The 56,272-nt window shown below is 56.4% G+C and carries 56 protein-coding genes (1 of these 56 cut by a window edge); 40 read left to right on the top strand and 16 right to left on the bottom strand.

The window, feature by feature from the left end; all coding sequences use genetic code 11:
* The first annotated feature begins 183 nt into the window (after positions 1–183).
* Complete coding sequence (locus UTM25_RS02970) at positions 184–1,479, top strand: MFS transporter (RefSeq protein ID WP_194400107.1); 1,296 nt, start codon at positions 184–186, stop codon at positions 1,477–1,479.
* Here the strand turns inward: UTM25_RS02970 and UTM25_RS02975 are convergent.
* From UTM25_RS02975 to trxC, 5 genes are all read right to left on the bottom strand, one after another.
* Positions 1,476–1,799 carry a YfiM family lipoprotein gene (locus UTM25_RS02975; RefSeq protein WP_194400109.1) on the bottom strand — a complete coding sequence of 108 codons (324 nt, stop codon included), beginning with the start codon at positions 1,797–1,799 and terminating at the stop codon, positions 1,476–1,478. The genes UTM25_RS02970 and UTM25_RS02975 overlap by 4 nt on opposite strands.
* Positions 1,800–1,845: 46 nt before the next feature.
* Entirely contained in the window at positions 1,846–3,201 is a 1,356-nt protein-coding gene (gene pssA, locus UTM25_RS02980) for a CDP-diacylglycerol--serine O-phosphatidyltransferase (protein ID WP_194400641.1), read from the bottom strand.
* 110 nt (positions 3,202–3,311) lie between these two features.
* Positions 3,312–5,975: a bifunctional acetate--CoA ligase family protein/GNAT family N-acetyltransferase gene (locus UTM25_RS02990; RefSeq protein WP_194400111.1), complete on the bottom strand. Its 2,664-nt coding sequence runs from the start codon at positions 5,973–5,975 to the stop codon at positions 3,312–3,314.
* 35 nt (positions 5,976–6,010) lie between these two features.
* On the bottom strand, positions 6,011–6,709 hold the full coding sequence (locus UTM25_RS02995; RefSeq protein WP_194400113.1) for a tRNA-uridine aminocarboxypropyltransferase: 699 nt from the start codon (positions 6,707–6,709) through the stop codon (positions 6,011–6,013).
* A gap of 69 nt (positions 6,710–6,778) precedes the next feature.
* Complete coding sequence (gene trxC, locus UTM25_RS03000) at positions 6,779–7,198, bottom strand: thioredoxin TrxC (protein WP_023308858.1); 420 nt, start codon at positions 7,196–7,198, stop codon at positions 6,779–6,781.
* Between the two features lie 204 nt (positions 7,199–7,402).
* Between trxC and UTM25_RS03005 the strand changes: the two genes are divergently transcribed.
* The gene (locus UTM25_RS03005; protein ID WP_194400115.1) at positions 7,403–8,533 is read left to right on the top strand and encodes a tRNA/rRNA methyltransferase; all 1,131 of its coding nucleotides are present in this window, start codon (positions 7,403–7,405) and stop codon (positions 8,531–8,533) included.
* A gap of 48 nt (positions 8,534–8,581) precedes the next feature.
* On the opposite strand, the gene ung is transcribed toward UTM25_RS03005, so the two are convergent.
* Positions 8,582–9,271 carry a uracil-DNA glycosylase gene (gene ung, locus UTM25_RS03010; RefSeq protein ID WP_194400117.1) on the bottom strand — a complete coding sequence of 230 codons (690 nt, stop codon included), beginning with the start codon at positions 9,269–9,271 and terminating at the stop codon, positions 8,582–8,584.
* A 314-nt stretch (positions 9,272–9,585) separates the two neighbouring features.
* Here ung and grcA point away from each other — a divergent pair, with 314 nt between their 5' ends.
* The gene (gene grcA / locus UTM25_RS03015; RefSeq protein ID WP_029741127.1) at positions 9,586–9,969 is read left to right on the top strand and encodes an autonomous glycyl radical cofactor GrcA; all 384 of its coding nucleotides are present in this window, start codon (positions 9,586–9,588) and stop codon (positions 9,967–9,969) included.
* Positions 9,970–10,019: 50 nt separating this feature from the next.
* Here the strand turns inward: grcA and srmB are convergent, their stop codons facing one another.
* Entirely contained in the window at positions 10,020–11,348 is a 1,329-nt protein-coding gene (gene srmB / locus UTM25_RS03020) for an ATP-dependent RNA helicase SrmB (protein ID WP_194400118.1), read from the bottom strand.
* 132 nt (positions 11,349–11,480) lie between these two features.
* Between srmB and trmN the strand changes: the two genes are divergently transcribed.
* A complete protein-coding gene (trmN, locus tag UTM25_RS03025) occupies positions 11,481–12,218 on the top strand; it encodes a tRNA(1)(Val) (adenine(37)-N(6))-methyltransferase TrmN (RefSeq protein ID WP_194400120.1) in 738 nt (245 codons plus the stop codon).
* Here the strand turns inward: trmN and nadB are convergent.
* A complete protein-coding gene (gene nadB / locus UTM25_RS03030) occupies positions 12,203–13,822 on the bottom strand; it encodes an L-aspartate oxidase (protein WP_194400122.1) in 1,620 nt (539 codons plus the stop codon). The two genes, trmN and nadB, sit on opposite strands and share 16 nt — an antisense overlap.
* A 363-nt stretch (positions 13,823–14,185) precedes the next feature.
* Here nadB and rseD point away from each other — a divergent pair, with 363 nt between their 5' ends.
* The 12 genes from rseD to acpS all read left to right on the top strand — a co-directional run bounded on the left by rseD (position 14,186) and on the right by acpS (position 23,621).
* Positions 14,186–14,248: a rpoE leader peptide RseD gene (gene rseD, locus UTM25_RS03035; RefSeq protein WP_229255512.1), complete on the top strand. Its 63-nt coding sequence runs from the start codon at positions 14,186–14,188 to the stop codon at positions 14,246–14,248.
* Entirely contained in the window at positions 14,245–14,820 is a 576-nt protein-coding gene (gene rpoE / locus UTM25_RS03040) for an RNA polymerase sigma factor RpoE (protein ID WP_006176728.1), read from the top strand. The genes rseD and rpoE overlap by 4 nt, the downstream gene beginning before the upstream one ends.
* A 31-nt stretch (positions 14,821–14,851) precedes the next feature.
* Entirely contained in the window at positions 14,852–15,502 is a 651-nt protein-coding gene (rseA, locus tag UTM25_RS03045) for an anti-sigma-E factor RseA (protein ID WP_194400124.1), read from the top strand.
* The gene (rseB, locus tag UTM25_RS03050) at positions 15,502–16,455 is read left to right on the top strand and encodes a sigma-E factor regulatory protein RseB (RefSeq protein ID WP_023308851.1); all 954 of its coding nucleotides are present in this window, start codon (positions 15,502–15,504) and stop codon (positions 16,453–16,455) included. Before rseA ends, rseB begins: the two co-directional genes overlap by 1 nt.
* Entirely contained in the window at positions 16,452–16,928 is a 477-nt protein-coding gene (gene rseC, locus UTM25_RS03055; RefSeq protein ID WP_194400126.1) for a SoxR-reducing system protein RseC, read from the top strand. Before rseB ends, rseC begins: the two co-directional genes overlap by 4 nt.
* Before the next feature lie 185 nt (positions 16,929–17,113).
* Entirely contained in the window at positions 17,114–18,913 is a 1,800-nt protein-coding gene (gene lepA / locus UTM25_RS03060) for a translation elongation factor 4 (protein ID WP_032659499.1), read from the top strand.
* 15 nt (positions 18,914–18,928) lie between these two features.
* Positions 18,929–19,903 carry a signal peptidase I gene (gene lepB / locus UTM25_RS03065; protein ID WP_023308848.1) on the top strand — a complete coding sequence of 325 codons (975 nt, stop codon included), beginning with the start codon at positions 18,929–18,931 and terminating at the stop codon, positions 19,901–19,903.
* 222 nt (positions 19,904–20,125) lie between these two features.
* Complete coding sequence (rnc, locus tag UTM25_RS03070; protein ID WP_003860711.1) at positions 20,126–20,806, top strand: ribonuclease III; 681 nt, start codon at positions 20,126–20,128, stop codon at positions 20,804–20,806.
* Complete coding sequence (gene era, locus UTM25_RS03075) at positions 20,803–21,708, top strand: GTPase Era (protein ID WP_194400128.1); 906 nt, start codon at positions 20,803–20,805, stop codon at positions 21,706–21,708. The genes rnc and era overlap by 4 nt, the downstream gene beginning before the upstream one ends.
* Before the next feature lie 17 nt (positions 21,709–21,725).
* Entirely contained in the window at positions 21,726–22,433 is a 708-nt protein-coding gene (recO, locus tag UTM25_RS03080; RefSeq protein ID WP_023308846.1) for a DNA repair protein RecO, read from the top strand.
* Between the two features lie 76 nt (positions 22,434–22,509).
* Positions 22,510–23,241 carry a pyridoxine 5'-phosphate synthase gene (gene pdxJ, locus UTM25_RS03085; RefSeq protein ID WP_032659491.1) on the top strand — a complete coding sequence of 244 codons (732 nt, stop codon included), beginning with the start codon at positions 22,510–22,512 and terminating at the stop codon, positions 23,239–23,241.
* Positions 23,241–23,621 (top strand): holo-ACP synthase, encoded by a 381-nt coding sequence (acpS, locus tag UTM25_RS03090; RefSeq protein WP_023294331.1) that lies wholly within the window; start codon positions 23,241–23,243, stop codon positions 23,619–23,621. Before pdxJ ends, acpS begins: the two co-directional genes overlap by 1 nt.
* On the opposite strand, the gene UTM25_RS03095 is transcribed toward acpS, so the two are convergent.
* Both UTM25_RS03095 and UTM25_RS03100 read right to left on the bottom strand, forming a co-directional pair.
* On the bottom strand, positions 23,618–23,878 hold the full coding sequence (locus UTM25_RS03095; RefSeq protein ID WP_008502177.1) for a YfhL family 4Fe-4S dicluster ferredoxin: 261 nt from the start codon (positions 23,876–23,878) through the stop codon (positions 23,618–23,620). The two genes, acpS and UTM25_RS03095, sit on opposite strands and share 4 nt — an antisense overlap.
* Positions 23,879–23,924: 46 nt before the next feature.
* The gene (locus UTM25_RS03100; RefSeq protein WP_023333056.1) at positions 23,925–24,773 is read right to left on the bottom strand and encodes a MurR/RpiR family transcriptional regulator; all 849 of its coding nucleotides are present in this window, start codon (positions 24,771–24,773) and stop codon (positions 23,925–23,927) included.
* A gap of 117 nt (positions 24,774–24,890) precedes the next feature.
* On the opposite strand from UTM25_RS03100, the gene murQ reads away from it, so the two are divergent.
* The 4 genes from murQ to tadA are packed head-to-tail and all read left to right on the top strand — an operon-like array spanning position 24,891 to position 28,360.
* Complete coding sequence (murQ, locus tag UTM25_RS03105) at positions 24,891–25,784, top strand: N-acetylmuramic acid 6-phosphate etherase (protein WP_194400130.1); 894 nt, start codon at positions 24,891–24,893, stop codon at positions 25,782–25,784.
* A gap of 11 nt (positions 25,785–25,795) precedes the next feature.
* Positions 25,796–27,157: a PTS transporter subunit EIIC gene (locus UTM25_RS03110; protein ID WP_194400132.1), complete on the top strand. Its 1,362-nt coding sequence runs from the start codon at positions 25,796–25,798 to the stop codon at positions 27,155–27,157.
* Positions 27,158–27,160: 3 nt separating this feature from the next.
* A complete protein-coding gene (yfhb, locus tag UTM25_RS03115; protein WP_194400134.1) occupies positions 27,161–27,796 on the top strand; it encodes a phosphatidylglycerophosphatase C in 636 nt (211 codons plus the stop codon).
* A 24-nt stretch (positions 27,797–27,820) separates the two neighbouring features.
* Positions 27,821–28,360 (top strand): tRNA adenosine(34) deaminase TadA, encoded by a 540-nt coding sequence (gene tadA, locus UTM25_RS03120; RefSeq protein ID WP_194400136.1) that lies wholly within the window; start codon positions 27,821–27,823, stop codon positions 28,358–28,360.
* Here the strand turns inward: tadA and mltF are convergent.
* Positions 28,248–29,798: a membrane-bound lytic murein transglycosylase MltF gene (gene mltF / locus UTM25_RS03125; protein ID WP_168980222.1), complete on the bottom strand. Its 1,551-nt coding sequence runs from the start codon at positions 29,796–29,798 to the stop codon at positions 28,248–28,250. The genes tadA and mltF overlap by 113 nt on opposite strands.
* A gap of 267 nt (positions 29,799–30,065) precedes the next feature.
* On the opposite strand from mltF, the gene purL reads away from it, so the two are divergent.
* The 5 genes from purL to glnB all read left to right on the top strand — a co-directional run bounded on the left by purL (position 30,066) and on the right by glnB (position 38,394).
* Positions 30,066–33,953: a phosphoribosylformylglycinamidine synthase gene (purL, locus tag UTM25_RS03130; RefSeq protein ID WP_194400138.1), complete on the top strand. Its 3,888-nt coding sequence runs from the start codon at positions 30,066–30,068 to the stop codon at positions 33,951–33,953.
* Positions 33,954–34,484: 531 nt separating this feature from the next.
* Complete coding sequence (qseE, locus tag UTM25_RS03135; RefSeq protein ID WP_023308837.1) at positions 34,485–35,912, top strand: two component system sensor histidine kinase QseE/GlrK; 1,428 nt, start codon at positions 34,485–34,487, stop codon at positions 35,910–35,912.
* A 1-nt stretch (position 35,913) separates the two neighbouring features.
* Positions 35,914–36,651 carry a two-component system QseEF-associated lipoprotein QseG gene (qseG, locus tag UTM25_RS03140; RefSeq protein WP_194400139.1) on the top strand — a complete coding sequence of 246 codons (738 nt, stop codon included), beginning with the start codon at positions 35,914–35,916 and terminating at the stop codon, positions 36,649–36,651.
* Entirely contained in the window at positions 36,638–37,975 is a 1,338-nt protein-coding gene (gene glrR, locus UTM25_RS03145) for a two-component system response regulator GlrR (protein ID WP_194400140.1), read from the top strand. The genes qseG and glrR overlap by 14 nt, the downstream gene beginning before the upstream one ends.
* Positions 37,976–38,055: 80 nt before the next feature.
* The gene (gene glnB / locus UTM25_RS03150; protein ID WP_194400141.1) at positions 38,056–38,394 is read left to right on the top strand and encodes a nitrogen regulatory protein P-II; all 339 of its coding nucleotides are present in this window, start codon (positions 38,056–38,058) and stop codon (positions 38,392–38,394) included.
* Positions 38,395–38,472: 78 nt separating this feature from the next.
* Here the strand turns inward: glnB and hmpA are convergent, their stop codons facing one another.
* Positions 38,473–39,663 carry an NO-inducible flavohemoprotein gene (gene hmpA, locus UTM25_RS03155; protein WP_194400142.1) on the bottom strand — a complete coding sequence of 397 codons (1,191 nt, stop codon included), beginning with the start codon at positions 39,661–39,663 and terminating at the stop codon, positions 38,473–38,475.
* Positions 39,664–39,967: 304 nt separating this feature from the next.
* Between hmpA and glyA the strand changes: the two genes are divergently transcribed.
* The gene (glyA, locus tag UTM25_RS03160) at positions 39,968–41,221 is read left to right on the top strand and encodes a serine hydroxymethyltransferase (protein WP_194400143.1); all 1,254 of its coding nucleotides are present in this window, start codon (positions 39,968–39,970) and stop codon (positions 41,219–41,221) included.
* Between the two features lie 54 nt (positions 41,222–41,275).
* Here the strand turns inward: glyA and UTM25_RS03165 are convergent, their stop codons facing one another.
* The gene (locus UTM25_RS03165) at positions 41,276–41,698 is read right to left on the bottom strand and encodes a DoxX family protein (protein WP_194400144.1); all 423 of its coding nucleotides are present in this window, start codon (positions 41,696–41,698) and stop codon (positions 41,276–41,278) included.
* 173 nt (positions 41,699–41,871) lie between these two features.
* Between UTM25_RS03165 and UTM25_RS03170 the strand changes: the two genes are divergently transcribed.
* Entirely contained in the window at positions 41,872–43,017 is a 1,146-nt protein-coding gene (locus tag UTM25_RS03170) for a 3-phenylpropionate MFS transporter (protein WP_194400145.1), read from the top strand.
* Here the strand turns inward: UTM25_RS03170 and csiE are convergent.
* A complete protein-coding gene (csiE, locus tag UTM25_RS03175) occupies positions 43,012–44,289 on the bottom strand; it encodes a stationary phase inducible protein CsiE (protein ID WP_194400147.1) in 1,278 nt (425 codons plus the stop codon). The two genes, UTM25_RS03170 and csiE, sit on opposite strands and share 6 nt — an antisense overlap.
* Positions 44,290–44,414: 125 nt before the next feature.
* Between csiE and UTM25_RS03180 the strand changes: the two genes are divergently transcribed.
* The gene (locus tag UTM25_RS03180; protein ID WP_194400148.1) at positions 44,415–45,053 is read left to right on the top strand and encodes a DUF1007 family protein; all 639 of its coding nucleotides are present in this window, start codon (positions 44,415–44,417) and stop codon (positions 45,051–45,053) included.
* Entirely contained in the window at positions 45,044–46,024 is a 981-nt protein-coding gene (locus UTM25_RS03185) for a nickel/cobalt transporter (protein WP_194400149.1), read from the top strand. The genes UTM25_RS03180 and UTM25_RS03185 overlap by 10 nt, the downstream gene beginning before the upstream one ends.
* Before the next feature lie 40 nt (positions 46,025–46,064).
* Here the strand turns inward: UTM25_RS03185 and suhB are convergent, their stop codons facing one another.
* Complete coding sequence (gene suhB / locus UTM25_RS03190; RefSeq protein WP_023308828.1) at positions 46,065–46,868, bottom strand: inositol-1-monophosphatase; 804 nt, start codon at positions 46,866–46,868, stop codon at positions 46,065–46,067.
* Positions 46,869–46,999: 131 nt separating this feature from the next.
* Between suhB and trmJ the strand changes: the two genes are divergently transcribed.
* The 11 genes from trmJ to sseB all read left to right on the top strand — a co-directional run bounded on the left by trmJ (position 47,000) and on the right by sseB (position 55,851).
* Positions 47,000–47,725 (top strand): tRNA (cytosine(32)/uridine(32)-2'-O)-methyltransferase TrmJ, encoded by a 726-nt coding sequence (trmJ, locus tag UTM25_RS03195; RefSeq protein WP_033146224.1) that lies wholly within the window; start codon positions 47,000–47,002, stop codon positions 47,723–47,725.
* A 216-nt stretch (positions 47,726–47,941) separates the two neighbouring features.
* Positions 47,942–48,433: a Fe-S cluster assembly transcriptional regulator IscR gene (iscR, locus tag UTM25_RS03200; RefSeq protein ID WP_023308826.1), complete on the top strand. Its 492-nt coding sequence runs from the start codon at positions 47,942–47,944 to the stop codon at positions 48,431–48,433.
* Between the two features lie 117 nt (positions 48,434–48,550).
* Positions 48,551–49,765 (top strand): cysteine desulfurase, encoded by a 1,215-nt coding sequence (gene iscS / locus UTM25_RS03205; RefSeq protein WP_008502157.1) that lies wholly within the window; start codon positions 48,551–48,553, stop codon positions 49,763–49,765.
* Between the two features lie 24 nt (positions 49,766–49,789).
* A complete protein-coding gene (gene iscU, locus UTM25_RS03210; protein ID WP_003860661.1) occupies positions 49,790–50,176 on the top strand; it encodes a Fe-S cluster assembly scaffold IscU in 387 nt (128 codons plus the stop codon).
* A gap of 13 nt (positions 50,177–50,189) precedes the next feature.
* On the top strand, positions 50,190–50,513 hold the full coding sequence (gene iscA / locus UTM25_RS03215; protein ID WP_003860659.1) for an iron-sulfur cluster assembly protein IscA: 324 nt from the start codon (positions 50,190–50,192) through the stop codon (positions 50,511–50,513).
* A 79-nt stretch (positions 50,514–50,592) separates the two neighbouring features.
* Positions 50,593–51,108 (top strand): co-chaperone HscB, encoded by a 516-nt coding sequence (gene hscB / locus UTM25_RS03220; protein ID WP_194400150.1) that lies wholly within the window; start codon positions 50,593–50,595, stop codon positions 51,106–51,108.
* Between the two features lie 14 nt (positions 51,109–51,122).
* Entirely contained in the window at positions 51,123–52,973 is a 1,851-nt protein-coding gene (gene hscA, locus UTM25_RS03225; RefSeq protein WP_023333038.1) for a Fe-S protein assembly chaperone HscA, read from the top strand.
* 1 nt (position 52,974) lies between these two features.
* Positions 52,975–53,310 (top strand): ISC system 2Fe-2S type ferredoxin, encoded by a 336-nt coding sequence (gene fdx / locus UTM25_RS03230; protein WP_003860652.1) that lies wholly within the window; start codon positions 52,975–52,977, stop codon positions 53,308–53,310.
* Position 53,311: 1 nt separating this feature from the next.
* A complete protein-coding gene (gene iscX, locus UTM25_RS03235) occupies positions 53,312–53,512 on the top strand; it encodes a Fe-S cluster assembly protein IscX (RefSeq protein WP_003860650.1) in 201 nt (66 codons plus the stop codon).
* Positions 53,513–53,692: 180 nt separating this feature from the next.
* A complete protein-coding gene (pepB, locus tag UTM25_RS03240) occupies positions 53,693–54,979 on the top strand; it encodes an aminopeptidase PepB (protein ID WP_023308823.1) in 1,287 nt (428 codons plus the stop codon).
* Between the two features lie 95 nt (positions 54,980–55,074).
* Positions 55,075–55,851 carry an enhanced serine sensitivity protein SseB gene (sseB, locus tag UTM25_RS03245; RefSeq protein ID WP_194400151.1) on the top strand — a complete coding sequence of 259 codons (777 nt, stop codon included), beginning with the start codon at positions 55,075–55,077 and terminating at the stop codon, positions 55,849–55,851.
* A gap of 17 nt (positions 55,852–55,868) precedes the next feature.
* On the opposite strand, the gene UTM25_RS03250 is transcribed toward sseB, so the two are convergent.
* On the bottom strand, positions 55,869–56,272 hold the 3' portion of the coding sequence (locus tag UTM25_RS03250) for a MurR/RpiR family transcriptional regulator (protein WP_181593667.1). The gene runs 367 nt beyond the window's last position; 404 of the gene's 771 nt are visible here — the last part of the coding sequence; the start codon falls outside the window, past its right edge; it ends in the stop codon at positions 55,869–55,871.

The following is a 56,272-nucleotide window of genomic DNA, read 5'->3' on the forward strand; positions in this document are numbered from 1 at the left end:
AGGTGCGGGGTTTTTTGCTTTTTGCTTATCCTCTCTGGCCTTCCTCTTAATCCCTTATCCTGCTAATGGAATGTGTGATCCCTGTCGCAATGTTATTTATAACAAAATTATAACATTTTGTTTACGAGGTAATTGAGTCTCCTGGCTCAATACGCCGCTGTTTATGGCAGGAGCATAATCACAATGACAGAAAGCATTACATCAAACGGGACGCTGGCTAACAGTGATACCCGAAGAAGGGTATGGGCAATAGTCAGCGCCTCTTCAGGGAATCTGGTTGAATGGTTCGACTTTTACGTCTACTCATTCTGTTCACTCTACTTCGCACATATTTTTTTCCCATCCGGCAACACCACAACGCAGCTGCTACAAACGGCGGGGGTATTTGCCGCAGGGTTTTTAATGCGGCCCATCGGGGGCTGGTTGTTCGGTCGCATTGCGGATCGTCGCGGCCGTAAGACTTCTATGCTGATCTCGGTGTGCATGATGTGCTTTGGTTCTCTGGTGATCGCCTGCTTACCGGGATATGAATCGATTGGTACCTGGGCACCGGCGTTACTTTTACTGGCCCGCTTATTTCAGGGATTATCGGTGGGCGGTGAGTACGGTACCAGTGCGACCTACATGAGTGAGATTGCACTGGAAGGCCGTAAAGGTTTTTACGCCTCATTCCAGTATGTCACGTTGATTGGTGGTCAACTGCTGGCCATTCTTGTGGTGGTGATCCTGCAGCAAATTCTGACGGATGAGCAACTTCACGCCTGGGGATGGCGAATTCCTTTCGCAATGGGCGCAGTACTGGCGGTTGTCGCACTTTGGCTACGCCGTCAGTTAGATGAAACCTCTCAGAAGGAAGTCAGAACGCTAAAGGAGGCGGGAACATTCAAAGGGTTATGGCGTAACCGCAAAGCTTTCCTTATGGTGCTGGGCTTTACTGCGGGCGGCTCTCTTAGTTTCTACACGTTCACCACCTATATGCAGAAGTACCTTGTGAACACAACCGGCATGCACGCAAACGTTGCCAGCGTAGTCATGACCGTGGCGCTGTTTGTCTTTATGCTCATACAACCTATTATCGGTGCGCTCTCGGATAAAATCGGTCGACGAACGTCGATGCTGATTTTTGGCGGGATGTCAGCGTTATGTACCGTACCTATTCTGTCTGCCCTTCAGCATGTGACTTCGCCGTATGCCGCGTTTGCGCTGGTGATGCTGGCGATGGTGATTGTCAGTTTCTATACCTCTATTAGCGGAATACTGAAAGCCGAAATGTTTCCGGCGCAGGTACGTGCTTTAGGGGTAGGGCTCTCTTATGCGGTAGCTAATGCGTTGTTTGGCGGATCGGCGGAGTACGTTGCGTTATCGCTTAAATCATGGGGAAGTGAAACGACATTCTTCTGGTACGTAACGATAATGGGCGCACTGGCCTTTATTGTTTCCCTGATGCTGCATCGCAAAGGGAAAGGCATTCGGCTTTAATAGCGTGCCATCTGCCACACGGCATAGCCGGTCGTTGCGCCGGCGACATCCCAGGCGAAATCTTTCCAGCTCCAGCCGCTCCCTGCGGGGCGGCTGTCCCACAGTTCTTTTGATGCTCCAAGGCTGATTGAGAACATCAACCCAATTGCCGCACTGCGATCCCTGCTGTATCCCTGATGCTGCGCATATTCATTACCGGCTGCGGACAACATCGCGGAAGCGAGGAAATGCTGGGCTTTATCCTGTCCAGACCAGCTATCGTTGGCCATATGGCTACAGCCGCTCAGAAAGAGGACGCTCAGTAACAGAGGAATACGCATCAACGGGCTCCATAAAAAAAGCCCTGCGTGTGGCAGGGCCTGGACATTACAGAATACGGCTGATAAGTCGGTCGATACGAATACGACGTAAGCGGCGGATAAGCTTGCGGACTTTCACCGGGTAATCGGCAATGCTCTGCAGTTCGCGGTAATGATTCACCACAGTGGTATGTGTGCGAATCAGCTCCAGCTCACGTTCACGTTTTGCGGCTAACTCATGCTGCGGGTCATGGATCAGGATAGCGTTTTCCAGATCCAGTCGCCACGCGCGTGGGTTCAGGTTGTTACCGGTCAGCAGCATCCACTCATCGTCGACCCACATTCCTTTCAGATGGTAAGTGTTGTCTTCATCTTTCCAGAGACGCACAACCAGCTGGTCAGTGTTTACGTAATACTGTAAACGGCTCAGGAAACGGCGCAGGTTAATCTCATAGAGATAAGGCAGGGCACCAATGATTTTGAACGGCTGATCTTCAGGAATGAAGAAGTCGTTTGCGGTTTTATCACCAACGATGATTTCCACTTTTTTACCGTCGCGCAGCAGCTGAATGATATTACGCACCAGCACTGCAGGAAGGTTGAAGTACGGCGTACAGATGGTGAGTTTCTGCTCCGCGCACGGCATCAGATGGAAGATCGTTTTGTTCAGCAGGCTTGATTTGCCGAGCCCTACCAGCGGGGTAACGGATAACTCTTCGTTGTTCGCATCGCCCTGGAAATGATAGACCGCATCACGCAGCTCCTGACGGAAGGCGCGAACATCGTTTTTGATTTCCGGGCTTTTAGGGCGTTCGGGAGCGTCAAGGCGATTAACACCGCGGCCATGGACCAGATTTTTATCAACCCAGTTAAACATGATATCGGCCATCTGCGGATTACGGATCAGATGGTAGCGGTCGTAGCGATATTTATCGAGCTGATGAAGGTAAACATCATTCAGACTTGCGCCGCTGTACAGCACGCTGTCATCAATGATGAAGCCCTTGAAATGAAGAACGCCGAGCGCTTCACGGGTATTTACCGGGACGCCATAAACAGGCACATCAACCCCAGGATTTTCCTGCGCCGTGCGGCAATACCAGTCAGCATTGGTGTTTGAGGCGGCAGCGCCAATACGGCCACGCTGAGCGCGATGCCAGTCTACCAGCACGCGAACATCAAGTTCCGGACGCTGACGTTTGGCTTCATAGAGCGCGTTCAGGATCGCGCGCCCACCTTCATCCTGTTCAAGATAGAGCGCTACAATGCAAATGCGTCGCGTGGCGCTGGCAATCTTTTCCAGAAGCGTCTCCCGAAAATGAGCGGGAGCGTAAAAGAACTCTACATCATCAACTGACTGAGAAATCTTCGGTAGTTGAGCAAGGTGTTGTTGATGTTTATTACGCTTAAATTTTGACAACATCACAGTGCGTTTCTTCTCTGTTCATTGAAGGGTTGTCTGTACCATGCAAACAACATAAGCGGACAATGATACCACCAGTCCCGTCCAAAGTGGGTAACATTTCCAGTAGCTTACTCGCGTTTGTCTGCTGATGTCAGACTGAGGGACAAGGCCACAATACCTTCGTCCAGCTGAATATCAACGTCAAACCCAAGTTTTCGCGCCAGGGTCACCATACCGCGATTGTTAGGCATAGTAATGCCATTGAGGCGTAACAATCCGTGATCTCGCGTATAACTGATGAGTTTTTCCAGCAGCCGTCTCCCAAGACCCAGGCCTTTAAGATCGGAGCGCACCAGCACAGCAAACTCCGCATCCACGTTATCCGGGTCAGAAATCGCACGCGTGACGCCGAGGATCTCATCCCCCTTATCGGAGCGACGAACGGCAACAAACGCCATTTCTCGATCGTAGTCGATCTGGGTCATATTGGCTAAATCATCGTGGGTAAATTCGTTGATTTCGCTAAAATAGCGATAATAAAGATCCTCTTTCGTGACCTGAGAGATAAAGGCCCGCAGCTGGGGCTCATCTTCCGGCAGAATAGGGCGGAACAAGGCGCGTTCCCCATTCTTCATCTCAACCCACTCTTCCAGCTGCAGGGGATACGGGCGGATCGCCAGACGGCTCTCTCTGTCTCCTTCGAATGGCGCGATATCCAGGGTCACGTCCAGCGCCGTGAACTCATTGCCGGAGGCGAGCAGTGGATGAATGTCCAGCCGCTGTATTTCGGCGCAATCCACAATCAGGTTAGACACCTGTACCAGGAACTGGCTTAACCCGGCAATATCAAGCGGGCGCAGCGCACTCCGGCCGCGGATCTTTTTACTTTTAATCGCCTGGATGATCAGATAGCGCGCCAGGTTCATGTTCAGCGGCGGTAACGCCACCACCGCCTGCTCCTCCGGACGCCACTCAACGCCCCCCTCTCCCAGCATGATGAGCGGACCGAAGACGGGATCGTGTTCGACCACCACCCGTAATTCCTGAGCCCCTGCGCGGTTTGCCATGCTTTGCACCAGCAATCCGTGGATCCTTGCCTGCGGCCAGGCCATTTTGACCCGATCAAATATGGCATCAGCTGCCTGCTGCACCTCAGTCGCCGTACGCAGGTATAACATAACCCCCTGAACATCAGACTTATGCGGGATATCCGGGGAGCGGAGCTTCAGGGCCACCGGATAGCCAATCTGTTCGGCTATATGCACGGCCTCTGCGCTGTCGCTGGCGATCCAGGTCGGCAGGGTTTGCATCCCGTAGCTGCCCAGAATGGGCTGGACCTCATGCGTATCAAGCGAGGTCGCGCCTTCTTCAATGGCCTGCTGCAACAGCCGGTGAACGTCGACGGTGTTCGCCGTCAGATTCCCCGGCAAAGCCGGTGTTTCACGCAGCTGTTTCTGGTTGCGGCGATATTCCACCATATGCATAAATGCGGTGATGGTGCCTTCCGGCGTGCGGTAGGTTGGCAGCCCGGCCTCGCTGAACAAGCGCCGTGCCTCCTGAGAGGAAAACTCACCGCACCAGTTGGTGAGCAGGGTAACGTATTTACCGCGTGGATGGTTGCGCACGGCGTCAATGAGCGCGCGCGCGCTTTCGCTGCCCGGCGCGACCGCGCTGGGAGAGTGGATAATCATCAGCGCATCGAAATCCTGGCTATCCAGCAAAATGGATATCGCCCTGATATAGCGGTCGCTGCTGGCGTCATCGCGCAAATCAAGCGGATTGCCGGGCGTCACGCTGGTCGGAAGCGCTTCTTTCAGGCGCTGCAGCGTCTCTTCACTCAGCGTTGCCAGCTTGCCGAAGCGGCGCCACAGCTCGTCCAGCGCGAGCGCGGCAGGGGCCGCACCGTTACTGACAATCATTAGCTTCTCACCGCGCAACGGGCGCATATGGCTTAACGTCTCAACGGCGGAAAAAAGCTCGTGCGTATCCTGTACCCGCAGCAACCCCGCGCGCTGAATGGCGGCGTCCCAGGCGGGATCCATGCCGGAATGAGAATGCAGCAGACGCTGTGCCGCAGGGCTGCGTCCGCTTTTGATCACCAGGATCGGCTTATTGCGCGAAGCGCTTCGCGCAGCTGAGACAAAACGACGCGCGTCGCTGAGGTGCTCAAGATAAAGCAGGATCGCGCTGGTTTTGCCGTCACGCGCCAGAAAATCCAGTAGCTCATCAACGTCGATATCCAGGCTGTCGCCCAGGGCAATGAAGTAGGAGAATCCCATTTCACGCTGCTGCGCCCAGTCGAGGATGGTGTTCGATACCGCAGCCGACTGCGAGATAAACGCCAGTTTGCCTTTGCGGATCGGAACCGGGGAGAAACTGGCATTCAGCCCCTGCCAGGGGGCGAGCAGGCCCAGACTGTTTGGCCCGAGAATGCGCATTTGAAAGCGGCTGGCGCAGGCCAGAAGCTCGGCTTTCTGTTCAGGCGGAGACGAGAGAATTATGCAGGTTTTACACCCTTTCTTGCCGAGTGATTCCAGCAGTTCCGGGTTGCGCTTCGCGTTTGTACAGAGTACGGCAAGATCCGGCACGAAAGGCAGGCTTTGTACATCAGGCCATGCAAGTACCCCCTGAACGGCCTTATAAGACGGTGTGACGGGCATGACGGGGCCATTAAATCCCCCGGCCAGCAGATTGCGCATCATCAGATAGCCAGCACGATCCGGCTTCATTGATGCGCCGATAACGGCAATGGATTTTGGACGAAGTAGCGCTTCTAACCCTCGCTGGCTCATGCAGGCCTCCTGTGAATGCAAGCGACCTGATGATTTTAAACGCTTTCTGGCTCGGGCGCTGTGACGCTGCCCTTATGAACGGTTTTTCCCGCCAGATAGCGCTCCCGGAAGCATGAGAAATGGTTGCCCAGGGCACCAGCCGCAGCGGTATCTCCCGCTAAATCCAGAAGCGCAATCGCCACTTCGGCGGTGCAGTATTGCCCGTCAGCATGTGCTTCACGCAGGCGGTAGGCGGAGACGCGGGAAAGATCGACAGAAATCACCGGCAGCGCGTCGAGATACGGGCTTTTGCGAAACATTTTTCGCGCTTCGGTCCAGGTACCGTCCAGCATGATAAACAGCGGTGGTTTACCGGATGGCGGCGCTGAAAGCACCTGGCGATCCACACCTGCATATGACGCGGGGAAGACGACCATCGGCTGGTAGTTGGGGCTGGTCACTAAATCGAGCAGGGCCTGAGGCGGCTCCGTACGGGACCACTGAAACGCGGCGGTATCCGGCAGAATATCGGCGATAAGACGCCCCGTATTGCTGGGTTTCATCGGCTCGGTATCGAACATGACCAGACAAAAACGGCTCTGTGCCGTACTCGGTGCCAGCGTCTCGCACAGACAAACCTTCAGCGGCAGCAGGCAGCGCTGACAGCGGCGAATACGGTTGCCTCGGGCGAGGAACGGTCGGGTGGCGCGCGCAAGGCGTTCGGCGCGTAATTTAAGAACGGCGTTATCAGTCATGGGCGAAATGCAGGAAAAACGCTATTTTCGCAGAGGCGGGAGCGGGGCACAAGACGTGCCCCGTGAATGTTACAGCGACTCGTTTAACCAGCTTTCAAAAGGCGCTTTTGGAACCGCGCCGTTGAGCATATCGATCACTTCGCCATTTTTGAAAATCATAATGGTCGGGATGCTGCGAATACGAAAACGTGCGCTCAGTTCGGGTTCGGCTTCGGTATTGACCTTTACGAACCGCATTTTTCCGCTGCGCTCTTCGGCCACATCTTCGAAGATCGGCGCGAAGCTACGGCATGGGCCGCACCATGGCGCCCAGAAATCGATTACGACAGGAAGATCGTCCTTGAGGAGTTTGTCCAGCGTAGCACCCGTCGCGTTAATGACATCGCCATCAAATAATTCATGGCCACAACGTCCGCATTTCGCACCATCTTCCATCCGATCGTCCGGAATGCGATTAAGAGCCTGACAGTTGGCACATACGGTATTCATAACTAACCTCTGATAGAGCCGTGGGACAGCGGCACGACGCCGATAATGTTTCTAATATGTTACATATTATCAATGAGCCTGTTTGAAACAACAATGCGTTTTATTCAATGAGAACAATAGTCACAGGCTTTTGTACGAAATTATGGCTATGCGCTGGCACATCGGGTAATCTGCGCGCTTCGCGCAGCGCTGGTGGAGAAAAGCATGAACGACGAAATGAAAAACAAAAGCGGCAAGGTCAAAGTGATGTATGTCCGCAGTGATGATGACTCTGATAAACGCACCCAAAATCCGCGTACCGGAAAAGGTGGCGGGCGTCCGGCGTCTTCTCGTGCAGACGGTGGCCGTCGCCCCGCCCGCGATGACAGAAATAACCGCGGTGATGACCGCAAACGTGACGATCACAAACGCGATGACCGTCCGCGTTCCGACCGCCCACGCAGTGACCGTCCACGCGACGATCGTCCGCGTGATGACTTCTCACGTGATAACGCCTCCCCGTGGCGCACCGTCTCTCGCGCCCCTGGCGATGAGACGCCGGAAAAAGCCGATCACGGCGGTATCAGCGGTAAAAGCTTTATCGACCCGGAAGTGCTGCGCCGTCAGCGTGCGGAAGAGACCCGCGTGTATGGCGAGAACGCCTGCCAGGCGCTGTTCCTGAGCCGTCCTGAGTGTATCGTCCGCGCCTGGTTTATCCAGAGCGTGACCCCGCGCTTCAAAGAAGCGCTGCGCTGGATGGCCGCGAACCGTAAAGCCTACCACGTGGTTGATGATGCCGAGCTGACCAAAGCGTCCGGCACTGAACACCACGGCGGCGTCTGCTTCCTGATCAAAAAGCGTAACGGCACGACCGTGCAGCAGTGGGTCAGCCAGGCGGATGCCGATGACTGCGTGCTGGCGCTGGAAGATGTGGGCAACCCGCACAACCTGGGCGCAATGATGCGCAGCTGCGCGCACTTTGGCGTGAAAGGCGTGCTGTTGCAGGATGCCGCACTGCTGGAATCCGGCGCCGCGATCCGTACTGCGGAAGGCGGAGCCGAGCACGTACAGCCGATCACCGGCGACAGCGTTCTGGACGCCCTCGAGCAGTTCCGTAAAGCGGGTTATTCCATCGTGACTACCTCGAGCCATGCCGGTACGCCGCTGTTTAAAGCGACGCTGCCGCGCAAAATGGTGCTGGTGCTGGGTCAGGAACGTGATGGTCTGTCTGACGCGGCGCTCTCCAGTGCGGATCTGAGCGTCTCTATCGACGGAACAGGCAATGTGGAAAGTCTGAACGTATCCGTTGCGACCGGCGTACTGCTGGCCGAATGGTGGCGCCAGAATAAGGCATAATCCATTATGCTTTTTGTATGCCCGGTGAGCCGGGCATACAAACTCTAACTACTCGCTCTCTGCCGGTAATACAGGCATCCAGTCAATCGGCTTTTCGCCACGTTTTTCCAGCCATTCATTCGCCAGAACAAAATGATTACTGCCAAAGAAACCGCGATGTGCAGACAGCGGTGACGGGTGCGGTGCCTTGAGCACGTGATGACGCTGACGATCGATAATCGCCCCTTTCTTCTGCGCGTGAGAACCCCAAAGTAAAAACACCACCCCTTCACGATGCTCGTTGATCAGGCTGATGACTTTATCGGTAAACGTCTCCCAGCCCAGACTGGCGTGCGAGTGCGCCTGACCGGCCCGTACGGTAAGCACCGTATTCAGTAACAGCACGCCCTGGCGCGCCCAGCTTTCCAGGTAACCGTGGTTTGGCCGGGTAAAACCGGGCACGGTTGCTTCAAGCTCTTTATACATGTTGAGCAGAGAAGGGGGGATCGCCACACCCGGACGAACGGAAAACGCCAGCCCATGCGCCTGCCCGGGGCCGTGATAGGGATCCTGACCCAGAATGACCACTTTCACATCGCTCAGTTCGGTGTAGCGAAAGGCGTTGAACACGTCTTTCTGCGGCGGGTAAATCGTCTGTCCGGACTGACGCTCAGCGGCAACGGTGCTGAGCGTATTGATAAAATAAGGCTGCTGCTTTTCTTCTGCCAGCACGTCATGCCAGGTTAAATGTGTCGTCATCTCGCTCTCCTGCGAATCTCAATCTCTGACTAGCTTACCTGTTTCACCCCGGTGAGCAAAATTACGCGCTGAAATACGTGCTAAGTGGCTAAATTTATTTTGAAAAGATACAGGGTAAGTTGAAATGGTGAGACCGTGAAATTGATCTGAAACAATAAATTAAAACCACACTCTTTATGTGGTTGGTGTTTTTGTTGATTTAAATCAATAAATCACCGAGGTGCGAATGTTATATATACACACAAGAAACAATGGTTTTACCAATTGGCCGCAAGAGGCCGACACCAGTTAATGTAGCCTAAGGGAGGCAACACATGATTACAGGTATCCAGATTACTAAAGCTGCAAATGACGATCTGCTCAATTCTTTCTGGCTGCTGGACAGCGAGAAGAACGAAGCGCGCTGCGTCGTTGCGAAAGCGGGTTTTGCTGAAGATGAAATCGTACCGGTAAACAAACTGGGCGAAATCGAGTACCGTGAAGTTCCTATGGAAGTGCAGCCTGAAGTGCGCGTGGAAGGGGGTCAGCATCTGAACGTTAACGTGCTGCGCCGCGAAACGCTGATGGATGCCGTTGAGCACCCAGAAAAATACCCACAGCTGACCATCCGCGTGTCTGGCTATGCGGTTCGCTTTAACTCACTGACTCCAGAACAGCAGCGCGACGTTATCGCCCGTACCTTTACTGAAAGCCTGTAACGGCTTCAGCAGGGGGGAATAAAAAAGCCGGGGATTTCCCCGGCTTTTTTTTACTCTTCAGTTTTCGTCTCTGGTGCGGCAGAGCTTGGCTTACGGCGCTTACCAATATTTTTGGTATCGCGGTGGCGCTGCTTCACGCGCGGTTTCTCTTTTTCTTTCTCTTTTCTCTCAGCACGTTTTGCGAGCGCTTTCTTGGACGGTTTACCCGTCATCTTTTCACTCGGGGCACGCGTGGTCGGGCGGAGTTCGTCAATCACGCGCGCTTTCAGCGGCTCATCAACATAGCGGCCAATTTTCTGCAGCAGCAGGTAGTCATGCGCTTCGACCAGTGAAATCGCAATCCCTTTGCGGCCCGCGCGGCCGGTACGACCAATACGGTGCAGGTAGGTATCTCCGCTGCGCGGCATATCGAAGTTAATGACGTGGCTGACGTCCGGGATGTCGATCCCGCGTGCGGCAACGTCAGTTGCAACCAGCACGTTAACGCGACCATCGGTCAGTCGCTTAATCCCTTCGGTACGCTTGATCTGCGCCATCTCGCCTTCAAGATAGCAGTTGTTGATCCCGGCGTTACGGAGCATTTCAGCCAGCTCGTGCACGCGTTCGCGCTTACGCACAAATACGATTGCGCGCAGAGCATCTTCCTGTTTGAGCAGGTGTTTCAGCAAATCGACCTTGTGCTCAAGGTTATCCGCGCGGTAGTACCACTGGTGGATCTTCTTACGCTCACGGGTGGACGGCGTCGCCGAGACTTCCACCGGATCTTCCAGCAGACGCTCAGCGAAGTCTTTGATCGCTTCCCCTTCGAGGGTGGCAGAGAACAGCATCGTCTGGTTACGCCAGCGCGTTTCCCCTGCAATGTGCTCGATATCCTGTGCGAAGCCCATGTCCAGCATGCGGTCGGCTTCGTCGAGGATCAGCGTTTCAACCGCGCGGCAGTCGAAGTTCTCTTCTTTAATGTACTGCAGCAGGCGTCCCGTCGTCGCAACGACGATGTCCTGGTTTTCGCTGAACACTTCGGCGTGGTTCATGTACGCTACGCCGCCGGTGATGGTGGCGATATCCAGATGAGTATTTGCCGCGAGTTCACGCGCGTGATCGGCAACCTGCATTGCCAGTTCGCGCGTAGGCGTCAGGATCAAAATACGCGGCGGGCCAGATTTTTTACGCGGGAAGTCGAGCAGATGCTGCAACACAGGCAGCAAATAGGCTGCTGTCTTCCCCGTGCCGGTTGGCGCAGAACCGAGCACATCGCGGCCCTCAAGCGCAGGCGGAATGGCCGCTGCCTGAATGGCGGTCGGGCGTGTAAAGCCTTTGCTCTCAAGTGCATTGAGCAGGCTTTCATCGAGTTCAAGTTCGGAAAAAGTCGTTACAGTCATGTTCTACCTCTGTGTGGGGCGCTGATTATAGACGTTACGGCTGCAATCTTCATCTGTTTGTATGGATATCGCTTTTCGGCCACTTCGCTTTCCCCTATGCTACTCCAGTTTCACTTAGAAGGTTGCCCTGACATGTCTCAACTCAAAGCGCAGCTGCGCCGCGATGGTTTTACGTTTAAACAATTTTTTGTCGCCCACGATCGCTGTGCCATGAAGGTCGGTACAGACGGTATTTTACTGGGAGCGTGGGCGCCTGTCGCAGGTGTTAAGCGTATTCTTGATATTGGTACCGGCAGCGGGCTGGTGGCGCTGATGCTGGCGCAGCGTACGGAAGAACATGTCATCATTGATGCCGTCGAACTGGACGCGCAGGCCGCAGAGCAGGCGAGTGACAATATGGCCGAATCCCCCTGGGCAGCCCGAATGAAAGTGGAATGCGCAGATGTGCTCGCCTGGGCGCCTGAACAAACCGCGCGTTACGATCTGATCGTCAGCAACCCTCCCTACTACGAACCCGGCGTTGAGTGCGGGACACCCGAGCGTGAACGGGCGCGTTATACCGGCTCCCTCGATCATAAAGCGCTGCTCACCAGTGCGGCAGAACTCATCTCCGAAGAAGGTTTTTTCTGTGTGGTCCTGCCTGAGAGTACCGGCAACACGTTTATCGGCATCGCGCAGGAGATCGGCTGGACGTTACGTCTGCGTACCGATATTTCGGATACGGAAGGACGACTGCCGCACCGCGTGCTGCTGGCGCTCTCGCCAAAAGAGGGTGAATGCTTTAATGACCGGATGGTGATCCGTGGGCCAGACCAGCGTTATTCCGAAGATTACACTGCTCTGACCCAGGCGTTTTATCTGTTTATGTAAATCTGCGGGGCGAGTATCGACGGGCCGGATTCAGCAAGCTGATCCGGGTAGTCCAGGGTATAGTGCAGCCCGCGACTCTCTTTACGCATCATCGCGCAGCGGACAATCAGCTCGGCAACCTGCACCAGATTGCGCAGCTCCAGCAGGTTATTGGATACGCGGAAATTGGCATAGTACTCATCAATTTCCTGCTGCAGCATGGTGATGCGGCGCAAGGCGCGTTCCAGGCGTTTCGTGGTGCGCACAATCCCCACGTAGTCCCACATAAATAGTCGTAGCTCATGCCAGTTATGCTGGATCACGACCAGCTCGTCCGGATTATCCACGCGGCTTTCATCCCAGGCTGGCAGGTGCTCTGTCTCGCGGGCGTAAGGCATGCGCTTTGTGATATCTTCCGCCGCCGACCAGCCGTACACCAGACACTCAAGCAGCGAGTTAGAGGCCATACGGTTCGCGCCGTGAAGTCCGGTATAGCTGACCTCACCAATAGCATACAGACCGTCTACGTCAGTACGCCCATGATCGTCAACCATCACGCCACCGCAGGTATAGTGCGCCGCTGGCACAATGGGCACAGGATCGCGCGTTAAATCAATGCCAAGGTTGAGCAGCTTCTCGTAAATCATCGGGAAATGCTGGCGAATGAACTCTGCTGGCTTATGGCTGATATCGAGATACATGCAGTCCACGCCAAGACGCTTCATTTCATGATCGATGGCTCGGGCAACGATGTCACGCGGGGCCAGTTCACCCCGGGCGTCAAAGTCGGGCATAAAACGGGAGCCGTCAGGGCGTTTCAGATAAGCGCCTTCACCGCGCAGGGCTTCCGTCAGCAGGAAGTTGCGCGCCTGGGGGTGGAACAGGGCGGTGGGGTGAAACTGATTAAACTCGAGATTTGCCACCCGACAGCCTGCGCGCCAGGCCATAGCGATACCGTCGCCGGAGGCAATGTCCGGGTTCGTGGTGTACTGATACACCTTGGAGGCGCCGCCCGTCGCCAGCACCACAGCCTTCGCCTGACAGGTCTCCACCTTCTCTTTATTACGGTTCCAGACCCAGGCGCCCACCACGCGACGCATACCGGGCAGGCCAATCTTGTCAGAGATAATCAGGTCAACGGCATTGCTTCGCTCGAGAACCCGAATATTAGGATGGTTCAGCGCTTTGCTGACCAGCGTGGTTTCCACTTCTTTTCCGGTGGCATCCGCTGCGTGCAGGATGCGGCGGTGGCTATGGCCGCCTTCGCGAGTCAGGTGGTAGCTCTCTTCACCGTTGGGTTGAACCTGAGTATCGAACAAGACGCCCTGGTCGATGAGCCACTGAACGCAGTGACGGGCATTGCTGGCGACAAACTCTGCGGCGTGTGCATCCACGATCCCTGCTCCGGCAATGAGCGTATCTTCGACGTGGGAAGCAATGCTGTCTGTCTCATCAAACACGGCGGCAATGCCACCCTGGGCATAAAACGTTGAACCTTCACTTATCGGTCCTTTACTCAGAACGATAACGTTTTGATGCTCGGCCAGGCGCAGCGCCAGAGAGAGACCGGCAGCACCGCTGCCGATGATCAGTACATCACAATGGAGTTCAGGTGTTGTGTTCATAATTGTTGTTTAATTTACTAAACAGTGTTGGGTCAGAATAGCACCTGAATGCGATATATCGCACGTATTTTTTTAGCGGCTGTCGCAATGGCTAAACGCGTAAGCGGAGGTAAACGGAGGGTAAATGAGTGAAATTATTTTGCGAAGCAGATCGTTAGCGTCAGATTTTGTGGTGAAATAAAGCCTGTGTTGCGTTACTCTTTTGGCGGGAAAAAGATGTTTCTTGTCAGAAAGTGGTGCGTATCGTGAACAGACTTATAATGAGAGAAAATGAACGGTCTGCGACGCGATGAACAAAAACAAAGGCGTTACGGAACTTATTGAAGATCAGACACTCTAATTGGTGCTTGCTCAAAGTGCGGTATTTTAGAGTGGCGTTTCGATAACGCGTGGAATTTAGGTTTGGGGAGACATTACCTCGGATGAGCGAGCAGTTAACGGACCAGGTCCTGGTTGAACGGGTCCAGAAGGGAGATCAGAAAGCCTTTAACCTACTGGTGGTCCGCTACCAGCATAAGGTGGCGAGCCTGGTTTCCCGCTATGTACCGTCAGGCGATGTGCCTGATGTGGTGCAAGAGTCTTTTATTAAGGCCTATCGCGCGCTGGATTCTTTCCGGGGAGATAGTGCTTTTTATACCTGGCTGTACCGTATTGCGGTCAATACGGCAAAGAATTATCTGGTCGCTCAGGGCCGTCGTCCGCCTTCAAGTGATGTGGACGCAATCGACGCCGAAAACTTCGAAAGTGGCGGCGCATTGAAAGAAATTTCGAACCCTGAGAACTTAATGTTGTCAGAAGAACTGAGACAAATCGTTTTTCGCACGATCGAGTCGCTCCCGGAAGATTTACGTATGGCAATTACGTTACGGGAGCTGGATGGTCTGAGCTATGAAGAGATAGCCGCTATCATGGATTGTCCGGTCGGCACGGTACGTTCACGAATTTTCCGTGCGCGAGAAGCTATTGATAATAAAGTTCAACCGCTTATCAGGCGTTGACGATAGCGGGATACTGGAAAAGGTATTAGGCATGCAGAAAGAAAAACTTTCCGCTTTAATGGATGGTGAAACGGTGGATAGTGAGCTGCTCAACGAGCTGTCTCATTCACCCGAAATGCAAGAGACCTGGGAGAGTTACCATCTCATCCGTGACACCCTTCGCGGTGACACCGGCGAGGTTCTCCATTTCGATATCTCAGCCCGCGTCATGGCGGCGCTCGAGAATGAGCCTGTTCATCAGACCACTCCGCTGATTCCTGAAGCTCAACCCGCGCCTCACCAGTGGCAGAAAATGCCGTTCTGGCAAAAGGTGCGTCCGTGGGCCAGCCAGCTTACCCAAATGGGTGTGGCTGCATGCGTATCGCTTGCAGTTATTGTTGGCGTCCAGCACTATAATACTCAGTCTGAAACTAATCAGCAGCCAGAAGCGCCAGTGTTTAACACACTGCCGATGATGGGCAAAGCCAGCCCGGTAAGCCTGGGCGTACCGGCTGATGCATCCGCCAGCGGCGGCCAGCAACAGCAGGTTCAGGAGCAGCGCCGTCGCATTAATGCGATGTTGCAGGATTACGAGTTGCAGCGTCGTCTGCACTCTGAACAGCTTCAGTTTGAGCAGGCGCAGACACAGCAAGCTGCTGTGCAGGTGCCCGGAAACCAAACTTTAGGAACGCAATCGCAGTAATGAAGCAACTTTGGTTCGCCATGTCTCTGATGGCGGGTAGCCTGTTCTTCTCTGCCAACGCCTCGGCTGATGTTTCATCCGGGGCGTTGTTGCAGCAAATGAATCTGGCCAGCCAGTCACTCAATTACGAGTTGGCATTTATTAGCATCAATAAGCAGGGCGTCGAGTCGTTACGCTATCGTCATGCCCGTCTTGATAACCAGCCGCTCGCCCAGCTTTTACAGATGGATGGCCCGCGTCGGGAAGTGGTCCAGCGTGGTAACGAAATCAGCTATTTCGAGCCAGGCCTGGAGCCTTTCACGCTGAATGGCGACTATATCGTTGATTCTCTGCCGTCACTCATTTACACCGACTTTAAACGGCTTGCCCCTTACTACGATTTTATTTCGGTAGGGCGTACCCGCATCGCGGACAGACTGTGCGAGGTAATTCGCGTTGTTGCCCGGGACGGAACGCGCTACAGCTATATCGTCTGGATTGATGCCGAAACCAAACTCCCCATGCGTGTTGACCTGCTCGACCGTGACGGTGAAACGCTGGAACAGTTCCGGGTTATCTCCTTCAGCGTGAACAATCAGGTTGGCAACAGCATGCAGAATCTGGCTAAGGCCAGCCTGCCGCCGCTGCTTTCTGTTCCTGCCGGGGATTCCGTTAATTTCAACTGGGTACCTGCCTGGATCCCACAAGGATTTAGCGAAGTGTCCAGCAGCCGTCGTCAATTGCCAACGATTGAAACGCCGGTAGAATCGCGCCTCTATTCGGATGGTTTGTTCAGCTTCTCTGTGAATATTAATCGCGCAACGGCAAACAGCGCCGAACAAATGCTGCGTACCGGGCGCCGTACGGTGAGTACAACGGTACGCGATAACGCAGAGATCACCATTGTGGGAGAACTCCCTCCGCAGACGGCGAAGCGCATCTCCGACAGCATTAAATTCAGGGCTGCACAATGATCAAAGAGTGGGCGACGGTTGTCTCCTGGCAGAACGGCATTGCGCTGGTGAGCTGCGATGTTAAAGCCTCATGTAATAGCTGCGCATCCCGCGCCGGCTGCGGCAGCCGCGTGCTGAATAAGCTCGGGCCACAAACATCGCACACGATTTCTGTGCCAAGCGAACAGCCGCTGATGGCGGGGCAGAAGGTGGAACTGGGCATCGCGGAAGGCAGCCTGCTCAGCTCCGCTATGCTGGTGTATCTCTCTCCGCTGGTCGGCCTGTTTATCATGGGCGGCCTGTTTCAGATGCTGTTTGGTACCGATGTGGCCGCCATGTGCGGTGCCGCATTGGGTGGCGTGGGGGGATTCTGGCTTGCCAAAGGGCTCTCACCGACGCTCGCCGCACGCGAAAAGTGGCAGCCTGTCATTCTCAGCGTTGGGCTGGCACCAGACCAGCTTCGTGTTGAAACGCTCTCTTCTGAGGCCCGGTGATCCATCGGGCTTTATCATTTTTTACACCCTAAAACAGAAAACGGCCTTTCTTCACGCTATACCTGCTTCTAAGTGCATTTCCAGGTAGCGAGGATGTAGTGTAGAATGCTGCGTTTTCGCACTGAAAAACGTCAGGCTAAGAACAGCGGCCTCCAGGAATTCGTAAGGCATAATTATTTAACTATATGAAGAACATACGTAACTTTTCGATCATTGCTCACATTGACCACGGTAAGTCGACGCTGTCTGACCGTATTATCCAGATTTGCGGTGGCCTGTCTGATCGTGAAATGGAAGCCCAGGTTCTGGACTCCATGGACCTGGAACGCGAACGCGGTATCACCATTAAAGCGCAGAGCGTTACGCTTGATTACAAAGCGGCTGATGGTGAAACCTATCAACTGAACTTTATCGATACCCCAGGCCACGTTGACTTCTCCTATGAGGTTTCACGCTCGCTCGCGGCCTGTGAAGGTGCGCTGCTGGTAGTGGATGCCGGGCAGGGCGTTGAAGCCCAGACCCTGGCAAACTGCTACACCGCGATGGAAATGGATCTCGAAGTTGTGCCGGTTCTGAACAAGATCGACCTGCCAGCCGCCGATCCTGAGCGCGTAGCGGAAGAGATTGAAGATATTGTCGGCATTGACGCGACAGATGCCGTGCGCTGCTCCGCGAAAACCGGTGTGGGCGTGACCGACGTGCTGGAACGCCTGGTACGTGACATTCCGGCCCCGGAAGGCGATCCGGATGGCCCGCTGCAGGCGCTGATTATCGACTCCTGGTTCGATAACTATCTGGGCGTTGTCTCTCTGGTGCGTATTAAAAACGGCACCATGCGTAAAGGCGACAAAATCAAGGTAATGAGTACCGGGCAGGTCTACAACGCCGACCGTCTGGGCATCTTCACGCCAAAACAGGTTGACCGTACCGAGCTGAGATGCGGCGAGGTAGGCTGGCTGGTCTGCGCCATTAAAGACATCCTCGGCGCGCCGGTGGGCGATACCCTGACCGGCGCACGTAACCCGGCGGACAAAGCGCTGCCAGGCTTTAAAAAGGTGAAACCGCAGGTTTACGCGGGTCTGTTCCCGGTCAGCTCTGACGACTACGAAAACTTCCGTGACGCGCTCGGTAAACTGAGCCTGAACGATGCTTCCCTGTTCTACGAGCCAGAAAGCTCAACGGCGCTGGGCTTCGGCTTCCGCTGTGGCTTCCTCGGTCTGTTGCACATGGAGATCATTCAGGAGCGTCTGGAGCGTGAATACGATCTGGATCTGATCACCACGGCGCCGACCGTAGTCTATGAAGTTGAAACCACCTCGAAAGAAGTGATCTACGTCGATAGCCCGTCCAAGCTGCCGCCGCTGAACAACATTCAGGAGCTGCGTGAGCCTATCGCAGAGTGCCACATGCTGCTGCCGCAGGAATTCCTGGGTAACGTCATTACGCTGTGTATTGAGAAGCGTGGCGTGCAGACCAACATGGTTTACCACGGTAACCAGGTGGCGCTGACTTATGAGATCCCGATGGCGGAAGTGGTACTCGACTTCTTCGACCGTCTGAAGTCGACTTCCCGTGGCTATGCGTCACTGGATTACAACTTCAAACGCTTCCAGGCTTCCAACATGGTGCGTGTGGACGTGCTGATCAACGGCGAGCGCGTGGATGCGCTGGCGCTGATCACCCACAACGACAATGCGCCATACCGTGGCCGCGAGCTGGTTGAGAAGATGAAAGACCTGATCCCGCGTCAGCAGTTTGATATCGCGATTCAGGCGGCGATTGGCAACCACATTATCGCGCGTTCAACCGTGAAACAGTTGCGTAAAAACGTTCTGGCGAAGTGCTATGGCGGTGACGTCAGCCGTAAGAAAAAGCTGCTGCAGAAGCAGAAAGAAGGTAAGAAGCGTATGAAGCAGGTCGGTAACGTCGAGCTGCCGCAGGAAGCATTCCTTGCCATCCTTCATGTTGGTAAAGACGGCAAATAACCCTAAGGAGTTGGCATGGCGAACATGTTTGCCCTGATCCTGGTCATTGCTACCCTGGTGACAGGTCTGCTGTGGTGTCTGGATAAGTTTATCTTCGCCCCAAAACGTCGTGAACGTCAGGCTGCCGCACAGGCAGCCACTGGAGATGGGATTGACGCGAAAACCCTGAAGAAAGTCGGCCCGAAACCGGGCTGGCTGGAAACGGGCGCCTCGGTATTTCCGGTGCTGGCAATTGTGCTGGTGGTACGTTCGTTTATTTACGAGCCGTTCCAAATCCCATCAGGTTCAATGATGCCAACGCTGCTGATTGGTGATTTTATTCTGGTAGAGAAGTTTGCCTACGGCATTAAAGATCCTATCTACCAGAAAACGCTGATCGAAACCGGTCATCCGAAACGTGGCGACATCGTGGTGTTTAAATATCCGGAAGATCCGCGCCTGGACTACATCAAGCGCGCGGTAGGTCTGCCGGGTGATAAAGTGACTTACGATCCGGTTGCGAAAGAAGTCACCGTTCAGCCGGGCTGCAGCTCCGGTACCGCATGTGAAAACGCGCTGCCAATCACTTACTCAAACGTTGAGCCAAGTGATTTTGTGCAGACCTTCGCCCGTCGTAACGGCGGCGAAGCGACCAGCGGATTCTTCCAGGTACCGAAAGGTGAAACCAAAGAGGACGGCATCCGTCTGGTTGAGCGCAAAGAGACGCTGGGCGATGTGACGCACCGAATCCTTACTGTGCCAATCGCGCAGGACCAGCTGGGTATGTACTATCGCCAGCCGGGCCAGCAGCTGGCGAGCTGGATTGTACCGCCAGGACATTACTTCATGATGGGTGACAACCGCGATAACTCTGCGGACAGCCGTTACTGGGGCTTTGTGCCGGAAGCGAATCTGGTCGGAAAAGCCACCGCCATCTGGATGAGTTTTGAGAAGCAGGAAGGCGAATGGCCGACCGGTGTACGCCTGAATCGTATCGGCGGAATCCATTAATTCTCAATAAATGAACGCGTAGCCGCTTTAATTAGCGGCTACGTGAATTATTTCCACGATAAATCTCTTCGAACTAACGACATCCCCTGTCGTTGTGTATAGAATATTCCCCCGAAGTTTAAGGTTGGCCCTGCAAGGGTGCCACGGCACACGAAACCGCGTTGGTTTTCTCAGGTCGGTTTCGTGTGCTGCATTTTTGACGCATTCATTTATTGGTATCGCATGAACCCCATCGTAATTAATCGGCTTCAACGGAAGCTGGGCTACACTTTTCATCATCAGGAGCTGTTGCAACAGGCATTAACCCACCGCAGTGCCAGCAGCAAACATAATGAGCGTCTCGAGTTTTTAGGCGACTCTATTTTAAGTTTCGTGATTGCGAATGCGCTTTATCACCGTTTCCCGCGTGTGGATGAAGGGGATATGAGCCGCATGCGTGCCACGCTGGTTAGGGGTAATACCCTTGCGGAAATCGCGCGTGAGTTTGAACTGGGCGAATGTCTGCGTCTTGGACCGGGTGAACTGAAAAGCGGCGGCTTCCGTCGTGAATCTATTCTTGCCGATACGGTCGAAGCATTAATTGGTGGTGTGTTCCTGGACAGCGATATCCAAACCGTAGAAAAGCTGATCCTGAACTGGTATCAAACCCGTCTGGACGAAATCAGCCCGGGCGATAAACAAAAAGATCCGAAAACGCGTCTGCAGGAATATTTGCAGGGTCGTCATCTGCCGCTGCCGTCTTATCTGGTGGTACAGGTGCGTGGCGAAGCGCACGATCAGGAATTTACCATCCATTGCCAGGTCAGTGGCCTGAGTGAACCGGTGGTGGGCACAGGTTCAAGCCGTCGTAAGGCTGAACAGGCTGCCGCCGAACAGGCGTTAAAAATGCTGGAGCTGGAATGAGCGAAAATAAAACCTATTGCGGATTTATTGCCATCGTCGGACGTCCGAACGTTGGCAAATCCACCCTGCTGAATAATCTGCTCGGGCAGAAGATTTCTATCACCTCGCGTAAGGCGCAGACCACGCGTCACCGCATCGTCGGCATCCATACTGAAGGCGCGTATCAGGCGATCTATGTCGATACCCCTGGCCTGCACATGGAAGAGAAGCGCGCCATCAACCGCCTGATGAACAAGGCGGCGAGCAGCTCGATCGGCGATGTAGAGCTGGTGATTTTCGTTGTGGAAGGCACCCGCTGGACGCCGGACGACGAGATGGTGCTGAACAAGCTGCGTGACGGCAAAACGCCGGTCATCCTCGCGGTCAACAAAGTTGATAACGTGCAGGAAAAGGCCGACCTGCTGCCGCATCTGCAGTGGCTCGGTAGCCAGATGAACTTCCTCGACATCGTTCCGCTGTCTGCTGAGACCGGTTTGAACGTGGATACCATCGCGGGCATCGTGCGTAAGCATCTGCCGGAAGCGATTCATCACTTCCCGGAAGACTACATCACCGATCGCTCTCAGCGCTTTATGGCGTCTGAAATCATCCGTGAAAAGCTGATGCGTTTCCTGGGTGCTGAACTGCCGTACTCCGTAACGGTAGAGATCGAGCGTTTCCAGACCAACGAGCGCGGTGGCTACGATATCAACGGCCTGATCCTCGTAGAGCGCGAAGGGCAGAAGAAGATGGTTATCGGCAACAAAGGGGCCAAGATCAAAACCATCGGCATTGAAGCCCGTAAGGACATGATGGAGATGTTCGAAGCGCCGGTTCACCTCGAACTATGGGTGAAAGTGAAATCTGGCTGGGCCGATGATGAGCGTGCTCTGCGCAGCCTCGGTTACGGCGAAGACCAGTAACTTAAGACGACGAGCATATGGATGGATGGCAGCGCGCCTTTGTCCTGCATAGTCGTCCCTGGAGCGAAACCAGCCTTATGCTGGACGTCTTCACGGAAGAGTCGGGCCGCGTGCGCCTTGTTGCGAAAGGCGCACGTTCCAAACGTTCTAACCTGAAGGGCGCCCTCCAGCCTTTCACGCCGCTGCTGGTACGCTTCGGTGGGCGAGGGGAAGTGAAAACCCTGCGCAGTGCCGAAGCCGTCTCCCTGGCACTTCCTCTTTCCGGCATCACGCTCTACAGCGGTCTGTATGTCAACGAACTCATCTCACGCGTTCTTGAACATGAGACCCGCTTCTCTGAACTTTTCTTCGATTATCTGCACTGTATCCAGGCGCTGGCTGGCGGAACCGGCACTCCCGAACCCGCCTTGCGTCGTTTTGAACTGGCGCTGCTGGGCCACCTCGGATACGGCGTAGATTTTCTGCACTGCGCGGGCAGCGGTGACGAGATAGAAGACACCATGACCTACCGCTACCGCGAAGAAAAAGGCTTCATTGCCAGTATCGTGATAGACAACAGCACCTTTACCGGTCGCCAGCTCCGGGCGCTGTATGAGCGCGAGTTTCCCGATCTGGACACCCTGCGCGCAGCAAAACGCTTTACCCGGATTGCCCTCAAGCCGTATCTTGGCGGCAAGCCCTTAAAGAGCCGCGAATTATTCAGGCAGTTTGTGCCGAAACGTTAATGTTTTTACCCCTCACCCCAGCCCTCTCCCGGAGGGAAGAGGGGAAGAGAAATGAACCAAAATACCGAGGATTGTCATGGCTGAATTACTGTTAGGCGTCAACATCGACCACATCGCAACGCTGCGTAATGCGCGCGGCACGGCGTATCCCGATCCGGTTCAGGCGGCGTTTATCGCTGAACAGGCTGGCGCTGACGGCATTACCGTTCACCTGCGTGAAGACCGTCGCCATATCACCGATCGCGACGTGCGCATTCTGCGTCAGACGCTGGACACCCGAATGAATCTGGAGATGGCGGTCACCGAAGAGATGCTGGCGATTGCCTGCGAGACCCAGCCGCACTTCTGCTGCCTGGTGCCGGAAAAACGCCAGGAAGTAACCACCGAAGGCGGTCTGGATGTGGCCGGTCAGCTCGACAAAATGCGCGATGCCTGCAAGCGCCTGGCGGATGCCGGCATCCTGGTTTCTCTGTTTATCGACGCCGATTTCGCCCAGATTAAAGCGGCGGCCGACGTAGGTGCACCGTATATCGAAATCCACACCGGCTGCTATGCCGATGCCAAAAATGATGCCGAACAGGCCAAAGAGCTGGAGCGTATTGCCAAAGCGGCCACATACGCCTCAAGCCTGGGACTGAAGGTTAACGCCGGTCACGGCCTGACCTACCATAACGTGAAGGCCATTGCCGCGCTGCCGGAAATGCACGAGCTGAACATCGGCCACGCCATCATTGGCCGCGCGGTGATGAGCGGCCTGAAAGAGGCGGTTTCAGAAATGAAACGCCTGATGCAGGAAGCGCGTCAGTAATGGCCATTCTGGGCTTAGGCACCGATATCGTTGAAATAGCCCGTATTGAAGCGGTGATCGCCCGTAGCGGCGATCGCCTGGCAAGACGCGTGCTGAGCGATAACGAGTGGGCCATCTGGGAAGCGCATCAGCAGCCGGTGCGTTTTCTGGCAAAGCGCTTTGCGGTAAAAGAGGCGGCGGCCAAAGCCTTCGGGACCGGCATTCGTAACGGCCTGGCGTTTAATCAGTTCGAAGTGTTTAACGATGAGCTGGGCAAACCGAGCCTGCGTCTGTGGGGAGAAGCGCAAAAGCTGGCGGAAAAGCTGGGGGTGAATCATATGCACGTGACGATCGCGGATGAACGCCACTATGCCAGCGCGACGGTGATCATCGAAAGTTAAAGTTTGTCCGCGTGGTGCATCAGAACAAACTTATCCCATAGCTGCTCTTCGCTCTCAACGTGGGCCGGATCCTTCAGGATGGTATTCGGGATCGGGCACACTTTCTGACAGGTCGGCGTTTCATAGTGGCCGATGCATTCCGTGCAGCGGTCGCTGTTAATCTCATAAATGCTGTCGCCCATCGAAATCGCCTGGTTCGGGCATTCGGGCTCGCACATATCGCAATTAATGCATTTTTTGGTAATTAACAGCGCCATCAGGAAATTCTCAGAAACAACACAAACCGGGCGGGCATTATACGCGTCAAACCAGTTTCTTTACCAGTTCTTCGCTGTGACGAATGCGTTCGGGCGCGCGCTCCAGATCCTGCTGCACCAGCGCCATAAACAGCAGGTCCGTCAGCATCATTTGCGCGCTGGTGGACGAGATAGCCGCGCTGCGCGTGGCCTGCTCTTCGGCAATGGTATATAAACAGCGCGTTGCCCGCTGCTGCAGGGCATTCGGCGTAAAACCGGTGATCGCCAGAATTTTACCGCCGACGCGCAGCGCTTCATCGGTTGCCATATTGATTTCACGGCGCTCGCCGGAGTAAGAGATGGCCAGCAGCAGATCGTCAGGATCCATCGCCTGTACGGTCGCCAGCAGGGCGTGCATATCCTGCTCGACGATGGCGTTAAGCCCAATTTTCGTCAGCTTCCAGCCGAAGTTACGCGCCACAAGTCCGGACGCCCCGATACCGGTCAGGATGATGCGCCGCGCGCCGCGCAGCATCGCTACGCTCTCCAGCAGCTTCTCTTCGGTATTCACGTCGAGCGTCGCGTGCATGGCCGCCACGTTCTCTTTGATCAGCTTTTCGCCAACCAGCCGCATCGGGTCATCGCCGCGGATCTGATTATGCACCGGCATGGACTGCGGGTTGGGGTTGCTCACCAGCGCTTCGCTGATCGCCAGCTTGAGGGCGGGGAACCCCTTAAAGCCAATCTTCTGGGCAAACTTCACCACGCTGGACTGGCTCACGCCGGCTTCACTCGCCAGCTGCTGCGAGCTGAGATGGCGTGCGCGATCGGGTTGAGAAAGCAGAAAATCCGCCAGCTTCTTGTCGCTTTGGGCAAAGCCTGCGTAACGCTGGCGAATGCGAATTAAACAGTTCATACGGTCTCCTGGCGAAAATGTGATTATCTGCGCAAATACGAATTTTGCTCGCCTGAATGAATTTTATATTCCATTATAGTGTGATTATTATGAATTAAAAATTCTTGAGGTAAAAAAATGAATCTTGGCTCACTTGTTTCTGAAACGCGTAACCCGCAAACCATGGATCTGGATGCGCTCTCCACCCTGGAGCTGGTTAACCGCTTTAATCAACAGGATACGCTGGTCGCGCAGGCTGTGAAAGAGACATTACCCGAGGTGGCGAAAGCTGTCGATGCGGCGGCGGAAGCCCTTAAGGCCGGCGGTCGCATTATCTACATGGGAGCGGGCACCAGCGGGCGTCTTGGGGTTCTGGATGCGTCAGAATGTCCGCCAACCTTTGGGGTGCCGCACGGTCTGGTCGTTGGGCTGATTGCCGGTGGACCCGGTGCGCTGCTGAAAGCCGTTGAAGGAGCGGAAGACAATGCACAGCTGGGCGAGGATGACCTGAAGGATCTGAATCTGACCGCGAAGGATCTGGTGGTCGGGCTGGCGGCATCCGGGCGCACCCCGTACGTCATTGGCGGGCTGGAATACGCCAACCGGACGGGCTGCACGACGGTCGCCATCTCCTGTAATCCGGGTTCCCCGATTGCGCAGGTGGCCGCTATCGCTATCTCTCCGGTTGTCGGGCCGGAAGCGCTCACCGGCTCCACGCGTCTGAAATCCGGGACCGCGCAAAAGCTGGTGCTCAATATGATCTCCACCGGCGCGATGGTGAAGTTCGGCAAGGTTTATCAGAACCTGATGGTGGATATGCAGGCCACCAACGTCAAGCTGGTGGACAGAGCCTGCCGCATGGTGATGGAGGCGACAGGCGCAGGCCGTGAAGAGGCAGAAGCGGTGCTCAAGCAGACCGCTCACGATGTTAAACCGGCCATTCTGATGATCCTGAGCGGGCTGGATGCGGCGGCCGCGAGGGCCAAACTCGCTGCGCATAACGGCTTCTTACGGGCGGCATTAGAAAACTAACAGAGGCGTCTATGGACAAAACAGCAGCGCTCGCCAGCGATATCCTGCAGGGGATCGGTGGGGAAAAAAATATTCATCGTCTCGAAAATTGCATGACGCGCGTGCGCGTCGAGGTGCATAACGACGACCAGCTTGACGTGCCGCGCCTGAAGCAACTGTCCGGCGTCAGCGGCTACGTGAAACAGGGGCAGCAGCATCAGCTGATCGTCGGGCCGGGGAAAGCGGCGCAGGTTGTCGATGCCATGCGCGCGCTGATGGGCGTTAGCGCGAGCGCGTCGATGGATGATGCGGAACGCACCAGGGCGCAGGCGAAGGCCAAATACAAAGCCCCCATGAGCGATGCGCTGCGTCAGCTGGCAAACGTCTTCATTCCGCTGATCCCGGCGTTTATTGCCTCAGGCCTGATCACCGGGATCATCAATATCCTCAAGCGACCGGATATTGTGGGGGATTTCGCCACGCAGTATCCGAATCTGCTGGGGATTCTGGGGATCTTCGGCAGCGCTGTTTTCGCCATCATGAACATTCTGGTCGGGGTGAATACCGCGAAGGTGTTTGGTGGATCGCTGGCGATGGGCGGGGTCATGGCGGGCATCTTGTCCAGCCCGCAGCTGGCGCAGATCACGCTGTTTGGTGAGGCGCTCCAGCCGGGCCGCGGTGGGGTAATCGCCGTGCTGCTGGTGGTCATCCTGATGTGCTGGATCGAGAAAAGGCTGCGCGCGGTTCTGCCTGGCTCGATCGAGCTGATTCTCAACCCGCTGTTGACCACGCTGATTACCGGTAGCGTAGCGATTGTGGCCCTCCAGCCGCTAGGCGGATGGATCTCTGAAGCCATCGCTCACGGTGCGTCTCTGGCTATCGACCGAGGCGGGCTGCTGGTGGGCGCTGTGCTTTCCGGTACCTTCCTGCCGCTGGTGCTGACCGGCCTGCACCAGGGGCTGGTGCCGATCCACGTCGAGCTTGTACAGGCGCACGGCTATAACGCGCTGCTGCCTATCCTGTCGATGGCGGGGGTGGGGCAGGTCGGCGCGGCGATTGCCGTACTGATGAAAACCCGCAACGCGCGCCTGAAAAAAATGATTAAAGGCGCGCTCCCGGTCGGACTGCTCGGCATTGGCGAGCCGCTGATTTTCGGCGTTACGCTGCCGCTGGGTAAACCGTTCCTCGCCGCCTGTCTGGGGGGCGCGGTAGGCGGGGCGCTGATCAGCTACTGGAAAGTCGCTACCGTGATCACCTTTGGACTTTCCGGTTTACCGCTGGCATTAACCATCGTGACCGGAAAAGTGATGCTCTATCTGTTAGGCTATTTAGTAGCGGTGATCGCCGGGTTCCTGTTTACCTGGCTGTTAGGTTTCAACGACCCAGAGGAGTAAGGTTTGGCAAATCACGCGCGTCGCGTTGTCTTTTTCGACCTGGATGGAACGCTGCATCAGCAGGATATGTTTGGTACGTTTATGCGTTACCTGCTGCGGCGTCAGCCTTTGAATGCGCTGCTCGTGCTGCCGCTCTTACCGGTTATCGGGATCGCACTGCTGGTGAAAGGCCGTGCGGCGCGGTGGCCGATGAGTTTGCTGCTGTGGGGATGTACCTTTGGGCACAGCGAAGCGCGGCTCAAGCAGCTCGAAAAGGATTTTGCGCACTGGTTTCGCGGCCACGTCGACGCCTTTCCGGTGGTGCAGGCGCGCCTGACCAGCTACCTCGACGCGAACGATGCCGACATCTGGCTGATTACCGGCTCCCCGCAGACGCTGGTGGAGCAGGTCTACTTTGATACCCCCTGGCTTCCGCGCGTGAATCTTATCGCCACGCAAATTGCCCGCGGCTACGGCGGCTGGGTGCTGACCCTGCGCTGCCTGGGGCATGAAAAAGTGGTCCAGCTGGAAAAACGCATCGGTACGCCGCTGCGCCTGTACAGCGGCTACAGCGACAGCAAGCAGGACAACCCGCTGCTCTATTTTTGCCAGCACCGCTGGCGCGTCACGCCATCAGGCGAACTTCAGCAACTCGAATAGTCTTCTCTAAAACTGGCGTGTATAATGCCGCCCGCTTTTCGACTGGAGTATCAGCCTTTGTCCAACCCTGAACACAATCATGAATACTGGATGCGCCACGCGCTGACGCTGGCTCAACGCGCCTGGGACGAGGGCGAAGTGCCCGTGGGCGCGGTGCTGGTTCATAACAATCAGGTGATTGGCGAAGGGTGGAACCGGCCTATTGGTCACCACGATCCTACTGCGCATGCCGAAATCATGGCGCTTCGCCAGGGCGGTCTGGTGCTGCAAAACTATCGTCTGCTTGATACCACGCTGTATGTGACGCTGGAGCCGTGCGTGATGTGCTCCGGCGCGATGGTGCACAGCCGGATCGGGACGTTGGTTTTCGGCGCGCGGGATGAAAAAACCGGTGCGGCCGGTTCGCTGATGGACGTGCTGGGTCACCCGGGTATGAACCACCAGGTGAAGACTATCGGTGGGGTGCTTGCACCAGAGTGTTCGGGGCTATTAAGCGATTTCTTTCGAATGCGCCGTCAGCAGAAAAAGCAGCAAAAGGCAGAACTGAAGCTGTCGGACGATTAAGCTCGTCCGGCGCCACGACCGGGTAACTTTGAGCCAGCTGTTTGGCCTCCGTCGCCTCTTTCTCTTTCTCCAGCAGATACCCGACCAGGCTAATCTGATATTTACGGATATTTTCCACGTAGGCGTAGGCTTCATGTCCGCGCGCGTAGCCGTATGTCAGCTTGTTATACCATGGCTTTTGGCTCAGCAGCGGCAGGCGCTGCTTAACGTCTGACCAGCTGTCCGGGTTACCTTTCGTTTTGGCCGTCAACGCTCGCGCATCAAGCATATGCGCGTAGCCCATATTGTAGGCCGCCAGCGCAAACCAGATCCGCTCTTCTTCCGGCACCGTTTCCGGTACTTTGGCCATCATATCCTGCAGGTAGCGCGCGCCGCCGCTGATGCTCTGTTCGGCATCGGTACGATCGTTCACGCCCAGGCTCAGTGCGGTATTTTTGGTTAACATCATCAAACCGCGTACGCCCGTGGGCGACGTGGCCTGGGTATCCCAGTGGGATTCCTGATACGAAATAGCCGCCAGCAGTTTCCAGTCAATCTCCTGGGCGTATTTTTCGAACAACGGCTGCAGGTCCGGCAGGACGCTGTCTACCGCGCGCAGGAAGCTGCGGGTATCAACGTAGTCAAAGTCATCGCCGTGCCCGAGGTACTTCTCCTCCAGACGCGCCAGGGTACCGTCTTCATTGATGGTGTTGAAGAAATCAAGCATCGCGGCAGAGAAGGTCTGATCGTCATCAAGCTGGCTAAACCAGGTCACGGGCTGCTCGTCGGTGACGTCCAGCGCCACGGCGATTTCAGGATGCACCCGCTGGAACAGGCTGATCGCGACCGAATCGGCGATGGTGTAGGGCACCTTCTGATCTTTTACCTGCTCCAGCAGCTCCGTCGTGCCGAGTTTCGGATCCACCGTCCAGCTCAGGTCGGGATATTTCTTCTCCTTGAGCTCCCGCAGATCGTCAATCACCACGTGGCCGGGCGCAATCGTCAGCTGCCGATCGTTAATTGACGCCAGCGAGCGCGGGCGCAGGCTCCCGACGCGGTAAACCAGCTGCTGAGAAACGGAGTAGTAGGTCGGGCCTGGCTGGTAGTTCTTGCTGCGCTCGCTGTTATACACCAGCCCGGCGGCGAGCATATCGGCATCGTCGTTATCGAGGTCGTCAAACAGCTCGTTGATATTCTGGCGGACGGTGATTTTAAGCTTCACGCCAAGATAATCGGCGAACTGTTGTGCCAGTTCATAATCCAGGCCAATGATTTTGCCGTTGACGTCGCTGTAAATCAGCGGGGAGTTGAGGGTACTGACGCGCAATTCCCCCCGCTCCTGAATGGCGGCGATACGGTTTTCGGCTTTGCCGAACCAGGGGATGGAAGGCCAGAGGGCCACTGCCAGCAGCAACGTTACAATGCCGATGAGCAGATAATTAATCTTTAATTTTTTCAATTAGTTAATTCTCTGCGACGCCGGTTGCCTCAGTCTGCTGTAGCCATGTTAATCATAAGGTTTGCCATTGAATGAGCGGCATTTTGCGTAAACTTGCGCCACTTGGCAACCAATTAGAGAGACAGGTCACATCTATTGTTAAATCTCTGTGCAAATTTTATTTCGACGCAAACGGTTTCGTCGGCGCTCAGGATTCTCTATAATGACGCCCGTTTTCCCCCCTTGCGCACACTGTAAGCGCCCCGGCGCTTCGAAGACGAGAGACTTATGATGGAAATTCTGCGTGGTTCGCCTGCACTGTCTGCCTTCCGTATCACTAAACTGCTGGCACGTTTTCAGGCGGCCGACCTTCCGGTAAGCAATATTTACGCTGAGTATGTCCATTTTGCTGACCTGAATGCCCCCCTGAATGCAGAGGAGCGCGTACAGCTGGAACGCCTGCTCAAGTATGGCCCAAGCCTGAGCAGCCATACGCCAACCGGCAAACTGATCCTTGCGACGCCTCGTCCGGGCACCATCTCCCCCTGGTCTTCCAAAGCCACCGACATCGCCCATAACTGTGGCCTGAGCCAGATTAACCGTCTGGAACGCGGCGTGGCGTACTACGTGGAAGCCTCTACCCTGAGCGACGCGCAGTGGCAGGCGGTTGCGGCTGAACTGCACGATCGCATGATGGAGAGCGTATTTACCTCTCTTGATGACGCGCAGAAGCTTTTCTCACACCATCAGCCTGCGCCAGTACAGAGCGTAGACCTGCTGGGGCAGGGCCGTCAGGCGCTGATTGACGCCAACCTGCGTCTCGGCCTGGCGCTGGCTGAAGACGAAATTGATTACCTGCAGGATGCGTTTGTTAAGCTCAACCGTAACCCGAACGACATCGAACTCTACATGTTCGCGCAGGCTAACTCTGAGCACTGCCGTCACAAGATTTTCAACGCCGACTGGATTATTGACGGCGAACAGCAGCCGAAGTCGCTGTTCAAAATGATCAAAAACACCATGGAGCAAACCCCTGACCACGTGCTGTCTGCCTATAAGGACAACGCCGCGGTAATGGAAGGTTCCGAGGTGGGCCGCTTCTTCGCCGATCGCGAAGCAGGGCGCTATGACTTCCATCAGGAGCCCGCGCATATCCTGATGAAAGTGGAAACCCACAACCACCCGACGGCGATCTCCCCGTGGCCGGGTGCGGCGACCGGCTCCGGCGGTGAAATCCGTGATGAAGGTGCGACCGGTCGTGGCGCTAAACCTAAAGCGGGTCTGGTCGGTTTCTCCGTCTCTAACCTGCGTATCCCGGGCTTTGAACAGCCGTGGGAAGAAGATTTCGGCAAGCCAGAGCGTATCGTGACCGCTCTGGATATCATGACCGAAGGCCCGCTGGGCGGCGCGGCGTTTAACAACGAATTTGGTCGTCCGGCGCTGAACGGTTACTTCCGTACCTATGAAGAGAAAGTGGACAGCCACAACGGCGAAGAGCTGCGCGGCTACCACAAGCCGATCATGCTGGCGGGCGGGATCGGCAACATCCGAGCCGATCACGTGCAGAAAGGCGAGATCGTCGTCGGCGCAAAGCTGATCGTACTGGGCGGCCCGGCGATGAACATCGGTCTGGGCGGCGGGGCGGCCTCTTCTATGGCCTCCGGCCAGTCTGATGCGGATCTCGACTTCGCCTCCGTGCAGCGCGACAACCCTGAGATGGAGCGCCGCTGCCAGGAAGTGATCGACCGCTGCTGGCAGCTGGGCCACGCTAACCCGATCCTCTTCATTCACGACGTGGGCGCGGGCGGCCTGTCCAACGCCATGCCGGAGCTGGTAAGCGACGGCGGCCGCGGCGGGCGTTTCAACCTGCGCGATATCCTGAGCGATGAGCCGGGCATGAGCCCGCTGGAAATCTGGTGTAACGAATCCCAGGAGCGTTACGTGCTGGCGGTTGCTGCCGACCAGCTGCCGCTGTTTGACGAGCTGTGCCGCCGCGAGCGCGCGCCGTATGCCGTCATCGGTGAAGCGACCGAAGAGCAACACCTTTCCTTAAGCGACACCCACTTTGACAACCAGCCAATCGATTTGCCGCTCGACGTTCTGCTCGGTAAAACGCCGAAGATGACCCGCGACGTAACCACCCGTAAAGCGGCGGGCAAAGCGCTGGATCGCCAGGGTATCACCGTGGCAGAAGCGGTCAACCGCGTGCTGCACCTGCCTGCTGTGGCAGAGAAAACCTTCCTGGTGACCATCGGCGACCGCACCGTGACCGGTATGGTATCGCGCGACCAGATGGTCGGTCCGTGGCAGATCCCGGTCGCTAACTGTGCCGTGACCACCGCGAGCCTCGACAGCTACTACGGCGAAGCGATGGCTCTCGGCGAACGTACCCCGGTGGCGCTGCTGGACTTCGCTGCTTCTGCCCGTCTGGCGGTCGGTGAAGCGCTGACCAACATCGCCGCGACGCAGATTGGCGATATCAAACGTATCAAGCTCTCCGCCAACTGGATGGCCGCTGCCGGCCACCCTGGCGAAGATGCTGGCCTGTATGAAGCCGTGAAAGCGGTGGGCGAGGAGCTGTGTCCTGCCCTCGGCCTGACCATTCCGGTGGGCAAAGACTCCATGTCGATGAAAACCCGCTGGCAGGAAGGCAGCGAGCAGCGCGAGATGACCTCTCCGCTGTCGCTGGTCATCACCGCGTTTGCCCGCGTGGAAGACGTGCGTCACACCGTTACGCCGCAGCTTGCGACCGAAGACAACGCCCTGCTGCTGATTGACCTGGGTAAAGGTCACAACGCGCTGGGTGCTACCGCGCTGGCGCAGGTTTACCGCCAGCTCGGCGACAAGCCAGCCGACGTGCGTGACGTGGCCCAGCTGAAAGGCTTCTACGACGCGATTCAGGCGCTGGTGGCGCAGCGTAAGCTGCTGGCCTACCACGACCGTTCCGACGGCGGCCTGCTGGTGACCCTGGCAGAGATGGCCTTCACCGGCCACTGCGGCGTGGAAGCGAACATTGCGACGCTTGGCGAAGACCGTCTGGCGGCGCTGTTCAACGAAGAGCTGGGCGCCGTGATTCAGGTGCGCGCGGCGGATCGCGACGCGGTTGAAGCGATTCTGGCGAAGCACGGTCTGGCAGACTGCGTGCACTATCTGGGGAAGGCCGTTCAGGGCGACCGCTTCGTGATTGAAGCAGACGGTCACGCGGTGTTCAGCGAAAGCCGCACCACGCTGCGCATGTGGTGGGCGGAAACCACCTGGCAGATGCAGCGCCTGCGTGATAACCCGGAATGTGCCGATCAGGAGCATAACGCGAAAGCGAATGACCAGGATCCAGGCCTGAACGTGAAGCTCTCTTTCGACATTAACGAAGACATCGCTGCGCCGTACATTGCGACCGGCGCGCGTCCAAAAGTGGCCGTGCTGCGCGAGCAGGGCGTCAACTCCCACGTTGAGATGGCGGCTGCCTTCCACCGCGCGGGCTTTGACGCTATCGATGTCCACATGAGCGATCTGCTGGCCGGACGTACCGGTCTGGAAGATTTCCAGGCGCTGGTGGCGTGCGGCGGCTTCTCCTACGGCGACGTGCTGGGCGCGGGCGAAGGCTGGGCGAAGTCCATCCTGTTCAACAGCCGCGTGCGTGACGAGTTCGAAACCTTCTTCCACCGTCCGCAGACCCTGGCGCTGGGCGTGTGTAACGGCTGTCAGATGATGTCTAACCTGCGCGAGCTGATCCCGGGCAGCGAAGCCTGGCCGCGCTTTGTGCGCAACCAGTCTGACCGCTTCGAAGCGCGCTTCAGCCTGGTGGAAGTGACCCAAAGCCCGTCTCTGCTGCTGCAGGGAATGGTCGGTTCACAGATGCCAATCGCCGTTTCCCACGGTGAAGGTCAGGTAGAAGTACGTGACGCTGCGCATCTGGCTCAGCTGGAGAGCAAAGGCCTGGTGGCGCTGCGCTTTGTCGATAACTTCGGCAAGGTGACAGAAACCTACCCGGCTAACCCGAACGGCTCCGCCAACGGTATTACGGCGGTGACCAGCGAAAGCGGTCGCGCGACCATCATGATGCCGCACCCGGAACGCGTGTTCCGTACCGTGAGCAACTCCTGGCACCCGGAAAACTGGGGCGAGGACAGCCCGTGGATGCGTATCTTCCGCAACGCGCGTAAGCAGTTGGGTTAAGTTTTAGGCAGTATCTGTAGGCCCGGTAAGCGCGAGCTCGACCGGGCTTTTTTATTTGTGTCGCAATTACGCGACAGACCCGCAATTCAACTGTCTCCAAAAGGCGACATTTAACTCGTTGATTTATATATGGCAGTAAAGGTTCCCGTTAAGGTGTTGCTTAATAGCGACACTTAGCCTGGAAATCATTCAACCGATAATTAACAGGCTAAACGAGTAAAAATCATATATTTCAAACTGTTAACATTTTGTTTTGCATTCTGGCACGGGTGTTGCATAATATTAACCAGTGGCTCATTCACCTTCTTATGTCAGCCCCTTCGGGACGCGCTACATAAACTTCGAATGACGCACAAAAAGGTGCCTGCCGTCCAACTACTGATCATAGCGATGCTTTATCAGGCCAGGGCGAAACGTCGAGTTAGGCACCGCCTCATTCCATGACAAAGCCGGGTTTTTACCCGGCTTTGTTGTATCTGAAGGGCAGACTCAGTTACGCTCTGCGTAAATCCCCATTAAGAGAGTAATGCGTTGAAACGCTGGCCCGTTTTCCCCCGCTCCCTGCGGCAGCTCGTCATGATGGCCTTCCTGCTGATCCTGCTGCCGCTGCTGATCCTTGCCTGGCAGGCGTGGCAAAGTCTGAACGCGCTGAGCGCGCAGGCGGCTTTGACCAACCGTACGACGCTCATCGACGCCAGACGCAGTGAAGCGATGACCAACGCCGCGCTGGAGATGGAGCGTAGCTATCGTCAGTATTGCGTGCTTGACGATCGGACGCTGGAAAAGGTTTATCAGAGTCAGCGTAAACGCTACAGCGAAATGCTGGACGCTCACGCGGGGGTCTTACCTGACGACAAGCTGTATCAGGCGTTACGTCAGGATTTGAACGATCTCGCGCAGCTGCAGTGCAGTAACAGCGGCCCGGATGCCGCCGCCGCCGCGCGCCTCGAAGCTTTTGCCAGCGCCAACACCGAGATGGTGCAGTCAACGCGCGCGGTGATTTTCTCTCGCGGCCAGCAGCTCCAGCAGGAGATTGCCGAGCGCGGCCAGTTCTTCGGCTGGCAGGCGCTGGTGCTGTTCCTGGTGAGCCTGGGGCTGGTTCTGCTCTTTACCCGCATGATCATCGGCCCGGTGAAGGGCATTCAGCGTATGATCAACCGTCTGGGGGAGGGGAAATCGCTCGGGGATACGGTCGCCTTTAAAGGTCCGCGCGAGCTGCGATCCGTAGGCCAGCGCATTATCTGGCTGTCCGAGCGCCTGGCGTGGCTCGAATCACAGCGCCATCAGTTCCTGCGCCATATCTCTCATGAGCTTAAAACGCCGTTGGCCAGCATGCGCGAAGGGACGGAGCTGCTGGCGGACGAAGTGGCCGGGCCCCTTACGCCAGAACAGAAAGAGATTGTCGAGATCCTGGATAACAGCAGCCGCAATCTGCAAAAGCTGATTGAGCAACTGCTGGATTACAACCGCAAGCTGGCTGACGGGGCGGTCGTACTGGAAAACGTTGAAATTGAGCCGCTGGTGGATATGGTGATCTCCGCCCACAGCTTGCCAGCAAGAGCTAAAATGATGCATACCGGCGTCGAGCTGAATGCGCCTGCGTGCCTGGCTGAACCCATGCTGCTGATGAGCGTTCTGGATAATCTTTACTCCAATGCGGTGCACTATGGTACTGAATCCGGTAACATTTATATCCGAAGTAATACGAATGGTTCACGGGTGTTTATTGACGTCGCAAACACCGGCTCCCCGATCCCCGATGACGAAAAAACCATGATCTTCGAACCCTTTTTCCAGGGGAGTCATCAGCGGAAAGGCGCGGTTAAAGGAAGCGGTCTGGGCTTGAGCATCGCCCGGGACTGCATACGACGCATGCAGGGTGAGCTAAACATTGCCGCGGACGAACGTTCAGACGTTTGCTTCCGTATCGAACTGCCCGTGAGCCGGAAAAATCAATAAAATGAATCTATGTCTGGTGAGTATGTCACACGTCTTTTTCCGCGCCGTACGCGCGGTGTTTTCCTGCAACACGCTTCGCCTGAGCCTGCCCTGTTTGTTTCTGGCAGGGTGTGTTTCCCATGCGCCACAAAGTGCAATTAGCGATAAACAAGAAGATAAATGGCCCGATAACCAGCTGGCAGATTTCCTCTCAACCCGCTGTGACGACATCTGGAACCTGTCAGGACATGACGTTGAAAGCAACCCGCTGTTCTGGCTGCGCGGAATAGATTGTGCCCAGCGTCTTGCGCCGGTAGACGCCCGCTCGAAGGCGGCGATGCTGGATGACGACACCTGGCAGGACGCGTTCAAGCGCGGGATTTTACTCGCAGATGCGAAAATCACTCCCGTTGAACGCCGCGTCAATGTGACCCGACTGGACAGGTACGTGGTCAATCTTCCCGTGCAGGTACGCCCGGTATACCAGCTCTGGCGCGATGGGCAGACATTACAGCTTCAGCTGTCTGAAGAGCGCTCCCGCTACAGCAAGCTGCAGCAGTCAACCGACAGCGAGCTTGATACGCTGCGCCAACAGCAGCAACATTTACGTACGCAGCTGGATACCACGACGCGCAAGCTGGAAAACCTGACCGATATCGAAAGGCAGCTCTCGTCGCGTAAATATCAGCCGGGGAGTTCATCCGCTGCACCGGACAGCGATACGCCGAAACAAGAGGATGTGAAGCATGACGAGCCGTAAACCTGCCCATCTTTTACTGGTGGATGACGATCCCGGATTGTTAAAGCTGCTGGGGATGCGTCTGGTGAGCGAAGGCTACAGCGTCGTCACCGCTGAAAGCGGGCTGGAGGGGCTCAAGATCCTCAGCCGCGAGAAAATCGATCTGGTGATAAGCGACCTGCGGATGGACGAAATGGACGGTCTGCAGCTGTTCGCGGAGATCCAGAAGCAGCAGCCGGGTATGCCCGTGATTATCCTGACGGCGCACGGGTCGATCCCGGATGCGGTTGCCGCGACGCAGCAGGGGGTCTTCAGCTTCCTGACCAAGCCGGTGGACAAAGACGCGCTTTATAAGGCTATCGACAGCGCGCTGGAACACGCTGCCCCGGCGGGGGATGAAGCGTGGCGGGAGTCCATCGTCACCCGCAGCCCCATTATGCTGCGTCTGCTTGAACAGGCCCGGATGGTGGCGCAGTCCGACGTCAGCGTGCTCATCAACGGCCAGAGCGGAACCGGGAAAGAGATCCTGGCGCAGGCGATCCATAACGCCAGCCCTCGCAGTAAAAACGCCTTTATCGCCATTAACTGCGGCGCGCTTCCGGAACAGCTGCTCGAATCTGAACTGTTTGGTCACGCCCGCGGCGCATTCACCGGCGCGGTGAGCAGCCGGGAAGGGCTGTTCCAGGCCGCGGAAGGGGGCACGCTGTTCCTGGACGAGATTGGCGACATGCCCGCGCCGCTGCAGGTCAAACTGCTGCGCGTGTTGCAGGAGCGAAAAGTTCGCCCGCTGGGTAGCAATCGCGACATTGATATTAACGTACGCATTATTTCCGCTACCCACCGCGACTTGCCAAAAGTGATGGCCCGCAACGAGTTTCGCGAAGATCTCTACTACCGTCTGAACGTGGTGAATTTGAAGATCCCGCCTCTGGCGGAGCGCGCGGAAGACATTCCGCTGCTGGCGAACCACCTTCTGCGCCAGGCGGCCGATCGCCATAAACCGTTCGTGCGCGCGTTTTCCACCGACGCGATGAAGCGGCTGATGGCCGCAGGCTGGCCGGGTAACGTGCGCCAGCTGGTGAACGTGATTGAGCAGTGCGTGGCGCTGACCTCCTCACCGGTGATCAGCGATGCACTGGTGGAGCAGGCGCTGGAAGGGGAAAACACGGCCCTGCCGACGTTTGCGGAAGCGCGGAATCAGTTTGAGCTCAACTATCTGCGCAAGCTATTACAGATCACCAAAGGCAACGTGACCCACGCGGCGCGCATGGCCGGACGCAACCGCACAGAGTTCTACAAGCTGCTGTCGCGCCACGAGCTTGAAGCAAACGATTTTAAAGAGTAGTACCGCAAAATTCGCCTGAATATGATACTGTGAGCAATCGATTACGAGGCAGCTTACAGGCAAGAGTTTAAGGACCCACCATGAAAAAGATTGATGCGATTATTAAACCTTTCAAACTGGATGATGTACGTGAAGCGCTGGCGGAAGTCGGCATCACCGGGATGACCGTGACGGAAGTGAAAGGTTTTGGTCGTCAGAAGGGCCACACCGAGCTTTACCGTGGCGCAGAGTACATGGTCGACTTTCTGCCGAAAGTGAAAATTGAAATCGTGGTCAGCGACGATATCGTCGATACCTGCGTGGATACCATTATCCGCACGGCGCAGACGGGCAAAATCGGCGACGGTAAAATCTTCGTCTTTGAGGTGGCGCGCGTGATCCGTATCCGTACCGGCGAAGAAGACGACGCCGCGATTTAACATTGCCAACGGTTTTGTAGGCTGGGTAAGGTGCAACCACCCGGCGAAAAAAAGCCCCTCGAACGAGGGGCTTTTTCATTACAGCACCTTATGGGGCCCGAAACACTCATAATGAATGTTGTCTTTGTTCACACCCAGCTCCAGCAGCTGCTTCGCGGCATACTGCATAAACGCCACCGGCCCGCAGAGGTAGAACTGCATGTCCGGCGCGCTAAACGCCCCTTCCATCAGGCTTAAATTCATCAGACCTTCGCTGTCAAACCGTTCGGCCGCGCGGTCTGCATCCGTCGGCAGGCGATACCAGGTGTGCGCGGTGAAACGCGGCAGGGACGCCCCGAGCGTTTTCACTTCATCGGCAAAGGCATGCACGTCACCGTTTTCCGCAGCGTGGAACCAGTTTACCTGCGCACCGTGGTTGGCTTTCGCCAGCGTATCGAGCATCGCCAGCATTGGCGTTTGGCCTACGCCCGCAGAGATCAGCGTAACCGGGGTATTCGCTTCTACGGCCATGAAGAAATCGCCCGCCGGCGCGGCCAGATGAACCACGTCGCACACGTTAGCTTCGTTGTGAAGCCAGTTGGATACCTGACCGCCGTCCTCACGCTTCACCGCAATGCGGTAGCCTTTACCGTTTGGCTTGCGGGTAAGAGAATACTGGCGGATCTCCTGGTGCGGGAAACCTTCAGGCTTCAGCCACACGCCCAGATACTGGCCCGGCTGGTAATCGGCAACCGGCTGTCCGTCCACTGGCTCAAATTCAAAGCTGGTAATCAGCGCGCTGCGCGGCGTTTTCTCAACGATGCGGAAGGCGCGCGTGCCTTCCCAGCCGCCGTTCTTGCTGGCATTTTCGCTGTAGATCTGCGCTTCGCGGTTGATAAACACGTTTGCCAGCACGCCGTAGGCTTTCCCCCACGCGTCCAGCACTTCCTGGCCCGGGCTGAACATCTCGTCCAGCGTTGCCAGCAGGTGGCCACCCACAATGTTGTACTGCTCGGGATGGATCTGGAAGCTGGTGTGCTTCTGCGCGATTTTTTCCACCGCGGGCAGCAGTGCCGCCAGGTTTTCAATATTGCTGGCGTAGGCCGCGATGGCGTTGAAAAGCGCTTCGCGCTGATCGCCGTTACGCTGGTTGCTCATGTTGAAAATTTCTTTGAGCTCCGGGTTGTGCGTGAACATGCGATCGTAGAAATGGGCGGTGAGTTTAGGGCCGGTTTCCACCAGCAGGGGAATGGTGGCTTTAACGGTAGCGATGGTTTGAGCGTCGAGCATGAGCGCATCCTTCTGATGTGACTTTAATAATGTATTTTAAATGCATCTTATAAAAAATACCCCTGCGTTGTAAATGGTTCTTTGCAAGATGAAAAATATGCATCACAAACCTGAAAAGAAATCCGCTGGAAAGAGCTAGAGCTTTATTCCTCAAACCCTTGCGTGGCGGGTAGGAAAACGTTTGCGTAAAATCGTTTGTCAAGACCTGTTATCACAGAACTAATCAGTTATACTGTTGCCCGTCGTCCAACAGGACTGCCTTTTCAGGCCAAAATTTACTTGTTAGCTGAGTCAGGAGATGCGGATGTTAAAGCGTGAAATGAACATTGCCGATTATGATGCCGAACTGTGGCAGGCTATGGAGCAGGAAAAAGTACGTCAGGAAGAGCACATCGAACTGATCGCCTCCGAAAACTACACCAGCCCGCGCGTTATGCAGGCGCAGGGTTCTCAGCTGACTAACAAATATGCTGAAGGTTACCCGGGCAAACGCTACTACGGCGGTTGCGAGTACGTTGATATCGTTGAGCAGCTGGCTATCGACCGTGCAAAAGAACTCTTTGGCGCTGACTACGCGAACGTGCAGCCGCACTCTGGCTCTCAGGCTAACTTCGCTGTCTACACCGCGCTGCTGCAGCCGGGCGATACCGTTCTGGGTATGAACCTGGCGCAGGGCGGCCACCTGACTCACGGCTCCCCGGTTAACTTCTCCGGAAAACTGTACAACATCATCCCTTACGGTATTGATGAGTCCGGTAAAATTGACTACGAAGACATGGCGAAGCAGGCTAAAGAGCACAAACCGAAGATGATCATCGGTGGCTTCTCTGCTTACTCCGGTATCGTTGACTGGGCAAAAATGCGTGAAATCGCGGACAGCATCGGTGCTTACCTGTTCGTCGACATGGCGCACGTTGCGGGCCTGATTGCCGCTGGCGTTTACCCGAACCCGGTTCCACACGCTCACGTTGTGACCACCACCACCCACAAAACCCTGGCGGGTCCACGCGGTGGCCTGATCCTGGCGAAAGGCGGTGACGAAGAGCTGTACAAAAAACTGAACTCCGCTGTATTCCCAAGCGCGCAGGGCGGCCCGCTGATGCACGTTATCGCGGCAAAAGCGGTCGCGCTGAAAGAAGCGATGGAGCCTGAGTTCAAGGTTTATCAGCAGCAGGTTGCTAAGAATGCCAAAGCGATGGTGGAAGTGTTCCTGAACCGTGGCTACAAAGTGGTATCCGGCGGTACTGAAAACCACCTGTTCCTGCTGGATCTGGTTGATAAGAACCTGACCGGTAAAGAAGCTGACGCAGCCCTGGGCCGCGCCAACATCACCGTGAACAAAAACAGCGTGCCAAACGATCCGAAGAGCCCGTTCGTGACCTCCGGTATCCGTATCGGTTCTCCGGCCGTGACTCGCCGCGGCTTCAAAGAAGCGGAAGTGAAAGACTTGGCTGGCTGGATGTGTGACGTTCTGGACAACATCAATGACGAAGCGGTTATCGAGTGCGTCAAAGGTAAAGTTCTGGATATCTGCGCACGTTTCCCGGTATACGCATAATTCTTCTGCTTTGCAGAAATAAAAAAGGCCGCGCTTGCGGCCTTTTTTTATGGCTTAACGCCGGTCGAGGGAAATGGCTCCCGGACCAACAATGGCCAGCAAAATAAAGGCGCCAGCAATACTGACGTTCTTATAGAAATTAATCATATTCGGCACGACCGCATCACCGGTCATATCCCAGTAATGGTGACCGATAATCGCCGTGCCCAGCGTATAGAATACAAACAGTACCGCGAGAGGACGGGTGAAAAAGCCCAGGACGATCAGGATAGCGGCAGGCACTTCCATCACCACCGCAATAATGGCCGCCAGCATGGGCATCGGCGCACCCAGCGAGGTCATATATTGTACGGTGCCGCTAAACCCCGTCAGTTTTGGATAACCAAAGATAATAAACAGCACCACAAGCGCGATGCGGCCAATCAGCAGCAGCAGGTGACGCGACTGACCAAAATCGAAATAACGTAGAGTGTTCATGGCAGAAAAACCTCTGCAAGTGGAGTAATTTAAACGTAATACATATTTTCATTCCCTGCCATAAGCCAGACGACTGCACATTATGTTAATTTTTCGTTAATTTATAGCAGGCTATCGACTTGCTTAATTTTTATATTCTCGCCAGACTATGGCCTCGATTTCGGGAGGGATTCATGGTCTTGCATTCCACGCGCTGGCTGGCGCTCAGCTATTTCACCTATTTCTTTAGCTACGGTATTTTTCTGCCCTTCTGGAGCGTCTGGCTCAAGGGTATCGGCCTGACTCCTGAGACCATCGGTGTCCTGCTGGGGGCAGGGCTGGTGGCGCGTTTCCTCGGCAGCCTGCTGATTGCCCCGCGCGTCAGCGATCCCTCCTTGCTGATCAGGGCCGTGCGCATTCTTGCTCTGCTGACGCTGGTCTTTGTTGCCTGCTTCTGGGTCAGCCACCAGTTTGCCTGGCTGATGGTGGTGATGGTCGGCTTTAACCTGTTCTTCTCACCGCTGGTACCGCTGACGGATGCCCTGGCGAACACCTGGCAAAAGCAGATCACCATGGACTACGGCCGCGTGCGCCTGTGGGGCTCAGTTGCCTTTGTGATCGGCTCTGCGCTGGTGGGCAAACTGGTCAGCCTTTACGATTACCGTGCCATTCTCGCCCTGCTGAGTATCGGTATTGCCTCAATGCTGCTGGGCATGCTGCTGCGGCCGTCGATAATGCCGCAGGGGGAAAGCCGCCATCAGGAGAGCGCCGGCTGGCCCGCCTGGCGGAGCCTGGTGGCTCAGAGCTGGCGTTTTCTGGCGTGTGTTTGTCTGCTTCAGGGGGCGCATGCGGCGTACTATGGCTTCAGCGCCATCTACTGGCAGGGGGCGGGATACTCTGCTTCCGCAGTGGGCTATCTGTGGTCGCTGGGCGTGGTGGCCGAAGTTATTATTTTTGCCCTGAGCAAGAAATTGTTCCGTCGCTTTGGCGCGCGAGACCTGCTGCTGCTTTCCGCCGTGTGCGGCGTGGCGCGCTGGGGCATTATGGGCTGGACGACCGATCTGCCGTGGCTTATTGTGGCGCAAATTCTTCACTGCGGCACCTTTACCGTATGTCATCTGGCGGCGATGCGCTATATCGCTGCGCGCGAGGGCGGGGACGTTATTCGTCTGCAGGCCGTCTATTCGGCGGTTGCGATGGGGGGCAGTATCGCGATCATGACGGTATTTGCGGGGTTCCTCTACCAGCATCTGGGGCATGGCGTCTTCTGGGTAATGGCGCTTGTCGCCTTACCCGCCATCGTTGTGCGCCCTAAAGTGGCCGCTCGCGCGCCGCTATGATTCCAGCATGGCGCGAATATGTTCTTGCTGCTGCGCGTTCAATGTCTCAACGGCATGTATCAGCGGCGGCGAGAACAGCGGCAGGACGGTAGGGTAGGGGGTGATAACCAGCGCGGCCTCGCGCGGTGCCCCCTCTTTCTGGAAAGCCTGCAGCGTCAGATAGCGAATGTTGAGCGGCAGCAGCGTCAGCTCGCGAAGCTGCTGTTCAATCAGGTCCTCGGTGGCTTTATCGTCTCCCGTCAGCAGGATCACCTGTTTTTCGTGCAGATCGGTCTCCTGCATCAGCCAGGCGCCGAAAATCACCGCGACAAGACTCATCTCTTCATCAGAAAAACGCAGCCCAAACTCCGCTTCCAGCTCAAACAGCGCTTCCTTCGTGGTGCGTAACAGCCGGGGATAGAGGCGATGGATCTCCTCCGGCAGGCTAGTGTCGATGCCAATCTCAAACAGCGAGCGGTCCAGCGCCTGAGCAAGATGGATATACAGCTGATCGGTCAGCCCTTGCTCGTCGCTGAAGTTCATCCCGGTCTGCGAGCGAAAACGGGCGACCATGCGCACGATGGCCCGGCGCAAGCGCTGGTCCTGCTGGTGTTTATCGAGCACCGGATCGGGCGTGCGGAGCATCATAAACAGCAGCGCCAGAAACAGCTGTTCATCGCCGTGCGCACCCTGCGGCACGCGCCGTCTCCAGTGACGCACGATCTCCTGGGCCGTAAAATACTCCCCTCTCGACTGGGTCCAGCTGCGCTGAACGTGAGAAAACTGCGGCGTATTCCCGAGCTGGTGCTGAATAAGGCAGTATTGTAAATAAAGCTGTAAAAACTGGACGTCGCGGCATTCAAACTGGCGCTGAAGCTTGCGGGAGCAGAAGCCGATCAGCGCCCGCAGGTTCGCATCGTCGTATAGCGGCCGCGCAATGCCGTGTTGTTTAAGCGCGGTTTTTAATGCGGGGGTAAACTGGTGCGAGACAAACTGTGGGCAAAGCCGCAGCGCCCGACGCAGCCAGTGCAGCAGGCATAAACGCTGATTCAGGGCTGAGCCTTCAATTCGGTAGCTGCCGTCGTGGTGCGTGACGATGTCCAGCCGGTGATAGCGCTGGATTTCATCGCGCGTCTCGGCTATATCTTGCCGTGCCATCGCGTCGTCCACCCCGTTGGCAGCAATTATGCTCTGTGCGGTGACGGCAGCATCGGGCAGGTAAAGCATCAAAAGCACCTGGCAGCGGCGCTGCGAACTGGAAAGCACAGATGGAATTTCAAGCGTCGTCATCATCTGTCGGGTATCCAGTGTGAATGTTTGATAAGAATAGCTAAAGGATGAGCGCTGAAAAGCGCGCCGGCAGGCCTTTCACTCAGGATTGCTGGGGAACATCACAGAATTTTTGACGTGAGGAATTGATGCAAACAGTTAAACAAAGTGCGATGGCGTTATTTTTGGCGGTTATCAGCTTCACCGCCAGCGCACATCCTCACAGTTTTATTGACCTTCAAACCGAGCTGGTCACCGACGGCACGCAGCTGAGCGGCCTGAAGATGCGCTGGACGATGGATGAAATCACCTCGGCCGATCTGCTCTACGATGCGGGAAACGCGAAGCCCGGCGATGAAATCTGGAAAAAGCTGGCGGCGGAAGTGATGGCCAACGTGCTTGGCCAGCACTACTTCACGGAGTTCTGGCACAACGGGCAAAAGGTCAAATTTCTGAACCGACCCACGGAATACGGTATGACGCGTGAAGGGCACCAGGCGGTGCTGACGTTCGTGCTTCCTCTGGCGCATCCGCAGCCGCTGGCGGGGCAAACGTACCGTTTTTCCACCTTTGACCCTACCTACTATGTCGACATGCGCTATGACAAAGACAGCGACGTACGGCTGCCGGACGCCCTGCAAAAAAGCTGCAAAATTGGCGTGCACACCCCGAAACCCAGCGAAGAAACGCTGAACTTTGCGGTCTCGCTTGATAAAGAAGATGCACCGCCTGAGGACATGGAATTGGGTAAACAGTTCGCGCAGGAGGTGACGTTACAATGTCAGTGATCTCTTCTCCGGTTCGTAAACCGCGCCGCTGGCTGCACCTCTGGCCGCTGGCGTTCTTTCTCCTGCTAGCCGTTTGCGGTTCGCTCTGGCTATGGCAGGCCTGGCCGCAGGTGATGATGAAAAGTATTGTCTGGCAGCGTGAGGTCAACCAGCAGATGAGCGGTCTGCTGAAGGCGGTGGCGGAGAACCCGACCAAAGCGGGCGGTTCCCTGCTGGCGTTCAGCTTTATCTATGGCGTTCTGCACGCGCTGGGGCCGGGACACGGCAAAATCGTGATAACGACCTGGCTCGCCACCCATCCGTCGAAGCTGAAATCGAGTATCGGGCTAACGCTGGCCTCCTCGCTGCTTCAGGGCAGTGTGGCGATTGCGCTCGTCGTGGTCGTGCTTTCGCTGTTGCAGCTTCCCGCGCGCCAGCTTCACATGAGCAGTTTCTGGCTGGAGAAGGGGAGCTACGCACTGGTTGGCGTGCTGGGGCTGATCCTCTGCTGGCGGGCGCTGAAAAAGCTGCGCGTGCTGCTGCAAAAACCGAAATTCAAAACCTTTACGCCGCACCACGTTCATGATGAAAACTGCGGCTGCGGGCATCAGCATATGCCCACGCAGGAACAGTTGCAGAGCGGTGACGACTGGCGCGCGCGGCTGATGATTGTTCTCTCGATGGGCATGCGCCCGTGCTCGGGGGCAATCATGGTGCTGCTGTTCAGTAAGGTGATTGGCGTGTTTGGCTGGGGAATGCTCTCTGCGCTGGCGATGGCGGCGGGAACGTCTCTCACCATTTCGTCTTTAGCGCTGCTGGTACACAGCTTCCGTCAGCTGGCGGTCAAACTCAGCGGCAATAAAACGCCGGTGCTGTGGCGACAGGTAGGGTGGACAACGCTTGCGCTGGCGGGCGGGGTGATTCTGCTGGTGGCGGCGGTGACGATGTGGTTGAGCGCGGTGCCGGTGGGAAGGGGATTGCGGCCGTTTTAGTTGGGATTCCCTCTCCCACAGGGAGAGGGAATGACCGGGATTAACGCTTTAGCGCATCGCTCAGTTCATCACGCATGTTGGCCAGCATGGCTTTAACAACGCGTGGGTTACCTGCAACGACGTTGCCGGTAGACATATAGTTATGGCCGCCGGTGAAATCACACACGATGGCGCCTGCTTCACGTGCGATCAGCTCGCCCGCAGCAAAGTCCCACGGCTTCAGCGACAGCTCGAAGTAACCGTCAACGCGGCCGGTCGCCACGTAGGCCAGATCCAGCGCGGCAGAACCGGTGCGGCGGAAGTCAGCGCATTCGGTAAACAGTTTGCCCAGGATATTCATATAGGTGGTCGCGTGCTGTTTCGCCTTGAACGGGAAACCGGTCGCCAGGATGGTGCCGTCCAGATCGCGTGCGTTGCTGCAGCGCAGACGGTAGCCGTTCAGCTGTGCGCCCTGACCGCGGGTGGCGGTGAACAGTTCATTACGCATTGGATCGTAAACAACGGCGACTTCAGTACGGCCTTTAATGCGTACTGCGATAGACACAGAGAAGTGTGGCAGGCGTTTAACAAAGTTGGTGGTGCCATCCAGTGGATCGATAACCCATTGAACATCCTGATCGGTACCTTCATGTTCACCGCTTTCTTCGGTGATGATGGTGTGCTGCGGGTAAGATTTGCGGATTGTTTCGATAATAATCGCTTCTGCGGCTTTATCGACGTTAGTCACGAAATCATTGCTGCCTTTCTGGCTGGTTTCTACGGAGTCTGGCGTTTCGTAGTGTTTGGCAATTACATTACCCGCCTTGCGCGCTGCGCGCACGGCGATGGTCAGCATCGGATGCATCGGTCTCTCTCACTGGATGTTAAAGAACAGGAAAATCGGCGCAGAGTATAGCAGTGGGATCGGATTATGTCTCCCGTTTATGATAATATGCCGGAATATTCTTCAGACGCTGAATTCAGACATTAAAAATTATGCTGCAAAACATTCGAATCGTGCTGGTCGAAACATCGCACACCGGCAACATGGGCTCCGTTGCTCGCGCTATGAAAACCATGGGCTTAACGAACCTGTGGCTGGTTAATCCGCTGGTGAAACCTGACTCGCAGGCTATCGCCCTGGCGGCCGGTGCCAGCGACGTGATCGGTAACGCCCAGATCGTCGATACCCTTGACGAAGCGCTGGCCGGCTGCAGCCTTGTTGTTGGCACCAGCGCACGTTCACGCACGCTGCCGTGGCCGATGCTGGATCCGCGCGAATGCGGCCTGAAAAGCGTCTCAGAAGCGGAACAGGCTCCGGTTGCGCTGGTGTTTGGCCGCGAGCGCGTTGGCCTGACCAACGACGAGCTGCAGAAGTGCCATTATCACGTCGCCATCGCGGCGAACCCGGAATACAGCTCGCTGAACCTGGCGATGGCGGTGCAGGTTATCGCCTATGAGGTGCGTATGGCGTGGCTGGCGACGCAGGAGAAACAGGTAGAGCCTAAAGAAGAAACGGCCTACCCGCTGGTGGACGATCTTGAGCGCTTCTACGGTCACCTGGAGCAGACGCTGCTCTCAACCGGCTTTATCCGCGAAGGCCACCCGGGCCAGGTAATGAACAAGCTGCGCCGTATGTTTACCCGCGCGCGACCGGAAAGCCAGGAGCTGAACATCCTGCGCGGGATTCTGGCGTCGATTGAGCAGAAAAATAAAGAATAGTGTCGATTTTCCCCTCTCCCCGTGGGAGAGGGCTGGGGTGAAGGCGTCAGGCCGCACCTGTATTATGAAGGCACAGAAGGTTAAATACCTGACTAAAACAGTCAAGTAAATAGTTGACCATTTTAGTCAGGAATGTCAGACTTGGCCCTGCTATGCAATACCCCCATTTTACAATAAAAAACCCCGGGCAGGGGCGAGTTTGAGGTTAAGTAAGACATGAGACTGACATCTAAAGGGCGTTATGCCGTGACCGCGATGCTGGACGTTGCGCTCAACTCCGAAGCGGGCCCGGTTCCGTTGGCTGATATTTCTGAACGACAAGGGATCTCCCTCTCTTACCTGGAACAGCTGTTCTCCAGACTGCGTAAAAATGGACTGGTTTCCAGCGTTCGTGGCCCAGGCGGCGGTTATCTGCTGGGTAAAGACGCGGGCAGTATTGCAGTTGGTGAAGTGATTAGCGCAGTTGACGAATCCGTTGACGCGACCCGTTGCCAGGGTAAAGGCGGCTGCCAGGGCGGCGATAAATGCCTGACCCACGCGCTGTGGCGCGATCTGAGCGACCGTCTCACCGGCTTCCTGAACAACATCACCCTGGGTGAACTGGTCAATAACCAGGAAGTTCTGGATGTCTCTGGTCGTCAGCATGGTCAGGATTCCCAACGCAGCACCCGCGCGCAGGACGCTATCGACGTCAAACTGCGCGCGTAATAAAACGATAAAGATTTCAGAATCAGGCCGGGGCGGTCACGCCCCGCGTACTCGGTCGTACATCCAGCCGGTTGCCTGATTCCTTGCATTGAAGCGATGTACGGAGTTTAAAGAGCAATGAAATTACCGATTTATCTCGATTACTCCGCAACCACGCCGGTGGACCCGCGTGTTGCCGAGAAAATGATGCAGTGTCTGACCCTGGACGGAAACTTTGGTAACCCAGCTTCCCGTTCACACCGTTTTGGCTGGCATGCTGAAGAGGCGGTTGATATCGCCCGTAATCAGATTGCCGACCTGGTGGGTGCCGACCCGCGTGAGATTGTTTTCACCTCCGGTGCGACCGAATCCGACAACCTGGCGATCAAAGGTGCAGCCAACTTTTATCAGAAAAAAGGCAAGCACATCATCACCAGCAAAACCGAACACAAAGCCGTGCTGGATACCTGCCGCCAGCTGGAGCGTGAAGGGTACGAAGTGACTTACCTGGCGCCTCAGAGCAACGGGATTATCGACCTGAAAGAGCTCGAAGCGGCCATGCGTGATGACACCATTCTGGTTTCTATCATGCACGTTAACAACGAAATCGGCGTCGTTCAGGACATCGCGACCATCGGCGAAATGTGCCGCGCGCGCGGTATCATCTATCACGTTGACGCGACCCAGAGCGTGGGCAAACTGCCTATCGATCTGAGCCAGCTGAAAGTGGACCTGATGTCCTTCTCCGGCCACAAAATTTATGGCCCGAAAGGGATCGGCGCGCTGTACGTTCGTCGTAAACCGCGTATCCGCATCGAAGCACAGATGCACGGCGGCGGTCACGAGCGCGGCATGCGTTCCGGCACTCTGCCTGTTCACCAGATCGTGGGCATGGGCGAAGCGTACCGCATTGCAAAAGAAGAGATGGAAACCGAGATGGCGCGCCTGCGCACGCTGCGTAACCGTCTGTGGGACGGCGTGAAAGATATGGAAGAAGTGTATCTGAACGGCGATCTCGAGCAGGGCGCACCGAACATCCTCAACGTCAGCTTCAACTATGTTGAAGGCGAATCGCTGATCATGGCGCTGAAAGACCTGGCCGTTTCTTCCGGTTCTGCCTGTACGTCTGCAAGCCTGGAGCCATCCTACGTGCTGCGCGCGCTGGGCATGACCGACGAGCTGGCGCACAGCTCTATCCGTTTCTCTTTAGGTCGTTTCACTACCGAAGAAGAGATTGACTACACCATCAAGCTGGTTCGCAACTCCATCGGCCGTCTGCGCGACCTTTCTCCACTGTGGGAAATGTTCAAGCAGGGCGTGGATCTGAACAGCATTGAATGGTCACATCACTAATCGGTACATAAGGAGAATTCAATCATGGCATACAGCGAAAAAGTCATCGATCATTACGAGAATCCGCGCAACGTTGGCTCATTTGACAACAGCGACGAATCTGTCGGTAGCGGCATGGTTGGCGCACCGGCGTGTGGCGACGTGATGAAGTTGCAGATTAAAGTCAACAATGAAGGTATCATTGAAGACGCGCGCTTCAAGACCTACGGCTGCGGTTCTGCTATCGCGTCCAGCTCCCTGGTCACCGAATGGGTGAAGGGCAAGTCCCTGGACGAAGCACAGGCAATCAAGAACACGGATATTGCTGAAGAACTCGAACTGCCACCGGTGAAAATTCACTGTTCAATTCTGGCAGAAGACGCGATCAAAGCCGCCATTGCGGACTATAAAAGCAAACGTGAAGCAAAATAATTGAGGTTTGAGTATGTCGATTACCCTTAGCGACAGCGCTGCCGCGCGAGTAAGCTCTTTTCTGGCGAACCGTGGTAAAGGCTTTGGCCTGCGACTGGGCGTACGTACCTCCGGCTGTTCTGGTATGGCTTACGTACTGGAGTTTGTTGACGAGCCGGCGTCTGACGACACCGTGTTTGAAGACAAGGGCGTGAAGGTGGTGGTCGATGGCAAAAGCCTGCAATTCCTCAACGGCACTCAGCTGGACTTCGTTAAAGAAGGCCTGAACGAAGGGTTCAAATTCACGAACCCGAACGTCAAAGACGAGTGTGGTTGCGGCGAAAGCTTCCACGTTTAACCGCGCGTCATCCGAAACCCCACCGTGGCTTACCTGCTGCGCGTGGGGTTTGTTCTAACAGGCTACCCCTGAGATTGTTATGGATTACTTCACTCTCTTCGGACTACCCGCTCAATACCCGATTGATCTCCAGGCGCTGACGATCCGTTTTCAGGATCTTCAGCGTCAGTATCATCCGGATAAATTCGCCAGTGGTACTCAGGCAGAACAGCTGGCTGCGGTATCGCACTCTGCGACCATCAACCAGGCCTGGCAGACGCTGCGCCATCCGCTGGCGCGTGCAGAATATCTGCTCTCGCTCCACGGTTTCGATCTGGCGAGCGAACAGCATACCGTGCGCGATACCGCGTTTCTGATGGAACAGCTGGAGCTTCGTGAAGAGCTGGATGAGATTGAACAGGCCAAAGACGAAGCGCGTCTGGAAAGCTTCATCACGCGCGTGAGGGGCATGTTCGATACCCGCCATCAGCAGATGGTGGAGCAACTGAACAACGAGACCTGGGACGCGGCGGCAGACACTGTGCGCAAACTCCGTTTTCTCGATAAACTGCGAAGCAGTGCTGAACAACTCGAAGAAAAGCTGCTCGATTTTTAATTTCGGAAGCAATTATGGCCTTATTACAAATTAGTGAGCCTGGCTTAAGTGCCGCACCGCACCAGCGTCGTCTGGCGGTGGGTATCGATCTGGGCACCACCAATTCCCTCGTGGCGACCGTGCGCAGCGGCCAGGCGGAAACGCTGGCCGACGAGCAGGGCCGCCATCTGCTGCCTTCCGTGGTCCACTACCAGCAGCAGGGTCACGCGGTCGGCTATGACGCCCGCGCCAACGCCGCGCGCGATCCGGCCAACACCATCAGCTCCGTAAAGCGCATGATGGGCCGCTCTCTGGCCGATATTCAGACCCGCTATCCGCATCTGCCGTATCAGCTGCAGGCCAGTGAAAACGGCCTGCCGATGATTGCGACCGCGGCCGGTCTGCTGAACCCGATTCGCGTTTCCTCCGACATCCTCAAAGCGCTGGCGGCGCGCGCGACGGCGACGCTTGGCGGCGATCTGGACGGCGTAGTCATCACCGTTCCGGCCTATTTTGACGACGCACAGCGTCAGGGCACCAAAGACGCCGCGCGTCTGGCAGGCCTGCACGTGCTGCGCCTGCTGAACGAACCGACGGCGGCGGCGATTGCCTACGGCCTCGACTCCGGTCAGGAAGGGGTGATTGCGGTTTACGATCTCGGCGGCGGTACCTTTGATATTTCGATCCTGCGCTTAAGCCGCGGGGTATTTGAAGTGCTGGCGACCGGCGGGGATTCCGCGCTGGGCGGCGATGACTTCGACCATCTGCTGGCAGATTATATTCGCGAGCAGGCGGGCATCAGCGATCGTAGCGATGCGCGCGTGCAGCGTGAACTGCTGGATGCGGCTATCGACGCCAAAATCGCCCTGAGCGATGCGCAGACGGTTACCGTAAACGTTGCGGGCTGGCAGGGTGAGATCGCCCGCGACCAGTTCAGCGATCTGATTGCCCCGCTGGTGAAACGCACCCTGCTGGCCTGCCGTCGCGCACTGAAAGATGCGGGCGTTGAGGCGAACGAGGTGCTGGAAGTGGTCATGGTCGGCGGTTCGACCCGCGTGCCGCTGGTGCGCGAGCGCGTGGGCGAATTCTTTGGCCGCACGCCGTTGACCTCCATCGACCCGGACAAAGTGGTTGCCGTGGGCGCCGCAATCCAGGCTGATATTCTGGTCGGCAACAAGCCGGACAGCGAAATGCTGCTGCTGGACGTCATCCCGCTGTCGCTGGGTTTAGAAACCATGGGCGGCCTGGTGGAGAAAGTGATCCCGCGTAACACCACTATTCCGGTGGCGCGCGCGCAGGAGTTCACGACCTTCAAAGATGGTCAGACCGCGATGTCTATCCACGTGATGCAGGGCGAACGCGAGCTGGTGCAGGACTGCCGCTCTCTGGCGCGCTTTGCGCTGCGCGGCATCCCGGCGCTGCCTGCGGGCGGGGCGCATATTCGCGTCACTTTCCAGGTGGATGCCGACGGTCTGCTGAGCGTCACGGCGATGGAAAAATCCACCGGCGTGGAATCGTCCATTCAGGTGAAGCCGTCCTACGGCCTGACCGATGGCGAAATCGCCTCCATGATTCAGGACTCAATGAGCTACGCCGAGCAGGATGTGAAGGCGCGTATGCTGGCTGAACAGAAAGTTGAAGCCGCCCGCGTGCTGGAGAGCCTGAACGGCGCGCTCGCTGCCGATGCCGCGCTGTTAAGCGCCGCTGAGCGTCAGGTGATTGACGACGCTGCCGCGCGCTTAAGCGCAGTAGCAGAAGGCAATGACGCTGACGCAATAGAAGAAGCCATTAAAAACGTTGATAAACAAACCCAGGACTTTGCTGCTCGCCGCATGGACAAATCTGTCCGCGTCGCGCTGAAAGGCCAGTCCGTGGACGAGGTTTAATATGCCAAAGATTGTTATTTTGCCTCATGCGGACCTCTGTCCGGATGGCGCTGTTCTGGAAGCGAAGACCGGTGAAACCATTCTCGATGTTGCCCTGCGTGCAGGTATCGAAGTGGAACACGCCTGTGAAAAATCCTGTGCCTGCACCACCTGCCACTGCATCGTGCGTGAAGGTTTTGACTCTCTCGCCGAGAGCACCGAAGACGAAGACGACATGCTGGATAAAGCATGGGGTCTGGAGCCTGACAGCCGCCTGAGCTGCCAGGCCGCGGTGACCGATGAAGATCTGGTCGTGGAATTCCCACGCTACACCATCAACCACGCACGCGAGCATTGATATGGGACTTAAGTGGACAGACAGCCGTGAAATCGGCGAAGCGCTCTACGACGCAAACCCGGATCTCGATCCTAAGACCGTACGATTCACCGACATGCATCAGTGGATCTGCGATTTAGAGGATTTCGACGACGACCCAAACGCATCCAATGAAAAAATTCTGGAGGCGATTCTGTTAGTCTGGTTAGATGAAGCAGAATAATTTCCACGTCATGCTTCACGTTGCCGATGCGTTGGCTGCGCTTGTTCACCCCGGTCACAGAGTTATCTCTGCTCCCGGGGATTCACTCGCTTGCCGCCTTCCTGCAACGCGAATCATTTAGTGGAAAGAGACTCTATGGGCTGCCTTCAGGCGGCCCGTTTGCTAATAAGGATAAATAAAATGACCGAAGCGATGAAGATTACGCTCTCTACGCAGCCAGCCGATGCGCGCTGGGGCGAGAAAGCCACCTACAGCATCAACAACGACGGCATTACCCTGCACCTGACGGGCAACGATGATTTGGGCCTGATCCAGCGCGCCGCGCGTAAAATTGACGGCCTGGGCATTAAGCATGTGTCCCTGGAAGGCGAAGGCTGGGATACCGACCGCAGCTGGGCATTCTGGGCTGGCTACAAAGGGCCGAAAGGCACCCGAAAAATTGAGTGGGCGAACCTCGACGCTGCCGGTCAAAAAGAGCTGGAAAGCCGCCTGCAAATCATCGACTGGGTGCGTGACACCATCAACGCACCGGCGGAAGAGCTCGGTCCGGAGCAGCTGGCGCAGCGCGCGGTTGACCTGCTGTGTGGCGTGGCGGGCGACAAGATGTCCTACCGAATTACCAAAGGTGAAGACCTGCGCGAGCAGAATTACATGGGCATCCACACCGTGGGCCGCGGTTCCGAGCGCCCTCCGGTCCTGCTGGCGCTGGATTACAACCCAACCGGCGATAAAGCGGCGCCAGTATTTGCCTGCCTGGTGGGTAAAGGCATCACCTTCGATACCGGCGGCTACAGCCTGAAGCAGAGCGCGTTCATGGACTCCATGAAGTCCGACATGGGCGGCGCGGCAACTATCACCGGCGCGCTGGCGTTCGCCATCACCCGCGGTCTGAACAAGCGCGTGAAGCTGTATCTGTGCTGCGCGGACAACATGGTGAGCGGTAACGCCTTCAAGCTGGGCGACATCATTCGCTATCGCAACGGCAAAAACGTCGAAGTGATGAACACCGACGCCGAAGGCCGCCTGGTGCTGGCCGATGGCCTGATCGACGCGTCAGCCCAGAAGCCAGAGCTGATTATCGACATGGCGACCCTGACCGGCGCGGCAAAAACCGCCCTGGGCAACGACTACCATGCGCTGTTCAGCTTCGACGACAAGCTGGCTGCTCGCCTGCTGGCAAGCGCCGCTGCCGAAAACGAACCGTTCTGGCGTCTGCCGCTGGCCGAGTTCCACCGCAGCCAGCTGCCGTCCAACTTTGCCGAGCTGAACAACACCGCGAGCGCGGCGTACCCTGCGGGTGCAAGCACGGCGGCAGGCTTCCTGTCCCACTTCGTTGAGAATTATCACGAAGGCTGGCTGCACATCGACTGCTCGGCAACCTACCGTAAAGCGGCGGTTGAGCAGTGGTCCGCTGGGGCGACCGGTCTGGGCGTGCGTACCGTGGCGAACCTGCTGACGGCGGAGTAATCTTTTTGCCGGGTGGCGCTGCGCTTACCCGGCCTACAAAACCCGTAGGCCCGTGCAAGCGTAGCGCCGCCGGGCAATTGTGAAGTAGCCAAACTATGTCCGAAACCAAAAACGAATTAGAAACCCTGCTGGAGCTGGCGGCGATCGAGCCCGCCCACCGTCCGGCATTTTTCCGCACCCTGCTGGAATCCACCGTCTGGGTGCCGGGCACCGCGGCGGAAGGTGAGCAGGTTGTAGAAGACAGCGCGCTGGATCTGCTGCACTGGGAGAAAGACGACGGCACGTCGGTAATCCCGTTCTTTACCTCGCTGGAAGCCCTGCAGGAAGCGGTAGAAGACGAACAGGCGTTCGTGGTGATGCCGGTGCGTACCCTGTTCGAAATGACGCTGGGCCAGACGCTGTTCCTTAACGCGAAGCTGCCGACCGGGAAAGAGTTTACGCCGCGTGAAATCAGCCATCTGATAGGTGAAGAGGGCAACCCGCTCAGCACCCAGGAAGTGCTGGAAGGGGGCGAAACGCTGCTGCTGTCTGAAGTAGCCGAGCCGCCCGCGCAGATGATTGATTCCCTCACGACGCTGTTCAAAACGCTCAAGCCTGTCAGGCGTGCGTTTCTCTGCTCCATTAAAGAGCGCGCGGACGAGCATCCGGTACTGCTGATTGGTATTGAGGCGGACGGCGATATCGACGAAATTATTCAGGCCGCGGGAAGCGTGGCGACCGACACGCTGCCGGGCGACGAGCCGATTGATATCTGCCAGGTGAAGAACGGCGAGAAGGGCATCAGCCACTTTATTACAGAGCACATCACGCCGTTCTACGAGCGTCGCTGGGGCGGCTTCCTGCGCGATCTCAAAACCAACCGCATCATCTGATTACGGCGGGGTGAATATCACCCCGTTGCTTCCAGCAGCAGTAAATCCATCAGCAGCACCAGATTCGACTCAAACGACGTCACCCCCGCGGCTTCGGCTGCGAAGTGTACCGCTTCGTCATAGAGGGCAAAATGCACGTCCGCCATCCCCGCCAGCGTATTGGCCGAGGCGCGGGTAAACGCGACAATCGTCATACCGACGTTTTTGGCAATCCGCGCTTTATCCAGCACCTGCTCCGTTTCGCCGCTGCGCGAGACGGCAATAAACACCTGATAGCGTGAGGCGTTGCTGAGGAAAATATTCCGGCTGTCTCCCGGCCCGGAGATAAACGCCGTTTTGCCCAGCACCTGCAGCTTCTTGGTCAGGTACTCCGCAAACAGATAGGAAAACCCGGCCCCGTAGAGAAAGAAGCTCTCTTTCT

The organism is Enterobacter sp. 61D5, from assembly GCF_034107965.1.
GTDB classification, from domain to species: Bacteria; Pseudomonadota; Gammaproteobacteria; order Enterobacterales; family Enterobacteriaceae; genus Enterobacter; species Enterobacter cloacae_M.

Excerpts from the sequence above, each read along its gene's own strand:
- UTM25_RS03110 (WP_194400132.1), top strand. The coding sequence starts at position 25,796 with ATGGACAAAACAGCAGCGCTCGCCAGCGATATCCTGCAGGGGATCGGT.
- hscA (WP_023333038.1), top strand. The coding sequence starts at position 51,123 with ATGGCCTTATTACAAATTAGTGAGCCTGGCTTAAGTGCCGCACCGCAC.
- lepB (WP_023308848.1), top strand. The coding sequence starts at position 18,929 with ATGGCGAACATGTTTGCCCTGATCCTGGTCATTGCTACCCTGGTGACA.
- UTM25_RS03170 (WP_194400145.1), top strand. The coding sequence starts at position 41,872 with ATGGTCTTGCATTCCACGCGCTGGCTGGCGCTCAGCTATTTCACCTAT.
- hscB (WP_194400150.1), top strand. The coding sequence starts at position 50,593 with ATGGATTACTTCACTCTCTTCGGACTACCCGCTCAATACCCGATTGAT.
- acpS (WP_023294331.1), top strand. The coding sequence starts at position 23,241 with ATGGCCATTCTGGGCTTAGGCACCGATATCGTTGAAATAGCCCGTATT.
- qseG (WP_194400139.1), top strand. The coding sequence starts at position 35,914 with ATGAATCTATGTCTGGTGAGTATGTCACACGTCTTTTTCCGCGCCGTA.
- UTM25_RS02970 (WP_194400107.1), top strand. The coding sequence starts at position 184 with ATGACAGAAAGCATTACATCAAACGGGACGCTGGCTAACAGTGATACC.
- hmpA (WP_194400142.1), bottom strand. The coding sequence starts at position 39,663 with ATGCTCGACGCTCAAACCATCGCTACCGTTAAAGCCACCATTCCCCTG.
- suhB (WP_023308828.1), bottom strand. The coding sequence starts at position 46,868 with ATGCATCCGATGCTGACCATCGCCGTGCGCGCAGCGCGCAAGGCGGGT.
- tadA (WP_194400136.1), top strand. The coding sequence starts at position 27,821 with ATGCCGCCCGCTTTTCGACTGGAGTATCAGCCTTTGTCCAACCCTGAA.
- rseA (WP_194400124.1), top strand. The coding sequence starts at position 14,852 with ATGCAGAAAGAAAAACTTTCCGCTTTAATGGATGGTGAAACGGTGGAT.
- grcA (WP_029741127.1), top strand. The coding sequence starts at position 9,586 with ATGATTACAGGTATCCAGATTACTAAAGCTGCAAATGACGATCTGCTC.
- rseB (WP_023308851.1), top strand. The coding sequence starts at position 15,502 with ATGAAGCAACTTTGGTTCGCCATGTCTCTGATGGCGGGTAGCCTGTTC.
- lepA (WP_032659499.1), top strand. The coding sequence starts at position 17,114 with ATGAAGAACATACGTAACTTTTCGATCATTGCTCACATTGACCACGGT.
- ung (WP_194400117.1), bottom strand. The coding sequence starts at position 9,271 with ATGACGACACATTTAACCTGGCATGACGTGCTGGCAGAAGAAAAGCAG.
- trmJ (WP_033146224.1), top strand. The coding sequence starts at position 47,000 with ATGCTGCAAAACATTCGAATCGTGCTGGTCGAAACATCGCACACCGGC.
- csiE (WP_194400147.1), bottom strand. The coding sequence starts at position 44,289 with ATGATGACGACGCTTGAAATTCCATCTGTGCTTTCCAGTTCGCAGCGC.
- sseB (WP_194400151.1), top strand. The coding sequence starts at position 55,075 with ATGTCCGAAACCAAAAACGAATTAGAAACCCTGCTGGAGCTGGCGGCG.
- UTM25_RS02990 (WP_194400111.1), bottom strand. The coding sequence starts at position 5,975 with ATGAGCCAGCGAGGGTTAGAAGCGCTACTTCGTCCAAAATCCATTGCC.
- iscR (WP_023308826.1), top strand. The coding sequence starts at position 47,942 with ATGAGACTGACATCTAAAGGGCGTTATGCCGTGACCGCGATGCTGGAC.
- UTM25_RS03180 (WP_194400148.1), top strand. The coding sequence starts at position 44,415 with ATGCAAACAGTTAAACAAAGTGCGATGGCGTTATTTTTGGCGGTTATC.
- glrR (WP_194400140.1), top strand. The coding sequence starts at position 36,638 with ATGACGAGCCGTAAACCTGCCCATCTTTTACTGGTGGATGACGATCCC.
- pdxJ (WP_032659491.1), top strand. The coding sequence starts at position 22,510 with ATGGCTGAATTACTGTTAGGCGTCAACATCGACCACATCGCAACGCTG.
- UTM25_RS03185 (WP_194400149.1), top strand. The coding sequence starts at position 45,044 with ATGTCAGTGATCTCTTCTCCGGTTCGTAAACCGCGCCGCTGGCTGCAC.
- rnc (WP_003860711.1), top strand. The coding sequence starts at position 20,126 with ATGAACCCCATCGTAATTAATCGGCTTCAACGGAAGCTGGGCTACACT.
- iscS (WP_008502157.1), top strand. The coding sequence starts at position 48,551 with ATGAAATTACCGATTTATCTCGATTACTCCGCAACCACGCCGGTGGAC.
- glnB (WP_194400141.1), top strand. The coding sequence starts at position 38,056 with ATGAAAAAGATTGATGCGATTATTAAACCTTTCAAACTGGATGATGTA.
- srmB (WP_194400118.1), bottom strand. The coding sequence starts at position 11,348 with ATGACTGTAACGACTTTTTCCGAACTTGAACTCGATGAAAGCCTGCTC.
- rseC (WP_194400126.1), top strand. The coding sequence starts at position 16,452 with ATGATCAAAGAGTGGGCGACGGTTGTCTCCTGGCAGAACGGCATTGCG.
- purL (WP_194400138.1), top strand. The coding sequence starts at position 30,066 with ATGATGGAAATTCTGCGTGGTTCGCCTGCACTGTCTGCCTTCCGTATC.
- UTM25_RS03100 (WP_023333056.1), bottom strand. The coding sequence starts at position 24,773 with ATGAACTGTTTAATTCGCATTCGCCAGCGTTACGCAGGCTTTGCCCAA.
- fdx (WP_003860652.1), top strand. The coding sequence starts at position 52,975 with ATGCCAAAGATTGTTATTTTGCCTCATGCGGACCTCTGTCCGGATGGC.
- UTM25_RS02975 (WP_194400109.1), bottom strand. The coding sequence starts at position 1,799 with ATGCGTATTCCTCTGTTACTGAGCGTCCTCTTTCTGAGCGGCTGTAGC.
- pepB (WP_023308823.1), top strand. The coding sequence starts at position 53,693 with ATGACCGAAGCGATGAAGATTACGCTCTCTACGCAGCCAGCCGATGCG.
- glyA (WP_194400143.1), top strand. The coding sequence starts at position 39,968 with ATGTTAAAGCGTGAAATGAACATTGCCGATTATGATGCCGAACTGTGG.
- nadB (WP_194400122.1), bottom strand. The coding sequence starts at position 13,822 with ATGAACACAACACCTGAACTCCATTGTGATGTACTGATCATCGGCAGC.
- UTM25_RS02995 (WP_194400113.1), bottom strand. The coding sequence starts at position 6,709 with ATGACTGATAACGCCGTTCTTAAATTACGCGCCGAACGCCTTGCGCGC.
- iscU (WP_003860661.1), top strand. The coding sequence starts at position 49,790 with ATGGCATACAGCGAAAAAGTCATCGATCATTACGAGAATCCGCGCAAC.
- UTM25_RS03165 (WP_194400144.1), bottom strand. The coding sequence starts at position 41,698 with ATGAACACTCTACGTTATTTCGATTTTGGTCAGTCGCGTCACCTGCTG.
- iscX (WP_003860650.1), top strand. The coding sequence starts at position 53,312 with ATGGGACTTAAGTGGACAGACAGCCGTGAAATCGGCGAAGCGCTCTAC.
- UTM25_RS03005 (WP_194400115.1), top strand. The coding sequence starts at position 7,403 with ATGAACGACGAAATGAAAAACAAAAGCGGCAAGGTCAAAGTGATGTAT.
- UTM25_RS03095 (WP_008502177.1), bottom strand. The coding sequence starts at position 23,878 with ATGGCGCTGTTAATTACCAAAAAATGCATTAATTGCGATATGTGCGAG.
- pssA (WP_194400641.1), bottom strand. The coding sequence starts at position 3,201 with ATGTTGTCAAAATTTAAGCGTAATAAACATCAACAACACCTTGCTCAA.
- rpoE (WP_006176728.1), top strand. The coding sequence starts at position 14,245 with ATGAGCGAGCAGTTAACGGACCAGGTCCTGGTTGAACGGGTCCAGAAG.
- trxC (WP_023308858.1), bottom strand. The coding sequence starts at position 7,198 with ATGAATACCGTATGTGCCAACTGTCAGGCTCTTAATCGCATTCCGGAC.
- recO (WP_023308846.1), top strand. The coding sequence starts at position 21,726 with ATGGATGGATGGCAGCGCGCCTTTGTCCTGCATAGTCGTCCCTGGAGC.
- iscA (WP_003860659.1), top strand. The coding sequence starts at position 50,190 with ATGTCGATTACCCTTAGCGACAGCGCTGCCGCGCGAGTAAGCTCTTTT.
- era (WP_194400128.1), top strand. The coding sequence starts at position 20,803 with ATGAGCGAAAATAAAACCTATTGCGGATTTATTGCCATCGTCGGACGT.
- trmN (WP_194400120.1), top strand. The coding sequence starts at position 11,481 with ATGTCTCAACTCAAAGCGCAGCTGCGCCGCGATGGTTTTACGTTTAAA.
- murQ (WP_194400130.1), top strand. The coding sequence starts at position 24,891 with ATGAATCTTGGCTCACTTGTTTCTGAAACGCGTAACCCGCAAACCATG.